The sequence below is a fragment of the Candidatus Accumulibacter contiguus genome (assembly GCF_012940005.1).
Lineage (GTDB): Bacteria > Pseudomonadota > Gammaproteobacteria > Burkholderiales > Rhodocyclaceae > Accumulibacter > Accumulibacter contiguus.
Map to the genome: position 1 here is coordinate 113,768 of NZ_SPMX01000007.1, position 49,852 is coordinate 163,619.

General features: G+C 60.6%; 45 protein-coding genes, 2 tRNA genes and 4 pseudogenes (1 of these 51 only partly in view). 16 read left to right on the plus strand and 35 right to left on the minus strand.

What is annotated here, in order from left to right:
• The 4 genes from E4Q08_RS03750 to E4Q08_RS03765 form a co-directional block, all read right to left on the minus strand.
• On the minus strand, positions 1 to 390 hold the 5' portion of the coding sequence (locus E4Q08_RS03750; protein WP_169069397.1) for a COG1361 family protein. The gene continues 576 nt to the left of window position 1, outside the view; the window shows 390 of its 966 coding nt (coding positions 1–390); the start codon lies at positions 388 to 390; the stop codon falls past the left edge of the window.
• Positions 391 to 1,128: 738 nt separating this feature from the next.
• Positions 1,129 to 2,829 carry an aminodeoxychorismate synthase component I gene (gene pabB, locus E4Q08_RS03755; RefSeq protein ID WP_248594673.1) on the minus strand — a complete coding sequence of 567 codons (1,701 nt, stop codon included), beginning with the start codon at positions 2,827 to 2,829 and terminating at the stop codon, positions 1,129 to 1,131.
• 127 nt (positions 2,830 to 2,956) lie between these two features.
• Positions 2,957 to 3,184, minus strand: a complete 228-nt coding sequence (locus E4Q08_RS03760) for a sulfurtransferase TusA family protein (protein ID WP_034913707.1) — start codon at positions 3,182 to 3,184, stop codon at positions 2,957 to 2,959.
• A gap of 28 nt (positions 3,185 to 3,212) precedes the next feature.
• Entirely contained in the window at positions 3,213 to 4,670 is a 1,458-nt protein-coding gene (locus E4Q08_RS03765) for a beta-barrel assembly-enhancing protease (RefSeq protein WP_169069399.1), read from the minus strand.
• A gap of 144 nt (positions 4,671 to 4,814) precedes the next feature.
• On the opposite strand from E4Q08_RS03765, the gene moaC reads away from it, so the two are divergent.
• The gene (gene moaC / locus E4Q08_RS03770; RefSeq protein ID WP_034913691.1) at positions 4,815 to 5,297 is read left to right on the plus strand and encodes a cyclic pyranopterin monophosphate synthase MoaC; all 483 of its coding nucleotides are present in this window, start codon (positions 4,815 to 4,817) and stop codon (positions 5,295 to 5,297) included.
• A 122-nt stretch (positions 5,298 to 5,419) separates the two neighbouring features.
• Here moaC and E4Q08_RS03775 read toward each other — a convergent pair whose 3' ends face one another.
• Positions 5,420 to 5,623, minus strand: a complete 204-nt coding sequence (locus tag E4Q08_RS03775) for a cold-shock protein (RefSeq protein ID WP_015768464.1) — start codon at positions 5,621 to 5,623, stop codon at positions 5,420 to 5,422.
• A gap of 258 nt (positions 5,624 to 5,881) precedes the next feature.
• Here E4Q08_RS03775 and clpS point away from each other — a divergent pair, with 258 nt between their 5' ends.
• The 4 genes and pseudogenes from clpS to E4Q08_RS03795 all read left to right on the plus strand — a co-directional run bounded on the left by clpS (position 5,882) and on the right by E4Q08_RS03795 (position 9,546).
• Complete coding sequence (gene clpS / locus E4Q08_RS03780) at positions 5,882 to 6,190, plus strand: ATP-dependent Clp protease adapter ClpS (protein ID WP_034913686.1); 309 nt, start codon at positions 5,882 to 5,884, stop codon at positions 6,188 to 6,190.
• 1 nt (position 6,191) lies between these two features.
• Positions 6,192 to 8,449: pseudogene (clpA, locus tag E4Q08_RS03785) on the plus strand (ATP-dependent Clp protease ATP-binding subunit ClpA).
• A gap of 67 nt (positions 8,450 to 8,516) precedes the next feature.
• Positions 8,517 to 9,011 carry a ribonuclease E activity regulator RraA gene (rraA, locus tag E4Q08_RS03790; protein ID WP_034913682.1) on the plus strand — a complete coding sequence of 165 codons (495 nt, stop codon included), beginning with the start codon at positions 8,517 to 8,519 and terminating at the stop codon, positions 9,009 to 9,011.
• Positions 9,012 to 9,039: 28 nt separating this feature from the next.
• Positions 9,040 to 9,546, plus strand: a complete 507-nt coding sequence (locus E4Q08_RS03795; RefSeq protein ID WP_169069400.1) for an ankyrin repeat domain-containing protein — start codon at positions 9,040 to 9,042, stop codon at positions 9,544 to 9,546.
• Between the two features lie 42 nt (positions 9,547 to 9,588).
• Here E4Q08_RS03795 and E4Q08_RS03800 read toward each other — a convergent pair whose 3' ends face one another.
• The 3 genes from E4Q08_RS03800 to E4Q08_RS03810 all read right to left on the minus strand — a co-directional run bounded on the left by E4Q08_RS03800 (position 9,589) and on the right by E4Q08_RS03810 (position 12,106).
• Positions 9,589 to 10,113, minus strand: coding sequence for a glycine cleavage system transcriptional repressor (locus E4Q08_RS03800; protein ID WP_034913679.1), 525 nt, complete (start codon positions 10,111 to 10,113; stop codon positions 9,589 to 9,591).
• A 109-nt stretch (positions 10,114 to 10,222) separates the two neighbouring features.
• Positions 10,223 to 11,425: an NnrS family protein gene (locus tag E4Q08_RS03805; protein ID WP_034913699.1), complete on the minus strand. Its 1,203-nt coding sequence runs from the start codon at positions 11,423 to 11,425 to the stop codon at positions 10,223 to 10,225.
• Positions 11,426 to 11,458: 33 nt separating this feature from the next.
• Positions 11,459 to 12,106, minus strand: a complete 648-nt coding sequence (locus E4Q08_RS03810; protein ID WP_169069401.1) for a TetR/AcrR family transcriptional regulator — start codon at positions 12,104 to 12,106, stop codon at positions 11,459 to 11,461.
• 171 nt (positions 12,107 to 12,277) lie between these two features.
• On the opposite strand from E4Q08_RS03810, the gene E4Q08_RS03815 reads away from it, so the two are divergent.
• On the plus strand, positions 12,278 to 12,763 hold the full coding sequence (locus E4Q08_RS03815) for a hypothetical protein (RefSeq protein WP_034913674.1): 486 nt from the start codon (positions 12,278 to 12,280) through the stop codon (positions 12,761 to 12,763).
• Positions 12,764 to 12,783: 20 nt separating this feature from the next.
• Here the strand turns inward: E4Q08_RS03815 and trhA are convergent, their stop codons facing one another.
• Positions 12,784 to 13,401, minus strand: a complete 618-nt coding sequence (gene trhA / locus E4Q08_RS03820; protein WP_034913670.1) for a PAQR family membrane homeostasis protein TrhA — start codon at positions 13,399 to 13,401, stop codon at positions 12,784 to 12,786.
• Between the two features lie 179 nt (positions 13,402 to 13,580).
• On the minus strand, positions 13,581 to 14,216 hold the full coding sequence (locus E4Q08_RS03825) for a CCXG family PEP-CTERM protein (RefSeq protein ID WP_169069402.1): 636 nt from the start codon (positions 14,214 to 14,216) through the stop codon (positions 13,581 to 13,583).
• On the opposite strand from E4Q08_RS03825, the gene E4Q08_RS03830 reads away from it, so the two are divergent.
• Positions 14,200 to 14,400, plus strand: coding sequence for a hypothetical protein (locus tag E4Q08_RS03830; protein ID WP_169069403.1), 201 nt, complete (start codon positions 14,200 to 14,202; stop codon positions 14,398 to 14,400). The genes E4Q08_RS03825 and E4Q08_RS03830 overlap by 17 nt on opposite strands.
• A gap of 223 nt (positions 14,401 to 14,623) precedes the next feature.
• Here the strand turns inward: E4Q08_RS03830 and E4Q08_RS03835 are convergent, their stop codons facing one another.
• Entirely contained in the window at positions 14,624 to 15,094 is a 471-nt protein-coding gene (locus E4Q08_RS03835; protein ID WP_034913667.1) for an Lrp/AsnC family transcriptional regulator, read from the minus strand.
• 176 nt (positions 15,095 to 15,270) lie between these two features.
• Here E4Q08_RS03835 and leuA point away from each other — a divergent pair.
• Positions 15,271 to 16,963: pseudogene (gene leuA / locus E4Q08_RS03840) on the plus strand (2-isopropylmalate synthase).
• A gap of 20 nt (positions 16,964 to 16,983) precedes the next feature.
• Here leuA and E4Q08_RS03845 read toward each other — a convergent pair.
• From E4Q08_RS03845 to E4Q08_RS03870, 6 genes are all read right to left on the minus strand, one after another.
• Positions 16,984 to 18,903 (minus strand): sensor histidine kinase, encoded by a 1,920-nt coding sequence (locus E4Q08_RS03845; RefSeq protein WP_034919275.1) that lies wholly within the window; start codon positions 18,901 to 18,903, stop codon positions 16,984 to 16,986.
• Positions 18,900 to 19,994 carry an ABC transporter substrate-binding protein gene (locus E4Q08_RS03850; protein WP_169069404.1) on the minus strand — a complete coding sequence of 365 codons (1,095 nt, stop codon included), beginning with the start codon at positions 19,992 to 19,994 and terminating at the stop codon, positions 18,900 to 18,902. The genes E4Q08_RS03845 and E4Q08_RS03850 overlap by 4 nt, the downstream gene beginning before the upstream one ends.
• Complete coding sequence (locus E4Q08_RS03855) at positions 19,991 to 22,231, minus strand: GGDEF/EAL domain-containing response regulator (protein ID WP_169069405.1); 2,241 nt, start codon at positions 22,229 to 22,231, stop codon at positions 19,991 to 19,993. Before E4Q08_RS03855 ends, E4Q08_RS03850 begins: the two co-directional genes overlap by 4 nt.
• Before the next feature lie 99 nt (positions 22,232 to 22,330).
• Entirely contained in the window at positions 22,331 to 23,209 is an 879-nt protein-coding gene (locus E4Q08_RS03860) for an SHOCT domain-containing protein (protein ID WP_034917977.1), read from the minus strand.
• A 70-nt stretch (positions 23,210 to 23,279) separates the two neighbouring features.
• The gene (locus tag E4Q08_RS03865; protein ID WP_034917973.1) at positions 23,280 to 24,041 is read right to left on the minus strand and encodes an ABC transporter permease; all 762 of its coding nucleotides are present in this window, start codon (positions 24,039 to 24,041) and stop codon (positions 23,280 to 23,282) included.
• Complete coding sequence (locus E4Q08_RS03870) at positions 24,038 to 24,964, minus strand: ABC transporter ATP-binding protein (RefSeq protein WP_034917998.1); 927 nt, start codon at positions 24,962 to 24,964, stop codon at positions 24,038 to 24,040. The genes E4Q08_RS03865 and E4Q08_RS03870 overlap by 4 nt, the downstream gene beginning before the upstream one ends.
• Before the next feature lie 264 nt (positions 24,965 to 25,228).
• On the opposite strand from E4Q08_RS03870, the gene E4Q08_RS03875 reads away from it, so the two are divergent.
• On the plus strand, positions 25,229 to 27,004 hold the full coding sequence (locus tag E4Q08_RS03875) for a two-component system response regulator (protein ID WP_169069406.1): 1,776 nt from the start codon (positions 25,229 to 25,231) through the stop codon (positions 27,002 to 27,004).
• A gap of 107 nt (positions 27,005 to 27,111) precedes the next feature.
• On the opposite strand, the gene E4Q08_RS03880 is transcribed toward E4Q08_RS03875, so the two are convergent.
• The 9 genes and pseudogenes from E4Q08_RS03880 to E4Q08_RS03920 all read right to left on the minus strand — a co-directional run bounded on the left by E4Q08_RS03880 (position 27,112) and on the right by E4Q08_RS03920 (position 34,878).
• Positions 27,112 to 27,828 (minus strand): carbonic anhydrase, encoded by a 717-nt coding sequence (locus E4Q08_RS03880; RefSeq protein ID WP_308240052.1) that lies wholly within the window; start codon positions 27,826 to 27,828, stop codon positions 27,112 to 27,114.
• Between the two features lie 186 nt (positions 27,829 to 28,014).
• Positions 28,015 to 28,810, minus strand: a pseudogene (locus E4Q08_RS03885) (peptidylprolyl isomerase).
• A gap of 47 nt (positions 28,811 to 28,857) precedes the next feature.
• Positions 28,858 to 29,172, minus strand: a complete 315-nt coding sequence (locus E4Q08_RS03890; RefSeq protein WP_288131986.1) for a BolA family protein — start codon at positions 29,170 to 29,172, stop codon at positions 28,858 to 28,860.
• Positions 29,169 to 29,471, minus strand: a complete 303-nt coding sequence (locus E4Q08_RS03895) for a YciI family protein (protein ID WP_034917983.1) — start codon at positions 29,469 to 29,471, stop codon at positions 29,169 to 29,171. Before E4Q08_RS03895 ends, E4Q08_RS03890 begins: the two co-directional genes overlap by 4 nt.
• Entirely contained in the window at positions 29,471 to 30,004 is a 534-nt protein-coding gene (locus E4Q08_RS03900; protein WP_034917966.1) for a septation protein A, read from the minus strand. The genes E4Q08_RS03895 and E4Q08_RS03900 overlap by 1 nt, the downstream gene beginning before the upstream one ends.
• 227 nt (positions 30,005 to 30,231) lie before the next feature.
• Positions 30,232 to 32,078, minus strand: a pseudogene (locus E4Q08_RS03905) (glutamine--tRNA ligase/YqeY domain fusion protein).
• Between the two features lie 75 nt (positions 32,079 to 32,153).
• On the minus strand, positions 32,154 to 32,666 hold the full coding sequence (locus tag E4Q08_RS03910) for a type II toxin-antitoxin system RatA family toxin (protein ID WP_034911165.1): 513 nt from the start codon (positions 32,664 to 32,666) through the stop codon (positions 32,154 to 32,156).
• Positions 32,667 to 32,756: 90 nt separating this feature from the next.
• Positions 32,757 to 34,643: a DUF3413 domain-containing protein gene (locus tag E4Q08_RS03915; protein WP_169069424.1), complete on the minus strand. Its 1,887-nt coding sequence runs from the start codon at positions 34,641 to 34,643 to the stop codon at positions 32,757 to 32,759.
• 31 nt (positions 34,644 to 34,674) lie between these two features.
• Positions 34,675 to 34,878, minus strand: a complete 204-nt coding sequence (locus E4Q08_RS03920; protein ID WP_169069331.1) for a hypothetical protein — start codon at positions 34,876 to 34,878, stop codon at positions 34,675 to 34,677.
• Between E4Q08_RS03920 and E4Q08_RS03925 the strand changes: the two genes are divergently transcribed.
• The gene (locus E4Q08_RS03925; protein WP_308240053.1) at positions 34,879 to 35,772 is read left to right on the plus strand and encodes a cation diffusion facilitator family transporter; all 894 of its coding nucleotides are present in this window, start codon (positions 34,879 to 34,881) and stop codon (positions 35,770 to 35,772) included. It begins immediately after the preceding gene.
• Positions 35,769 to 36,221: a D-aminoacyl-tRNA deacylase gene (gene dtd / locus E4Q08_RS03930; protein WP_169069408.1), complete on the plus strand. Its 453-nt coding sequence runs from the start codon at positions 35,769 to 35,771 to the stop codon at positions 36,219 to 36,221. Before E4Q08_RS03925 ends, dtd begins: the two co-directional genes overlap by 4 nt.
• 70 nt (positions 36,222 to 36,291) lie before the next feature.
• Here the strand turns inward: dtd and E4Q08_RS03935 are convergent.
• Together E4Q08_RS03935 and E4Q08_RS03940 are read right to left on the minus strand one after the other, a co-directional pair.
• Positions 36,292 to 36,367 (minus strand) — tRNA-Glu (locus E4Q08_RS03935).
• Positions 36,368 to 36,386: 19 nt separating this feature from the next.
• Positions 36,387 to 36,462: transfer RNA gene (locus tag E4Q08_RS03940), tRNA-Ala, on the minus strand.
• A gap of 732 nt (positions 36,463 to 37,194) precedes the next feature.
• Between E4Q08_RS03940 and E4Q08_RS03945 the strand changes: the two genes are divergently transcribed.
• Positions 37,195 to 38,286, plus strand: a complete 1,092-nt coding sequence (locus E4Q08_RS03945; RefSeq protein ID WP_443984444.1) for an SMP-30/gluconolactonase/LRE family protein — start codon at positions 37,195 to 37,197, stop codon at positions 38,284 to 38,286.
• Positions 38,287 to 38,297: 11 nt separating this feature from the next.
• Positions 38,298 to 39,599, plus strand: coding sequence for a patatin-like phospholipase family protein (locus E4Q08_RS03950; RefSeq protein WP_169069410.1), 1,302 nt, complete (start codon positions 38,298 to 38,300; stop codon positions 39,597 to 39,599).
• A gap of 93 nt (positions 39,600 to 39,692) precedes the next feature.
• Here E4Q08_RS03950 and E4Q08_RS03955 read toward each other — a convergent pair whose 3' ends face one another.
• Together E4Q08_RS03955 and E4Q08_RS03960 are read right to left on the minus strand one after the other, a co-directional pair.
• A complete protein-coding gene (locus tag E4Q08_RS03955) occupies positions 39,693 to 40,418 on the minus strand; it encodes an FkbM family methyltransferase (RefSeq protein ID WP_169069411.1) in 726 nt (241 codons plus the stop codon).
• Positions 40,419 to 40,457: 39 nt separating this feature from the next.
• Positions 40,458 to 40,982 (minus strand): lysophospholipid acyltransferase family protein, encoded by a 525-nt coding sequence (locus E4Q08_RS03960; protein ID WP_308240054.1) that lies wholly within the window; start codon positions 40,980 to 40,982, stop codon positions 40,458 to 40,460.
• Between the two features lie 367 nt (positions 40,983 to 41,349).
• Between E4Q08_RS03960 and E4Q08_RS03965 the strand changes: the two genes are divergently transcribed.
• Together E4Q08_RS03965 and E4Q08_RS03970 are read left to right on the plus strand one after the other, a co-directional pair.
• Complete coding sequence (locus E4Q08_RS03965) at positions 41,350 to 42,339, plus strand: tetratricopeptide repeat protein (protein ID WP_169069413.1); 990 nt, start codon at positions 41,350 to 41,352, stop codon at positions 42,337 to 42,339.
• Between the two features lie 291 nt (positions 42,340 to 42,630).
• Positions 42,631 to 43,581, plus strand: coding sequence for an adenylate/guanylate cyclase domain-containing protein (locus E4Q08_RS03970; protein WP_169069414.1), 951 nt, complete (start codon positions 42,631 to 42,633; stop codon positions 43,579 to 43,581).
• Positions 43,582 to 43,673: 92 nt separating this feature from the next.
• Here the strand turns inward: E4Q08_RS03970 and E4Q08_RS03975 are convergent, their stop codons facing one another.
• From E4Q08_RS03975 to E4Q08_RS03995, 5 genes are read right to left on the minus strand one after another with little or no spacing between them, the layout of a single operon-like run.
• Positions 43,674 to 44,384, minus strand: a complete 711-nt coding sequence (locus E4Q08_RS03975; RefSeq protein WP_034913364.1) for a hypothetical protein — start codon at positions 44,382 to 44,384, stop codon at positions 43,674 to 43,676.
• Complete coding sequence (locus E4Q08_RS03980; protein WP_034913361.1) at positions 44,377 to 45,273, minus strand: esterase/lipase family protein; 897 nt, start codon at positions 45,271 to 45,273, stop codon at positions 44,377 to 44,379. The genes E4Q08_RS03975 and E4Q08_RS03980 overlap by 8 nt, the downstream gene beginning before the upstream one ends.
• Positions 45,274 to 45,288: 15 nt before the next feature.
• Positions 45,289 to 46,896, minus strand: a complete 1,608-nt coding sequence (locus E4Q08_RS03985) for a GMC family oxidoreductase (protein ID WP_169069415.1) — start codon at positions 46,894 to 46,896, stop codon at positions 45,289 to 45,291.
• The gene (locus tag E4Q08_RS03990; RefSeq protein WP_034913359.1) at positions 46,896 to 47,399 is read right to left on the minus strand and encodes a hypothetical protein; all 504 of its coding nucleotides are present in this window, start codon (positions 47,397 to 47,399) and stop codon (positions 46,896 to 46,898) included. Before E4Q08_RS03990 ends, E4Q08_RS03985 begins: the two co-directional genes overlap by 1 nt.
• Positions 47,396 to 48,811, minus strand: a complete 1,416-nt coding sequence (locus E4Q08_RS03995; protein ID WP_169069416.1) for a coniferyl aldehyde dehydrogenase — start codon at positions 48,809 to 48,811, stop codon at positions 47,396 to 47,398. Before E4Q08_RS03995 ends, E4Q08_RS03990 begins: the two co-directional genes overlap by 4 nt.
• Before the next feature lie 111 nt (positions 48,812 to 48,922).
• On the opposite strand from E4Q08_RS03995, the gene E4Q08_RS04000 reads away from it, so the two are divergent.
• Positions 48,923 to 49,651 (plus strand): DUF8198 family protein, encoded by a 729-nt coding sequence (locus E4Q08_RS04000; protein ID WP_034911501.1) that lies wholly within the window; start codon positions 48,923 to 48,925, stop codon positions 49,649 to 49,651.
• The last annotated feature ends 201 nt before the right edge of the window (positions 49,652 to 49,852 follow it).

Here is a 49,852-nt window from a genome sequence, read left to right on the forward strand (position 1 = left end):
GAACGAGCCGCCGGCAGCGAGGCCGTCGGCCCCATCGAGGGCGTCGATCCCGGACAGATAGTCGTTACTGATGCCGAACACATTGCTCGCGACGACGTTGCCGGCAAGGTCGGTAATGACCAGGTTCAGTGCGATCTGACTCAAATCCTCGTCGTCCGATTCCAGCGTGAGCGACCCGATGAAGGCTTGCCGGCTCATCACCAGGTCCTGTTCGATCCGCAAGCGAATCGTCGCGCAAACTCCTTCGACCTGCTTCAACTGCTCGATCTGCAGTTCGACCTGGGCCTCGCGTACGTTGTTCAGCAGCGCCTGGTCGTAGGCATCGATCTGGTACGCGCGGAAATCCGCATGCGTGAGTGCCCGCTCGGCCAAATCGTCGACCTGCGTCACCCCGTCGAAGCGCGGCCCCGATGATCAACCCGCCGACGATCTTCAGGCCGAGTGGCAAGAGGCAATCCGGAACCTCGCCGGGCTCGTCGCAATGCACGTTGGTCGGCGTTTCTTCCTGCGGATTGCCGATGTAGCGGACCCCTGGGCCACTGGGAGACGACTCGCCACCACCACCGCCACCGCCGCTACCAAGACCGCTGCCACCGCCGTCAGGACCACTCACGAACACCCCTGGGGAGCCCGGCGGACAGGGCGGACGGGCAGAGTCCGGACCGTCGTAACCGACCGGCACTTGGCGCTCCACGCGGTTGGGCCCGCACGGGTAGTCGTAGTTCATTCCCCCGGAACTAGCACCGGTGCCCACGCATGCCGTCGGATCGTAGCCATCTGGCCAGGACGGTGCACCGGTGGGACGAGAGGAGGGCGCGCCTTCGGGATGATCGTCACCCGAAGGAGTCCCCCCTGAACCGATCATATAGCAGGGATGAAAATCCCACTCCACCATGGCAAGTATAAGGTGATTTTTGCCAAAGAACATACTCACCGGAACAGATGAAAGAGATCGCCGGCACGACTGGAGATCGCTCTCGTTCTCGCCCGCACTGGCAATCAGTACGCTTACCAGATGCCGCTGCAGCATGACCTGATTCTTGCGGACGAGACACCGGGCTGCTGTTGCGCAGCGAACTCAGAGACCAAGGCACCTGGACGTGGTGGTGCCAGGCACTGCCGCTGCAGTCAGCATTCGAGCGACACCGGCAGCAGACCGCGCAGGGCGTTGCCCAGATACAGCCGGGAAGCCCCGCACAGGTCGTCGAGCCGTAGCACCTGTTCGAGCGCGCGCCCCGATTCGAGCAGTTGGCGGCGCAGCACGCCGGGCAGCAGGCCGCAGTGCAGAGGCGGCGTCAACAGCACCCCGCCGCGCTCGACGAAGACGTTGCTGCGTGCGCCTTCGCAAACCTCGCCGCGCGTGTTGAGAAAGATCGTGTCGAAGACCGCGGGACATGCCGTCAGCGCCGCCAGTGCGCGCTCATGACGGGCGCGCGCCGTGGTCTTGTAGCGCAGCAGGTAGTCGTCGTCAGGCAGCGTTTCAGCCGCCAGGCGTGCGCTCCACTGGCGGCCGGGTTGGTCCATGAAAGGCGACGCAGTGACGCGGCAACTGCCGTCATGCGCGAGCGTCAGACGAACGCGAAAGACCCCACGCGGCCGCCCAGCAGCTTCTGCCGCCAGCACCGCGGACACCGTCGGCAGCGCACAGGCGAAACCGAGGCTGCGAGCGGATGCCTGCAAACGATCCAGGTGCAAAGGCAGCCAGGGATACCCCCCGTCTTCGAGGCGCAAGGTTTCGAACAACTCGAATCCCGGATCGAAAGCGGTCAGAAAATTCGCTTTCAGTAGACATTCCGCATGCTCGGACGCCGCATCCGCGTCGGCGACGATGCCGCTGCCCACCCCCATGCGCGCCCGCTGGCCGGTTCCCATTTCGATGGTGCGAATGGCGACATTGAAACGGCAGTCGCCAGTCGGCGCCAACCAGCCCAGAGCGCCTGTATACAGGCCGCGCGGCGATTCTTCCAGCTCGGCAATGCGCTGCATGGCGCGTATCTTCGGTGCGCCGGTGACCGAGCCACAGGGAAACAGCGCGCCGAACAGCTCGAGCAGGGGCGTTGCCGGCAATTCTGCGGCCACCGTAGACACCATCTGCCAGAGCGTGGGATAGGCTTCGGCCTCGCACAAGGCTTCGACGCGCACCTTGCCCGGCTGCGCCAGTCGTCCCAGGTCATTGCGCAGCAGGTCGACGATCATGATGTTCTCGGCGCGCTCCTTCGCCGAGGCGAGCAGTGCCGCCCGCCGCTCCTGATCGACCAGCGGCGTACCGCCACGCGGCGCCGTGCCTTTCATCGGACGCGTCACGACGCGGCTGCCCGAGCGCTCGAAAAACAGCTCCGGCGAGAAGGAAAGAATCGCTTCCTCGCCACTGCCGACGTAGCCCCCATAGCGAACAGGCTGCCGCTCGCGCAAGCGCGCATACAGCGCCAGCGGATGACCGTAGATCCGGAAGGTCAGCGGAAAAGTGAGATTGATCTGGTAGCAGTCGCCGTCGGCGATCCAGTGACCAATCTGCCTGACCTGCTCGGCATGCTTTGCCGCATCGACGCCAGGCGACAATTCGGCGATTCCGGCCAGCCGTTGATGTTCGGGAAGCGCTGCCACTTGCTCGGCAAGGAAAGCCTCGACTGCCGGCATGTCAAGCCACTCCGCCTGCGCAAACACCCAGGCCCGCAGCAATGGCCGCCCTGGCGACGGTCTGGCGAGCGCAGGCTCGAGGCTTGCGCCGAGAGCGTAGTCGGCCGCCAGCGCCACCCAGTTTCCCGCGGCCAGTGCCATCTCGATCGTACCGAAAACCTGCGCTGGATCGGCAGCGCCGTCGAGTGCCATGGATCGACGGCAGTTGCTCAGCAGCAGGGTATTTCCACCGTCCCCATCGAACAGGGCGAAGGGGCAGACAGCAGCCGGCGATCTGGAGGGAAGCACAGTGGCAGGAGCCCGTCTGCCAGGCGGCGCCTTACTTGCGCTTGAGGAAATACTCGAAAACCTGGTTTGCCTCGGTGCTCGACAGCAGCTCATTACCGGTCTGCCGGGCGAAGGCCTCGAAATCCTTGAGCGAACCCGGATCGGTCGCCAGTACGTGCAGCACTTCCCCTTGAGACATCTCGGACAGAGCCTTCTTGGTACGCAGAATTGGTAGCGGGCAGTTCAGCCCTTTGACGTCTAGTTCTCGATCGAAATGCATGGCCTGGATCCCCAACGAAAGACGTATTTTACCCGCCATTTCGCTTCTCCTTCGCCTCTTCCGCCTGCAGCTTGCGCAATTCGCGCAGGCGGGCGTCCACCGCAGACTGTTCGAAGAAAGTGCCGTCGGAAGCCTTTTGTGCAAACTGCAGTTGTTCAACGGCCGGCCCCAACTGTCCCTGCAGAAGATAGAACTCGGCCTGCGCTCGATGCTGCTGGAGGCGCCTGCCCGCCGCCGCGAAGGTCCTGGCCTGTAGGGCATATAGCTTGTAGTCGGAACTGTAGACCTGCAATTGGGAGTCCAGAAAGAGCTGGCCCTGCTCATGGTTTCCCCCGGCAAGCAGTGCTTCGGCGTAACCATAAACCAGTGACCTGGACTGCGGATAGCGCTGCAAGGCATCACGATAGATCGCCAGTGCGCCGGCCAAGTCATTGGCCGCCATCCTGATCTCGGCCGCGAGACCGGCGGTCATTGGAGAAGACACCTTGAGCGCATTCAGCGCCTCGACTTCTCGCTGTGCGGCAGCCACTTCCTTGGCCCTCAACAGCGAGTACGCCAATCCGTAGCGGGTCGCCACCTCCGAAACATATTTCTTTTCCCGTAACTGCTTGCCAAACTCGTTGACTGCCTCGCGCGGCGTGCTCATCTGAGCGCGCAGCTTGGCGCGCACAAGATGAAAGTCCAGGCTGTCGGCTACCTGCCGATAGGGGGCACCCTGCGCCCGGTTCTGCATGTCGGAAATCCTCTCCAGGGTCAGCGGATGCGAGCGCATATAGACCGGTGCGTTGTTCTCATATACCCGACCGGCCTGCTGCAGGCGACCAAAGAAGTCCCCCATGCCGCGCACGTCGTAGCCCGCCTGGGTCATCGTCTGAAACCCCAATCGATCGGCCTCTCGTTCAAAATCACGACTGTAGGCCAGTTGCGCCTGGATCGATCCTGCCTGTGCCGACGCGATCGCAGCACTGGCCACCTGCGAGTTGGAACGGGCAGCCAATACGCCGACAGCCATGGCGATCATGCTGGCGATCGAGTTCTGCTTCTCGCGGGCAATCTGCCGTGCCAGGTGATTCTGCATGACATGCGAAATTTCATGCGCGAGTACGCCGGCCAGTTCAGACTCCGATTGCGCCGTCAGCAGCGTCCCGGTATTCACGCCGATGAAACCGCCGAACATCGCAAACGCGTTGACGGTGTTATCGCGAATGAAAAAGAACTGACAATCGCGGGACGGATTCGCACTGGCTGCTACCAGGCGGCTGCCCAGACGATTGAGGTAGTCGGTGACCTCTGCGTCGTCCACGTAGCTCGGCTCACGCAAGCGGATTTCATTCATGATGCGCTCGCCGATCTTTCGTTCGAGTTGCGGCGAGAGTTCCGCACGCGCTGCCTCGCCAAGGTCGGGAAGCTCGTCTGCCGGCAGCGAGGAACTTCCCAACAAGGCGGCCACGGTCAGGAATACGGCGGCACAGGTGATTCGCTTCAACGCGGCTCCCGGACATGGACGAATGGAGATGGTGCTATGATAACCAATGCACAGCCAGCGAATTGTTACCAAGCGTTACCGAATATCACTGGCTCCATTTCGGGTACGTCCATAGGTGAGTACCCGCCTACCTCACTGACGATCATGCCCGCCAACCCCCTCACCCACTTCAATCCGCAAGGTCAGGCGCAAATGGTCGACGTCGGCGAAAAGACCGAGACTCATCGGCAGGCGATGGCCAGCGGCTGCATCCTGATGCAGCCGGAAACCCTGGCCCGGATTGTGGAGGGTTCGGCCAGCAAGGGTGACGTTCTCGGCGTTGCGCGGATTGCCGCGATTCAAGGCGCCAAACGCACTTCCGAGTTGATCCCCTTGTGCCACCCGATTGCCTTGACCAAGGTTTCTGTCGACTTTGCCATCGATAACGAAGCCAACAGCGTGCATTGCACGGCGCGTGCCGAGTGTTTCGGCCGCACTGGTGTCGAGATGGAAGCGCTTTGCGCCGCCAGTATCGGCTTGCTGACGATCTACGACATGTGCAAGGCAGTCGATCGCGGGATGCGCATTGAAAGCCTGCGCCTGCTCGAGAAAATTGGCGGCAAGTCAGGACACTGGACAGCAGGTTGAGAGCAGCAGATCGCTAGATCGAACGCACTGGCGCGGAAGCCTGGCGGAAAGCAGTCGAGATCCGAGCCTGATGGCGAAAAAAAAACCCGCCGAAGGCGGGTCCCTATTGCACACCCAAAAAATCAGGCGCGCGAAATATTCGATGCTTGCTTGCCCTTCGGGCCCTGCGTCACGTCGAAGGAGACCTTTTCGCCCTCTTTGAGGGTCTTGAAACCGCCCATGGTAATCGCGGAGAAATGGGCGAAGAGATCTTCACTGCCATCGTCCGGAGTAATGAAGCCGAAACCTTTGGCGTCATTGAACCACTTCACTGTACCTGTTGCCATATTGCCACTTCCTTGAAAAAAGACTAAACCCGGGTATCGCCCGACTTGCATGCTTCTAATTCAACACCAGCTGATCAGGGATTCCAGTCATGGACAAACACCAACCAGCTGCCTAAACTAAGAGCATGTAAGCGTTTTACGCTAGATCAGGCAGCGACGTCAAGCGTTTTCCATGTTTGCTGCCCGCAGCACCGTCTAACACCCCGAAAATGGCATTTCTGGTATTGCGCATCCGTAAAGACTGGTTAGAATTCACGCATGGCCACAAAGCATCAAGACAGTTCCCTGCTCGAAGCGAAACGTACACAACTCGCGCCGCCGCCCCTGTACAAGGTTCTGTTGTTGAACGATGATTTCACCCCGATGGATTTCGTAATCGTCGTTCTGCAAAGATTCTTTGGGCTGGATAGAGAACACGCGACGCGTATCATGCTCAAAGTACACACCGAGGGCCGCGGAGTCTGTGGAGTTTTTCCGCGCGACGTCGCGGCCACGAAGGTTCAACAGGTCACAACCTTCGCACGCAGTAACCAGCATCCCCTGGCGTGCGTAATGGAGGAAAACTGAAATGATTGCGCAGGAACTTGAAGTCAGCTTGCACATGGCATTTGTCGAGGCAAGGCAGAAGCGCCATGAGTTCATCACCGTCGAACACCTGCTGCTGGCACTGCTCGACAACCCATCGGCTGCCGAAGCCCTGCGCGCCTGCGGAGCAGGCATTGAGCAACTGCGCCGGGACCTGACCCGCTTCATCGGCGAGCACACGCCAACCGTCGCTGGCGATGACGAGATCGATACGCAACCCACCCTGGGTTTCCAGCGCGTGATTCAGCGCGCCATCCTGCATGTTCAGTCTTCCGGCAGGAAGGAGGTCAACGGCGCCAACGTCCTGGTCGCGATCTTTGGCGAAAAGGATTCGCACGCGGTCTATTACCTGCAAAAACAGGGCGTCAGTCGCCTCGATGTGGTCAACTTCATCTCGCACGGGATCAGCAAGGTGCCGCAGAGCACACCGCGCAGCGAGCCTGAAGTCGAGGCGGAAAGCGAACAGCCCAGCGCCGCTGGCCCACTCGAAAGCTATACCATCAATCTCAACGCCTTGGCTCTCCAGGGCAAGATCGACCCCCTGATTGGCCGTGACCGGGAGCTTGAGCGGGTCATTCAGACACTCTGCCGCCGGCGCAAGAACAATCCACTGCTGGTCGGCGAAGCGGGCGTCGGAAAAACTGCCATTGCCGAAGGCTGGCACGCCGGATCGTTGAATGCGAGATTCCCGAAATTCTCTCCAAAGCGAATGTGTACTGCCTCGACATGGGCTCGCTGCTGGCCGGCACAAAGTATCGCGGTGATTTTGAACAGCGCCTGAAGGGCGTTCTGAAGCAGCTCAGCGATAATCCGCAGGCAATTCTGTTCATTGACGAAATTCACACCCTGATTGGCGCAGGATCGGCTTCAGGCGGCACCCTCGATGCGTCGAACCTGCTCAAGCCCGCCCTGTCCACCGGCCAGTTGAAGTGCATCGGCGCGACGACCTACACCGAATACCGTGGCATCTTCGAAAAGGACCACGCACTGTCACGGCGTTTCCAGAAAATCGACGTCAACGAGCCATCGAGCGCCGAAGCGGTCGAGATCCTCAAGGGGCTCAAGTCACGCTTCGAATCCCATCATGGCATCAAATACTCGACTGCGGCATTGACCTCGGCCGTCGAACTCTCGGTACGCTTCATTACCGACCGCCATCTGCCGGACAAGGCGATTGATGTCATCGACGAAGCGGGCGCCGCGCAGCGGATCCTTCCCAAGTCCAGGCAGAAGAAACTGATCGGCAAGATCGACATCGAAGAGATCGTCGCCAAGATTGCACGCATCCCCTCGACCCACGTTTCGTCCGATGACCGTAACAACCTGAGGAATCTCGACCGTGACCTGAAAGCCGTGGTTTTTGGCCAGGATGCAGCCATCGACGCGCTTGCCAGATCGATCAAGATGGCCCGTTCCGGTCTCGGCAACCCCACCAAGCCCATCGGCAGCTTTCTGTTTTCGGGTCCGACGGGAGTCGGCAAAACCGAGGTAGCCAAGCAACTGGCGTACTGTCTCGGTAACGAACTGGTGCGCTTCGATATGTCGGAATACATGGAGCGGCACGCCGTATCACGCCTGATCGGTGCGCCACCCGGCTACGTTGGCTTCGACCAGGGCGGACTGCTGACCGAGGCGATCACCAAGAAGCCGTACAGTGTCCTGTTGCTCGATGAAATCGAAAAGGCGCATCCCGACATCTACAACATCCTGTTGCAGGTCATGGACCACGGCACGCTGACCGACAACAACGGACGCAAGGCAGACTTCCGCAACGTGGTGATCATCATGACCACCAACGCCGGACAGGAGGCCATCCAGAAAGCAACGATGGGTTTCAATCCAAGCAGACAGGCCGGCGACGAAATGGCCGAGATCAAGCGGATCTTTACCCCCGAATTCCGCAACCGGATCGATGCCACCATCTCCTTCGGAGCGCTTGACCACGACGTCATCCTGCGCGTGGTAGACAAATTCCTGATGCAGCTCGAAGCACAACTGCATGAAAAGAAGGTGGAAGCGGTATTCACCACAGCACTCAAGGAGGATCTCGCTGCGAAAGGCTTCGACCCGCTGATGGGGGCCCGCCCGATGGCACGCCTGATTCAGGACACCATCCGCGCTTCACTGGCCGACGAACTGTTGTTCGGGCGACTGGCTTCCGGCGGCCACGTCACCGTCGACATCGACGAAAACAAGAAAGTGAAGCTGACTTTCGAAGAAGAGCACGCGGTGCTTGCCTGAACCCCCCGGATAACCAGGGTCATGCACCGAACAATGGTCACTTCTTTACCTCAACAAGGCTAGCCGCATGCGTTTCAAGACCCCCGACCTGCTCGACAACAACGAGGCCAGGATTCAGGATGGCAGCGTCCGTATCGTCACACCGATGTTCCAGCATTACGGTGGCAGATCCTCCTTCTGTGGCCAGCTTGTCACGCTGAAACTGTTTGAGGACAACACGCTGGTGCGTGAAGTTCTCGCTGAAGATGGGCGGGGCAAGGTCCTGCTGATTGACGGCGGTGGCTCGATGCGTTGCGCACTGCTTGGTGACCAGTTGGCGATCCTGGCTCACAAGAATGCCTGGGAAGGGATCGTGGTCTACGGCTGCATCCGCGATTCGGAAGACATTGCCCGCATCGACCTCGGCGTGCGCGCGCTCAATACGCATCCACTGAAAAGCATCAAGAAAGGCGTCGGCGACCGCGATCTGGCCGTCAGTTTCGGCGGCGTCACTTTCAGGCCGGGTGAGTGGATCTATGTTGACAGCGATGGGGTAGTCGTCAGTGAGCAGCCTTTACGCTGAAACCAGGCCACAGGATCGGAGATAAGGTGTGAACACTGGTATTGACTTGCTCAAAGCAATCCGCTCAGGGCGTCTTCAAGAGGTCCGGGCGGTACTGGATGCCGGCGCACCGGTGGAGTTGATTGACGGTCGGGGTGACCCCGGCTTGCCGCTCGGTGTCGCGTGCTTCATGGGATACGCCGACATCGTCCGCGAGCTGGTTGGCCGTGGCGCGAAAGTCAATACCCCGGATAACGCACAACCGACCTCGCCCTTGTCGATGGCCGTTCGCGGCAACCGCAGCGAAGTCATCAAGACCCTGATCGAGTTGGGTGCGGAGGTTCCGCAGGGCATGAAGACCGGACTGACCGAGCAGGAGATGCTGATCGCGCGCTGGCGAGGCCAGCACTTCGGTGCGAAAACTGCCGCCGGAGGGCACAATCAGGAGCCGCCGGTCTTCGAGGAAATCGAAATGATCAGCTGCTACGGAACCGATACGGCCGTCCTCGATGCCGACATGATTCGGGCGGCACGAGAAATGGAAAAGAAGCAGTGATCCACCACGCCTGCTTGGCGTCGCCGTAGGATTCGCGAAATCTCAAGTCCGAGCGGTTTCGTCGAGGGTGATATCGACCATCAGGTCATTCGACAGGCTCTCCAGCTCTCGGGTCAGGTCGCTCACATCGAGAGTTGACGAAGCGGTCAGCTCGACGCTGGCGTGGAAGAGCATCCCGGCCGACATCGGCGCACTCGCCGTATAGGTGCTGAGATCCTCGACATTGAGCGCATGCCGGGCAAGCACCTGCGAGACCTCACGCACGATGCCTATGCGGTCATGGCCGACCAGCGAAAGCTTCAACCGTCGATCACCGGCCTGAGCTGCGGGCAGGCGGGAGACCTCGAAAGTGATACGCAGACCGGGCAAAGCAGCAAGCGCTTTGGAAAGGTCTGCGAGCTGCGCTTCGGCAACGCTGACGCAGACAATGCCCGCGAACTTGCCGGAGAGGTTCGACATCGACGATTCCAGCCAGTTGCCCTGGTGCTGACTGATGACGGTAGCAAGCTGTTCGACAAGACCTGGACGGTCATCTCCGATCACGGTCAGAACAAGGGAAACATTCATGGTGGACTCCTGGCAAAATGAGCCGCCATTTTACCCTCTGCCGTCAGGCTGCTTGGCACTGGATTTGTCGTTCCGGCCACGCGCAGTGCCAAGGTTCAAGATAGTGGGCCTAGCCAGGTTTGCCGTCGATCCGCGCCCGCGACAACACCGGCCAATAGCGAATTGCATACAAGGCGAAGGCAAGCGACCAGCAAATCCCCGAGCCGAGGACTGTGCTCAGGTAGGCATCGGGAACGATCATGCCGCCAAAGACCCGAATGATTGCAGCGCACTGGACGAGGACGAAAAACGCAAGCTCGAAGCGATCGGCAAGGAGCGGACGGCCGGTGTGGCCGCGCGCGGTGCGTACCATCATGCCGATCGTCATGCCACCAATGGCTCCAATCGTCAGCGCGTGCATCGCGAGCGGCTCGGCAAGCAGACCGAGCGCTGCCAGTGCACGCAGCACGAGGTACACGACAATCCAGCCGTAAGCCGCATGCAGCACCCACACCAGCGGCGTTGCATAGGTTCGCCAAGGCTGCCAGAGATAGAGCCGGGCCGCGTGCGCCAAGGCGGCGACCAGCGCAATGCTTGCGATCACCGTCGCCGGCGCCAGCAGAATATCGGCACCCAACAGGGCCAGAACGCTGCCAAGTGCGAACTTTTCAACGAGCGGATGGCGAGTGGCTTGCGTACCCGGGATACCGTTGTTGGTGAACATGGGAATGACTCGCCCGCCCATCACCGCGATGATGAACAGGATGACATCGAGACCAGCCTGTAAACTCGCCCGTTCGGGCCAGGCGGCCAGCATTCCTAGCCAGGAAAGATGCATGGCCAGAACGGCCGCCCCGAGAAATATCAGCAGCGCGACGAAGAAGTAGTTGCGCTGGTTACGGCTCTTCACCAGCGGAATGGCGAGCCCGATTGCGACTGCTACCGGGAACGCGGCGTTCACCAGGGCTGCCGCAGTAGCGTAGGGCGTCAGCACCAGGATCCGCCCGGCGATCCAGAGCAAGGCAAAGGCAAACAGCACGCCACCCGTCGGCGTTGCTTGTCCGGTCCAGTTACGGCCGGCCGTGAAGAGGAAACCAGCGACCACCGCCAGGGTGTACCCGAACAGCATCTCATGGCCATGCCAGCTTGAGCTGCGCATGAAGGTGACCGGTAAATATCCCGCGTATTGGGCGACCCAGAGCGGAATCGACAGTGCGGCGAAAATGCTGGCGAGCAGATAGAACGGCCGAAAACCCAGAGCCCAGAGCGCAAATTTAGCGGCCGGCGCTTCTCTTTGCGGGCTGGGCTCCGCGACTGAAAGAAGTTTTGACATGCTGATGTCCATCCAGGATAAATTAGCGCAGGTTCACGCGCCGGTTAACGATTTCGCCGGCCCACGATAGCCGTCGAGCAGTAGCGGAAACAGCCGTCGCGCACGTTCCACCATCCCTGCCTCGTCGGCGGCAAGCGCTGTCTGAATGACGAGGCCTTGTACCGCGCCGATGAACAGTACCGGTGCCAGCGTGCTGTCCAGGTCAGCCGGCAGTTCGCCGGCTGTCTTCGCTTGCCGGAATAGCTGGCTGAGCCGCTGGCGATACGCCTCAATCATTGCACGTACTTCGATGCGCACCGGTGAATCGCCAGGGTACTGCAGCTCGTGGAACAGGACGCGCGGCACACCGGGATTGTTGGCGATAAAAGCCACATGTGCGAGAAATGCCTGCTCGATTCTTGCGAGCGGCGAAGCCGTCTCGTCAATCGCCGCCGCCAACGCTGCGCCGAGGGATTCGCGCACCCAGACAAATACCGCCAGCCAGATCGCCTGCTTGTCGGGAAAGTGCCTGAAGATCGCCCCCTGGGTGACGCCCATCCGGTCGGCGATCGCCTGGGTCGTAATCGCATCCGGGCCACGTTCGCGAGCCAGCGCGAGAACGCTGGCGACGATTTCCCGCTGCCGTTGGTCGGTACTCAGGCGATGGCGTGGCATCGTTTCGAGATTGGCTGGTGTGTACATGATATCGAGGGGCTTGCATTCAAGTAAATAATTACTTACTATCTTAACACCAAGGCGGGCATTTGGCAAGCCGGACAATTCAAAGGAGAATTAAGCCATGCATTTAAGCGCTCGTAATCGAGCACGCAGACGATTCGGACATCATTGTGCTTCAACACTGAGGAGATCCCCATGAAAACTCGTCACGCCCTGATCGCCACCGCTCTGTTCGCTACCCTCACGCTTGGCACCGGCATCGGCGCCAATGCACTCGCTGCCGATCCGCACCAGCACGCCGCCGCAGAGCCCAGCCAGCTCACCCTCAACCACGGCAAGAAATGGGCAAGCGACGAGCCACTGCGCAAAGGCATGAGCGAAATCCGCAAGGCTCTGGCCGCGAAACTGGAAGGCATCCATAAAGGTACGCTGACATCCGTCGACTACCAGGCGCTTGGCGCGGCGGTCGATGCACAGGTCGCCACCATCGTCGCCGAGTGCAAGCTCGAACCCGCAGCGGACGCCAACCTTCATCTGATCGTGGCCGAACTCGTCGCGGGCGCCGAGGCGATGCAGGGTAAGTCGGCAAGTAAACCAGCGACCGGCGCCGTGCAGGCGGTGCAGGCAGTCAACCGTTATGGGCAATATTTCAACCATCCAGGGTGGAAGATGCTGCACTGAGGACGACTGAGCCACGCCAATCAAAGCACGTAATACAGGATCGCAAAGTAATGGGCGGTGCTGCCGGCCATCACGAACAGATGCCAGACACCATGCGCATGCCTGAGGCGGGTGTCGAGCGCATAGAAAACGATCCCGCTGGTGTAGAACACGCCACCTGCTGCAACCCAGGCGAAGCCGGCCATCCCCAGCGCCTGCAGTAGCGGCACCAGCGCCACCACCACCGCCCAGCCCATCACAATGTAGATCACCAGTGACAGGATGCGTGCTTCGCTGCGCGGGCGAAGTTCCTGTACGCCACCGACCAGCGCCAGCCCCCAGACGACAGCCAGCAGGGACCAGCCCCAGGGACCGCGCAGGGTTACCAGGCAGAACGGGGTGTAACTGCCGGCAATCAGCAAATAGATACTTTGGTGGTCCAGCTTGCGCAGGATGTCCTTGGCACGCCCGCGGACACTGTGGTAGAGCGCCGAAAAGCTGTAGAGCAGCACCAGTGTCGCGCTGTAAATCGAGACGCTGACAATTTTCCACGCATCGCCGCTCTGCGCCGCCAGGATCAGCAGCACGGCCGTACCAGCGACCGCAAGGATGGCCCCGACCAGATGCGTCCAGGCGTTGAATTTTTCTCCGTAGTACATGTGAGCAGCCTTGCCCCAGTGGACTGCCTGCCCACCCGCAGCGCCGTGGACAGTCAATTGAAAAGCAGCACCTCCCATTGTCCCGGAGCCGGCCGTCCGCAGTCAATCAACGGTTCATCCTGCAGGTCCTGAAACGACAAGCCCCGCCATAGAGCGGGGCTGTCTGTCACGCCGGGTAACTACTGCTTGCGCCTGCGTGCTGCGCCCAAGCCGAGAAGCCCGATGCCGAACAGGGCAAAAGTTGCAGGTTCGGGGATTGCCGCCAGGCCATCTCTCGAACCGAAGGTCCTGAAGGTTGCAGGTTCGGGGATTGCCGCCAGGCCATCAGTCGAACTGAAGGTCGTGAAGAATGTTGCCCCCGGTGCTCGGAACTGCGCCTGTTGGCCACCGTCGCAGCAATGTTCCAGCCCGTAAATCTGCAGAACATGGTTGCCGGCTGCAAGCAAGGAACTGTAATCGAAGTACTGGCTGGGGTTTCCATAAGATCCGGCCCACCACATATCGTTGGTCTTGAAGCCGAGAGCAACGCCGTCGATGAAGACCGCTCCTCCAAGGCCAAAATCGGTTCCCGCACGAAACTCCCATGCACCAGCCTGCGCTGGCGTCACGCCAAAGCGGATCGTGAAATCGAAGGCAATATCGTAGATTGAATTGGCGCCGAACAGACCATGGTTCGAAATATCGTTGAACACCGCCGGAGAAGCAGTGCCATAGCCTGCTGTCGCACCAGCCACCGCAGCCTCAACCACATTCTTGTAAGCTTCCGCGCTGGCTTGCACCCCTGCCGTCGAATGGCCGGTGGCAACGCTGATCATGCTGGCATCGGCATTGCCGACAAATGCTGCCAGCGTCGATACGACGATGCTGGTCAAGAGTTTTCCGTTGTTTCGTTCAATCACGTTTTTCAATTATCGATCCTTGCGAGTGGGCATGTTTGCAATAGGTTTCCTCGGTGCAGCGTGTGCTGCATTCATTCAAGAAACAGTCAGATATTTCTGAGCACGGAGAGATTGGAACACTGAAGCGAACTGGTCCCCGTGCGATTCTTCACATCCACCGCAAGATCGTTCCGACCCGCTCACTCTACGGAAAACCGGGGCCACCGAGATCCCCGCGCCCGGCAGCTTGCTGTTGCCCGCTCTGTTCGTGCTCTGCCAAACATTGCGACTCAACACGAACAGCTGACTCCGTTCAGGACAAGACGTCCTCATGCCTGGCGCGGTTATTTGCCAGCAACCGGCAAGGCGGTCTTGTCCACCACCCTGCGCAACACAAAGCTCGAATGCACACCGGTCACTCCCGGTATGCCGGTAATGCGATTGAGCAACAGATCCTGGTAGGCATCCATGTCCTTGACCACCACCTTGAGTTGGTAATCGGCGGCCTGACCGGTAATCAGCAGACATTCCATGACCTCGGGAATGTCGCGGATTGCTGCTTCGAGGTGACTGAAACGCTCGGGTGTGTGTTGGTCCATCGAAATGTGGACCAGCGCCATCAGTGACAACCCAAGTGCCCTGGCATCGAGCAGCGCGCGGTAGCCAGTGATGAGGCCAGCTTCTTCGAGGGCGCGGACGCGGCGCAAGCAGGGCGATGGCGACAGGCCGATACGGTCGGCGAGTTCCTGATTGCTGATGCGTCCCTCCTGCTGCAGCACCTGCAGAATCTGTCGGTCAAAGCGATCAAGGTCCATGATATTTCCTGCTGGTTTTGATTATCGGCTGAATCTGCGTATATTTTTATATATTACGCAATAATCTGCCATTTGTACGGTCATCCGCGAACAACAACGCAAGCACCTGCCGGGCAATCGTGGGTAGCATCTGTCTTGTCAGAAACCCGGCAATCACCACTCAGGAGACCGCGATCATGTTGAACAACCCTTCCCTCAAGTACAACCCTTTCCCGGCAGTCCAGCTCACCGATCGGCAATGGCCCAGTCGGAGCATCAGCGCTGCACCGATCTGGATGAGTACCGATCTGCGTGACGGCAACCAGGCACTTTTCGAACCGATGAATGCGGAACGTAAGATGCGCCTGTTCCGCACTCTCTGCAAGATCGGCTTCAAGGAAATCGAGGTGGCCTTCCCTTCCGCCTCACAGACCGATTTCGACTTCGTCCGTGAGTTGATCGAAGGCGGCCATATCCCTGACGACGTGAGCATCGAGGTGCTCACACAGGCTCGCGAGCATCTGATCCGCCGCAGCATCGAATCGCTGAAGGGGGCGAGACGGGCAATCGTGCATGTCTATAACGCCACTTCGAAGCCGTTCCGCGAGAATGTCTTTGCGATGAGCAAGGCCGACGTCGTGGATATGGCGGTCGCCGCCGTACGCCTGGTCAGGGAACTCACCAATGCACAGCCGGAGACCGAATGGGTACTCGAATACAGCCCAGAAACCTTCACCGCCACCGAGCTCGAATTTGCCCTCGAGGTCTGCGACGCGGTGACCGCCACCTGGGGAGCGACTCCGGAGGACAAGGTGATCCTCAATCTGCCGACGACAGTCGAGGTGACGACGCCGAACGTCTACGCCGATCAGATCGAGTGGATGCACCGCCACCTCGCGCGTCGTGACAGCGTCATCGTCAGCGTACATCCGCACAACGACCGCGGCACGGCGGTGGCTGCGGCCGAATTGGCGATGATGGCCGGCGCCGAGCGCGTCGAGGGCTGCCTCTTCGGCAACGGCGAACGTACCGGCAACGTCGACCTCGTCACCCTGGCGCTCAACCTGTACACGCAAGGCGTGTCGCCGGCTCTCGATTTCTCGGACATCAACGCCGTCGCACGTACCGTCGAGCACTGCAACCGCCTGCCAATCCATCCACGCCACCCCTACGTCGGCGACCTGGTGTTCACGGCTTTTTCCGGATCGCACCAGGATGCGATCCGGAAAGGGTTTGCCTTGCAACAGCCCGATGCCGCGTGGAGCATTCCCTATCTGCCGATCGACCCGGCGGACGTCGGCCGCAGCTACGATTCAGTGATCCGGGTCAATAGCCAGTCCGGAAAGGGAGGCATCGCCTACCTGCTCGAAGCAGAATACGGCATCGTGCTGCCGCGTCGCTTGCAGGTCGAGTTTTCGCGGGTGGTGCAGGCGCATACCGATAGCCATGGGGGGGGAAATGAGCGCAGCCGACATCTGGCAATTGTTCTCCGGAAGCTATCTCGGCAGCGAGCATCCCGTGCGCTATGTCGAACACCACCTTTTCGAGCATGGTGGCACCCAGGGCATCCGCCTCAGCGTCGAGATCGACGGCCGGGCGCACTTGCTGGCCGGCGAAGGCAATGGTCCCATCGACGCAGCGGTACAGGCACTGCGCGGCGCAGGTCTGGTGGTGCAGGTGCGCAGCTATGAAGAACGCTCGATGAGCAGCAGCGGCAGCGATGCCAGCGCCTGTGCGTTCTTGGAACTGACGCGCGTTGGCAACGCTGGCGAATGTTACGGCGTGGGCATCGATGTGAACATCGTTACCGCTTCGATCCGGGCCCTGGTGAATGGCGTCAATCGACTGACAGCCAGCGCTTGCGTCGGCAGCGAAACACGGGTGGCATGAATGGTTCGGGGCGGGAGGACTCAAGCGGCAGCCCCCGGTGCGACGAGTGGCAGGCTGATGGTAAAGGTGGTACCGACATCGGCTACGCTGTCGACCTGGATGCTGCCCCCGAGTGCTTGCACGACCAGGTTGTGGGTGATGTGCAGGCCAAGACCCGTGCCGCCGCTGCCCATGCGAGTGCTGACGAAAGGGTCGAATATACGCTGCAGCAGGCCAGGGGGAATACCGCAGCCATTGTCGCTGACCCGGATGCTCACGCGCTCCCCAGTCTCGGCCACGGCGACGATGCGAAGGCAGGCGTCGCTTTGACCGCCAAAGGCATGGATCACGGCATTGCTGATCAGGTTGGTGAGTACCTGGCCGAGGGAGCCTGGGTAGCTGTCGAGGAGCAGGCCGAGGGGCACATCAACGCTGACAGCGACGCCGTTGCGCTTGAGGAGCGGCTGCAGAGTGACGATGATTTCCTTGCATACCTCGTCCAGGGCGAATTCCCGCCGCTGGGAACTGGTCTGGTCGGCTGCAACCTGCTTGAAACTGGTGACCAGTTCAGCCGCCCGAATCAGATTGCGCGAAGCGATGTCGGTTCCCGTATCCATGGCCTCGAGCAATCGGTCGAGACTGGATCGTTTCAAGCCCTGCACACCCTCCTGTCGGAAAGCAGCGAGCGCGTTGCGCAGGGTGGACACGGCCATGACGCCATTGCCCAGAGGCGTGTTCAGTTCGTGGGCAATGCCGGCGACCAGGGCGCCAAGGGCCGCCAGTTTCTCGGAACGAACCAGTTCATTCTGGGTGAGCTGCAGGTGCTCAAGCGTGGTGGACAGTTCGGCGTTGGCCGCATGCAACTGCTCGGTACGTTGCTGAACACGCGCCTCCAGTTCCTGCTGGCGCTCCTGGAGGATACCGGCCATCCGCTCGAGGTCGGCCGACAGTTCATTCAGCTCGATGGTGCGGCCGCGGGGCCAGCTACCGGCGGGTTGGCCATCGGCCACACGCCGGGTTCGCTCGGTAATGGCGCTGATCGGACGGGCCATGCCGATGGCCCAGAGGGGCGCAAGCAGGAGGCCGACGAGCATCGAGCCAGCGAGGGCCGTAATGGCCAGTTCGAGAGTTGAAGCAACGCGCGGGTTGGCGAGCCCGCCAGGGGTTCTGGTCACAACATACCAATTGAGAAGATCGGAACGGGCGATGGCGGCTTCGAAATCGCGGCCCTCGAAGCGCATCCGGCCACTGCTCACGGCTTCTGCGCCGGCCTGCCGGAGGAGCGGCTCGCTCCCCAGATTGACAACCCCGACGCGCGTCGGGTCTTCGCTGTCGGCGAGAATTTCCCCATGGCGGTCGACCACCCAGACCATCAGGTTCCGCCGCCCGGACGCGGTACGCAGGGTCTTCAGAATATAGTCGAGAGACATTTCGCCGATGATGATGCCGTTGCCCGCAGCAACGCCGACCGCAATGGCAAGAGCGCTGGACACTGGCGACAGGTACTTGTCGCTCCAGATCGCTTCCTGACGTTCCTTGACCCGGCGAAAAATTGGGTCCCGGGACAGGTCGCTGCCGATCAGCTCCTGGCGGCGGCCCGCGCCGAGGGCGATGTTCACGGCAGCACGCAAGACCGCCCCACTGTGATCAATCTCGTAAATCGCAGTGAACGCGCCGTGTTCGCTGACCGCACGCTCAAGGACGGATTGCACGTCGCCGCCTGCGGATGCCGGGATGACGGCAGCGATCAGTTCCAGCTGCGCCTGCAGAGCGCCGAGAATCACCTCGCTGCGCTGCGCCAGATCGGCCGCTTCGAGGCGCAGGTCGGTGCGTGTTTCATCGCTGATCTGGGGAATGCGAACGAGAACGAAGACGGCGCCGACGACCACGAAGGTGACAGACGATATGATCGTCAACAGCCCGATCAGAGAGGTACGCAAGCGCCACTGACGTCCACTCATGGCTCGCGCAGGAACCGGCCGTCACCAATGACCATGAAGTAGGCGGCTCGATCGGCATCACCATTGGCATCGAAGCGAATCGACTGCTGCAGCCCTTCGTAGGGTCCGAACTTGAACAGGGCGGCCTTGGCGCTCATGCCCTTCGTACGCCTGGCCAGTGCAGTCAGGGTCACGGTCGCCGCATCGTGGGCGAGCACACTGCCGAAGACCGGTTCCTTGCCGAAGCGTTGGCGGTACGCCTCGCGAAAACGCTGATAGCGCGGGGAGGGATCATCCTGGTTGTAGTTCTGGACGATCATCATGCCTTCCACCGCCTTGCCGCCAAGTTCGATCAGTTGTTCTGTGGCCGCCCATTCGACGCTGATGAGAACAATCTTCGCATCGACTTTGCGGGCTTGCTGCGCCAGGCGCGCAGCGTCGACCGCGTTCCCGATGAACAACAAGCCGTCGGGCCTGGGCTGGAGCATGCTCGCAATCACTCCGGAGTGATTGGCCGACCCCGAGTCGAAGTAGGACGCGACCAGGACCACTCCCCCGAGGGCTTCGTAAGCGGTCTGGAACTCCATCAGCCAGCTCTCGGAAAACGAGCGATTATTCTCGTTGACAGCAATGCTGATACGCCGGATGCCTTTCTGGAAATAGTGCGTGGCGTAATGGCGGCCATTGTCGCGCGTCGTCCAGTTGATGCGAAAAAGCATGTCGTCTCGGCCGTGAAACTTGACCGCCGAGGCACTGGGCGAAACCAGCAGCACCCGGGCCTTCTCGAAAATAGGCAGGATGACGTCGGTCATACCGCTGGTGGTCGGGCCGATGACGGCGTCGACGCCCAGATGGAGCAGACCCTCGGCCGCCTGGCGGGCGGATTCCGGATCAGGCCCGGTGTCGCGAACCAGGAGTTCGATACGCTGGCCCGAGGCGGCGCGGAATTCATCGACGGCCAGGGTCACCCCGTTACGTGCCGCCTCTCCGAGGTCGGCGGTGCGACCCGTCAGTTCGACCAGGACGCCAATGCGCAATGGCTCTTCTTCTGCGCACGCGGACAGCAGCAGGACAGCAAGGCTCAGGACGATCAGCCGCAGCCATGCCTTCAATTCTGGTCTCCTTTGTAGCGGGCATGCCAGGCAATGAATTCGCTTTCCTGCATGGGGTGGCCATAGTGGTAGCCCTGCGTCTCGTTGCAACCCAGAGCCTGGAGCAGTTCCTCCAGATTCTGGTTTTCGACGCCCTCGGCGATGACCCGCAAACCCAGTTCCCGGCCAAGAACGATGATCGTGCGGGCGATACGCGTGCCATTGTCGTCCCGTTCCAGGGCACGGACGAAGCTGCGGTCGATCTTGAGGCGATCGGCCGGCAGCTTGTCGAGGTAGGCCAGGGACGAGTAGCCGGTACCGAAGTCGTCGATGGCCACCGTGACACCCATGGCACGCAGGCGTTTGAGCAGGGCAATGACCGGATCCAGGCTGCCGACTGCGACCGATTCGGTGATTTCCAGTTCCAGATCGGCGGGTCTGCTCCGGGTCAGACGCAGGGCATCGCTGACCGAATCGACGAAACCCGGTTGGCGGAGCTGTACCGGCGAGATGTTCACCGCCATCCTCAGGTCCGCGCAGCCAGTAGCGCGAAAGCGCTGCAGGGCCTGGAGGGCAGCCTGCAGCAACCAGCGGCCCATATCGACGATCAGACCGGATTGCTCGGCGATGGGAATGAAACATTCTGGCGATACCAGAACGCCATCCTCGCGGCGCCAGCGCATCAGTGCTTCGACGCCGATGATGCGGCCAGAGCTCAGTTCGATCTGAGGCTGATAGGAGAGAAACAATTGCTTCTGCTCGAAAGCCAGGCGAAGGTCGCGCAGCAGGTGCGCACGTTCCCGGACTGCGCTGCCGAGGTCTTGGGAAAAGAGCAGCGTCTGCCCCAGGCCGGCGGCTTTCGCCTGTTTCAGGGCCAGATAGCTGTCTCGGATATACTCGATCCCGGAACGGCGACCGCTCTCCAACAGCGTGATGCCGACACAGGCGGAAACTGGCTGATGCACCCCCTCGATCACGAAGGGAGTCTGAAAACAGGCCTGGATGGTTTCCCCGTTTACTGCGATTTTTGGACCCATGACCGCGAAGGCATCGCCGGCGAGGCGGGCGATGAAGACGTTCGCCGGCAGGTGCTCACCCAGGCGCTGGGCGGTCGCCTTGAGCAGGGCATCACCATAGTCGTGGCCGAGCAAATCGTTGGCCGAAGCGAACTGGTCGATGTCGACGATGGCCAGAGCGCAGCCGCTTTCCTGTTCCTTCATCATGCGCTGGTCGAGTTCGCACACCAGCGCAGTGCGGTTTGGCAAGCCCAACTGCCGGTCGAAGAAGGCATCACGGCGCAGTTTCGTCACCAGTTCGATGTTCTTCGCGCAGAGCGCGATATTCGTGCAGAATACCTTGAGCAGTTCCTGATCGACGTCGCTGATGGGCTTGGCCGAATCGATGAAGGCAGCGAAACCCTCTGCAGGGGTCTTGGCGAAATAGAGCGTGAGGTTGCGGGCTTCGATGAGGCTGCGGCGCTCCTTCAGCGCCGTGGTCAGTTGGCCGACGATGCGCGGGTCGTCGATCTCGCTCAGGCGCCGCTGGATGAGACTGCGAAACTGGCCGGCGGCAGCGATGATGCGGAACTCGGGGTGACCATTGAGCAGTGGACTATCCTGGGCCGCAGCGCAGCAGACCAGACCTTCCGGATCGACGCCGAGCAAGCCGGCAATCTGGGTAATGACGCCGTCGGCAAAGCTTTGCAATCCCTGCTCAGCGATGAACTGGTTACTGGCGGCGACGATCTTTTCCAGACCCAGGCGGGTGGCATCCAGGCGCAGCAATTGGTCGTAGGAACGAATCGCCGTGGTGAGGGTGATGAACAGCCGGTTCTGGGTCAGTTCGCTCTTGGTCTTGTAGTCGTTGATGTCGTAGCGGGTGATCGTCTCGGCTTCCGGCGCCTGGCCCGGCTGGCCGGTGCGCAGAATGATGCGACAGTTGGCCAGTTTTAACTCGTTGCGAATGGTATGGACCATGCGCAGGCCGGCATCGTCGCTTTCCATGACCACGTCGAGGAGAACCACCGCAATTTTTTCCGTCACCCGCAGCAGGGCCACGGCCTCGGCTCCCGAACTGGCATGAAACAGGGCGAGTGGGCGATCGAGGATGATGACGTTGGCGAGAGCGAAGCGCGTCGCTTCATGCACGCCAGGATCGTCGTCCACCACCAGGATTCGCCACGGACATGCTGCCTCCTCGCTATCACGCCCAGGCCCATCTTCCTCGATGAAGACCAGCTCGTCATTCAAATCGTCCATTGCTCTCTTCTCTCTGTCGCAAAGGGTATGGTGACCGACGGCCAGGTACGCTCAACAGGTCCGAGGAACGCGGCGTAACCTGATTATTGTCACCAAATCTCAGATCCGGCTCAAGAGCTCCGTCTTCTTGGCAGCGAACTCCTCGGCGCTGAGGATTCCCTTGGCGTGCAGGCCGGCGAGCCGCTCGATCAGGGCGAAGACGTCGCTCTCGCCAACAGGTACGGGCACAGCGCAGGGTTCGGACGGCACCGTTGGCAACCCGGCGCAGAGGGGCGCTTGCTGGGGAGGCACACCGTCCACGGTCAGGAGCGGCAGACGAGCCACTTCCACCAGTCCATACTGGCTGGAAAAAGTCAGCGAGCCGCCAACACCCTGCTGTTGCGAGAAACCACCGATCTGATGATCGAGCGTGTCGTAGAGGCTTACCCGGCCACCGACTTCAATCGCCAGGCGCCGGGCCTGCGCGAAGTAGGCGTAGCGTACACCGTTCTGCGCGCCGGTACTGGTCGGCCAGCGCAGGTCCGCACCCCACCAGTCGCTGCCCTGGCCGGGAGCAGGCGGCACGAACAGGCTGACCGGGCTTGCGGATCCGGAGCCGTATGGCTGGCCATCACTGAAACTGCCCGGTGACTGGCCAGTGCATTGATTTTGCTGTTGACCATAGCCGCCATCCTGGCTTTGCGACTGGAAACTTCCCCCCTGGAGCAGGTCGGGCTGGCTGGCGACGAGGCTGGCGAGGTCATGGCAGAGGCCTTCGACCCGGCCCTTCAGCGCATAGTTGAACATCTCGGAGAGCATGGTCATGCCGCCCCGCATCCACTGGCCAGAACCACCGAATTCAGCGTGGTTGAATTGCGCCATGCTGCCGCGACCGTTGATCACGGCCTCCAGCATGTTCAGGACGGCGGCCTGACTGAAACCGTGCCGCTGGGCCAGTTCGTTGATCGCCTGCTGGCCGGAGGGGGAGAGTGTTCGCATCGTGTCAGTTCCTGGAAATATAACTTTTGTCAATACATCGAAAGCAGTCGTGGTACAGGCAGGTTTCCCGCTAGGTCTTGAGCCGGTAGCCGGTCTTGAAGATCCAGGCCACGATCGCCAGAAATATCGCCAGGAACAGCAGCGTCATGACGAGACTGATGCCGACGCTCACGTCGGCAAGGTCGTAGAAACTCCAGCGAAAGCCACTCACCAGATAAACCACAGGGTTGAACAAGGTGATCGTCTGCCAGATGGGCGGAAGAATATGGATCGAATAGAAGCTACCGCCCAGGAAGGTCAAGGGGGTGATGATCAGCAGCGGCACCAGCTGCAGCTTCTCGAAATTATCGGCCCAGATGCCGATGATGAAACCGAAAAGACTGAAGGTCACTGCCGTGAGCACCAGGAAAAGGAGCATCCAGAAGGGATGTGCGACCTGGATCGGCACGAAGAGACCGGCTGTCGCGAGGATGACCAGGCCGAGAACGATCGACTTGCTGGCGGCTGCACCGACATAACTGGCTGCGATCTCGAGATAGGAAACCGGCGCCGACAGCAACTCGTAGATCGTTCCCGTGAATTTTGGAAAATAGATGCCGAATGAAGCGTTGGAAACGCTCTGCGTCAATAGCGACAACATGATCAGCCCCGGCACGATGAAGGCACCATAGCTGATGCCGTCGATCTCGGGAATGCGCGAACCAATCGCCGCGCCGAAGACGACGAAATACAGGGAGGTCGAAATCACCGGCGAAACGATGCTCTGCAGCAGCGTACGTCGGGTACGCGCCATCTCGAAGAGGTAAATCGCACGCATGGCCTGCAGGTTCATTTTGCCTCCTTCACCAGACTGACGAAGATGTCTTCGAGTGAACTCTGGGTAGTGTGCAGATCCTTGAAGACGATGGCTGCGTCATTGAGATCCCTGAGCAGCGCAATGATGCCGGTTCGCTCGCCTTGTGTGTCGTAGGTATAGGTCAGTTCGCTGCCATCGCTCGACAGTTCCAACGGGTAGGCATCAAGTCCGGGCGGGATGCAAGCGAGTGGATTCTGCAGTTGCAGAGTCATCTGCTTCCTGCCCAGCTTGCGCATCAGTTCAACCTTGTCTTCCACCAGAATGATCTCGCCCTTGCTGATCACCCCGATCCGTTCAGCCATCTCTTCGGCCTCGTCGATGTAATGGGTGGTCAGGATGATGGTCACCCCGGTGGCTTTGAGCGAGCGCACCAGTTGCCACATGTCACGCCGCAGGTTGACATCGACCCCGGCGGTCGGCTCGTCGAGAAACAGAATCTGTGGCTCGTGCGACAGCGCCTTGGCGATCAACAGGCGACGCTTCATGCCTCCCGAGAGGGTGATGATCTTGTTGTCCTTCTTGTCCCACAGGGAAAGATCGCGGAGTATCTTTTCGATGTAGGCTGGATTCGCACGCTTGCCGAAGAGGCCACGGCTGAACGACACCGTCGCCCATACCGATTCGAAGGCATCGGTGGTCAGTTCCTGTGGCACCAGACCGATCTTTGCGCGCGCTGCCCGGTAGTCGGTGACAATGTCGTGCCCGTCCACCCGCACCGTCCCTGCGCTGGCAGTGACGATCCCGCAGATGATGCTGATCAGGGTGGTTTTTCCTGCGCCGTTGGGACCCAGCAAGGCGAAGATTTCGCCACGGCGAATATCCAGACTGATCTCTTTGAGCGCCTGGAAGCCGGTGGCGTAGGTCTTGCAGAGTCCGTCGATGGCGATGATGGTCGGCATGAGCGCGACCATAGCAGATCCCGTCAATGGATTGAACAGAGGTAAGATCATATTTGGTGCAAAAGTCCCTGCCCTGGCCGTGTCACCATGCATGGAACGTCGATCACCCTGCGACAACCTTCCCTGGACATTATAATTTAGCAAGTTAAATCTTTGTGTTGACAACTGCGATGTGACTGCCGGCACAGAAACAGGCATTCGGCTTTGCATCCTTGTCGCACTGGCGGCATGTCCCTGTAGCGCACGTGGGGAGGACAAGAAATCATGAGCAACCCGAAGCCACGCGTTTTGGCCATAGATAACCGGCCGGCCAATCTGCTGACGCTGAAGGCCACCCTGGCTCCGGAATTTGTGTTGCAGTTCGCAAGCTCCGGCGCACAGGGGCTGGCGATGGCAATCGAATGCCCCCCCGATCTGATCCTGATCGATGTCATGATGTCTGAGATGGATGGTTACGAGACCTGTCGGCGGATCAAAGCCGACCCCAGACTCCAGGACATTCCGGTGATTTTTGTGACGGCGCTGAACGAGGCCAGGACAGCAGCTAGCGACCAGGCTCCGAGTAGCGCCGACGTGGTAGTCGCCCTGCCGATCACTGCAGAGATTACCCGTCGGCGAATCCGTAATCTGCTGCACCGGGAACAGTTACGCAGGGCAGCCGAAACCTACCGCAAGCAACTTGCCATGCGGGAACAGGCATTGCTGGAAAGTGAGGCATTCACCCGCACCATTCTCGATTCGCTGACGGAGAATCTCGCCGTTCTCGATACTCAGGGCGTCATCGTTTCGGTCAATAGGGCGTGGCAGTGCTTTGCCGAAAATAACGGTGCGCCTGCTCTGGCGGCAAACTCCGTGGGCCTCAGCTATCGAAGCGTCTGCATGGCTGCCGCCGGACAGACGGGTCAAGAGGAAGCCTTGCAGGCCTGGGCCGGTATAGCGGCGGTACTGAGCAAGACACAAGCGCAATTCAGTCTCGAATATTCCTGTGACTCTCCTGATCAAGCACGCTGGTTTCGCATGCGCGTCTATCCGATGCTTGCGCCCTGCGCAGGCGCCGTAGTGGCCCACGAAGACATTACCCCGCGCAAGCGTGCGGAAAACGCCTTGCGCGAGCAGGAAGCATTCTTCCGCTTGATCGCCGAAAACCTCCAAGGCTTCGTCGCGGTTCTCGACATCGAAGGGCGGCGGGTATACAACAGTCCGTCCTACGCACGTCTGCTCGGTGACCGGAATCTTTGCGGCACATCTTCATTCGAAGACATCCATCCGGCCGACCGCGAACGAGTCGTCCGCGCGTTTCGCGAGACCGTCGCCACGGGTATCGGGCACCATCTCGAATACCGCTTTGTGACGGCCGGCGGCGGCATCCGCCTGATCGAATCTCGCGGTGGGGTCATCAGGGACAATGAAGGCCGCATCAAACGCGTGGTCGTCGTTTCCCATGACATCACCGAGCGCAAGGCCGCCGAAGAAAAAATCCACCATCTGGCTTTCTATGACGCACTCACCCAACTGCCCAACCGCCTGCTGCTCAACGACCGCCTGCAGCAGACCATGGCAGCCAGCAAGCGCAGTGCTTGTTATGGCGCGCTGATGTTCATCGATCTCGACAACTTCAAGCCGGTGAATGACCGGCACGGCCATGAAGTGGGCGATTTACTGCTGATCGAAGCGGCGAATCGCCTGAAAACCTGTGTTCGCGAGGCAGACACCGTGGCGCGTTTCGGCGGCGATGAGTTTGTCGTGATGCTGGGCGATCTGCATACGGATAGAATTGAATCGAGTGCGCAGGCCGCGGTCGTCGCAGACAAAATTCGTATCCGCTTATCGGAACCCTACCTGCTGACCATCAGGCTCGAAGGCAGGACAGACACGACAATCGAACATCATTGCACGGCGAGCATCGGCGTGACGCTGTTTCTCGATCATGAAGTCAGCCGGGACGACATCCTCAAGAGGGCTGATACGGGGATGTATCAAGCCAAAGCAGCGGGGCGCAATGTGATTCGGTTTCATGATGAGAACGCCGGCACAGCCTGACGCCATTCATCGTTGCCCTGCTCCCAGGAGCACTGCCTGGTCAGCTTCCCGGTCATCCAGACCTGACTCCAGGAGCTTTCTGGCGAGTGCTCTCCATCAATACCAGGTCACTTTTCCGTTGGCAGTATCGTACAACGCCCCGACGATCCTGATTTTGCCGTTGTCCTCCAAGTCCTTGAGCACAGGACTTTTTTTCGCGGATGGTCTGGATGACCAGTTGCACATTCATTTCGCTGACATCGTCGACGAACTGGTGGTTTTTTCGAACTGCGCTCGCCTTCTGTCCGGACCGCCGCGACCGCCGGCGAGATTTTGTCCAGTAATGACGTCAAGTTGCCCATCCTGACCCCATCGCAGGCCCCCTTGATGGCTCCGCAATTGGAATGACCCAGCACCACGATCAAGCGTGAGCCGGCTACTTTGGCGGTGTATTCGAGGCTACCAAGAATGTCCTCGTTAACGATATTCCCGGCGACTCGAGCGGTGAAGATGTCGCCGACGCTTTGATCAAACACTACCTCGGGTGCGGCTCGCGAATCGATACAGGCAAGAACGCTGGCAAAGGGAAACTGACCAAGCGCAGTCTGCGTCACGCGCCGCCTGAGGTTGTGGAGCAAGGGCTTGTTTGCCAGGAAGCGCTGGTTACCCGCCTTGAGGATAGTGATCGCGCCATCCGGCGTAATGCCCGCCTGGACCGCCCTGGTCATCGTGATGCCGGGCTTGAAAGGCCTGGCTTCTACCGGGCCACCATGATCGTCAGAGGCAATGGCTGCGCCAGACAGGGCAATGGCGAAAAGCGCCGAAACATATGGTTTCAAAATCATGGCGAGGCGTCCTCCTCAAATCGACCTGTGATCAAGTGCTCCGGCCAACAAGCATAGCGAACCGGCCATGCCATCGTGGCAAACCGCAAAGGATCGCGTGCAATAGCGGGCTGGCCTGGTTCTTCGGTCCTTCTCGGGAAAGCTGGCGAAGCGCCGGATTTCCGGCGCCCTTCTGCGAGAGAAGCGCTACTGGATCTTCGCCTTGGAACGCAGGTCGTTAACGTATTTCTGGATCTGTTCCTGTTGCAGGCGCTGCGTCAGTTGCGGCTTGATCTGGTCGAACGGGGGGGGCGGTCAGCGGACGACTGTCTTCGAGCAGGATCACGTGATAACCGAAATCGGTCTTGACCGGGGTTTCGGTGTACTTGCCCTTGCCCAGGCTGCCGACCGCATCGCCAAACGGTTTTACATAACTGGCCGTGCTGTTCCAGCCGAGGTCGCCGCCTTTGTCCTTGGAGCCGGGATCCTTGGACTGCTTGGCCAACTCGTCAAACTTGGCACCCTTCTTCAGGTTGGCGATGATCGTTTTGGCCTCGTCTTCCTGCTCAACCAGGATGTGACGAACCTTGTACTCGGTGTTGCCCATCTGGGTCTTCATCTTGTCGTACGCGGCCTTGAGATCCTGGTCGCTGATCGGGTGCTTCTTGACGAAATCCTGAACGAAGGCACGGATGTAGATCGCCTGCCGTGCCAGATCGGCTTGCGCCGACACATCGGATTGCTTGTCGAGGTTCAGCTTCTTCGCTTCCTGGACCAGCAACTCGCGACGGATCAACTCTTCACGGACCGCGTTCTTCAGCTCTGGGGTATCTGGGGCGCCCTGGGCTCTCTGTTCGGCGACGAAGGCATTGGCGACGGTCTGCGGAATGGCGACACCATTGACGGTGACAACGGCGCCGCTCGCGGCCTTCTGGGCTGCCGCCGGGAGCGAAATGAGCGCACCGAGCAGCAATGCGCCGGCGAGTTGGGAGAGCTTGTGCATGTCTGATGTTCCTTCGGTTGGGTTTGGTTGAAGTAAAGCGAGTTGACTCAGGAAGCGATCGACGCCGTCGCCGAATACTCCGCAGGGGTCAGAGCCTGTATGCTCAGGGCGTGAATCCGGGTGTGCATCAGATCGCCAAGCGCCGCATGCACCAAGCGATGACGCGCCAGTCGGCCGAGGCCTGCGAAAGCGTCCGAGACGATCAGCAGGCGGTAGTGCCCCCCCCCGCCCTTGGCACCGGCATGCCCGGCGTGCCGCGCCGAATCATCGATCACCTGCAGGCGATTCGGCAGCAGCGCTGCGAGTCGTTGGCGAATGATCGTGACCACGCCAGGAACATCGACGACTTGCACGTCAGTCACGCCGGCAACACTTTCTTGAATGGCTTGACGGTCACGGCGCTGTACACCCCGCTGACGACATAAGGGTCGGCGTCAGCCCAGTTTCTGGCTGCTTCGAGCGAGGCGAACTCGGCGACGATCAGGCTACCCGAGAAGCCAGACGGTCCCGGGTCGGGGGAATCGATGGCAGGGAAGGGACCGGCCAGCAGCAAGCGACCTTCGTCCTGCAGCGCCTTGAGACGCTCGACATGCGCTGGCCGGGCGGCGAGACGTTCGGCCAGTGAGTCCGGACGATCTTCGCCAACGATGGCGTAGAACATCATTTAGTCTCCTCGATGTACTTCGACAGCAGTAGCCCCTGAGCGACCACAAAAACCAGCATCAGCCCGGTGGCACCGAACAGTTTGAAGTTGACCCAGTCGTCGGTCGAAAAGTTGAAAGCCACGAAAAGGTTGGCGATCCCCATGAAAATGAAGAAACCGACCCATGACCAGTTGAGCCTGGTCCAGGCGGCTTCCGGCAAATCCATCTGCTCGGCAAGCAGCGTCCGCATCAGGTTCTTCCTGAAGAAAAGCGTGCCTCCGAGCAGCGCCGCTGCGAAAGCCCAGTAGAGCACCGTCGGCTTCCATTTGATGAAGGTTTCGTCCTGCAGGAGCAAGGTCATGCCACCAAAAACTGTGATCACCACCAGGCTCACCCAGAGCATGGTGTCAATCTTGCGTCCCTTGAACCATAGCCAGCCGATCTGCGCAAAGCTCGCAGCCATGGCCACACCGGTTGCGACATAGATGTCGAAAACCTTGTAGGCGACAAAGAAAAGGATGACAGGAAGTAAGTCGAAAAGGAACTTCATGGCGGACGAGGTAGACAGATCAGGCCATTATTGCCGATTTGACAGACTGCTGTCCATCACTAATATCTCCCCTTCCTGCTTGCGCAGGAGGGGTCGGGGGGGCGGGATGGGGAATTCACGGAGCATCCTCCGTGCCCATCGAGCGATGCCGGCATGCCAGCCGGAATGTGCCCTGCAAGAACGGTCATGGCTTTCATGATCGGGGGTGGCGGCAACGGCAATGACCGTTAGCTTCGCTGAGCGGGTTTGCTGGACCATGAGTCCTTGAGCGTCAGCGTTCGGTTGAAGACCAGCGCGCCTTCCCTGGAGTCGACTCGATCGACTACGAAATAACCATGGCGTTCGAACTGAAAACTCTCTTCCGGCCTGGCGTACTGCAGCGCGGGTTCGAGCCAGGCGCGAATGACCCGAATGCTGTTCGGATTGAGATCATCGCGGAAGTCGCGCTCGAAGTCTTCGGGATCTCCTTCGCGTCTGGCACCTGGAGAGGGAACGGTGAATAGCCGATCGTAGAGCCGCACCTCGGCAGGACAGGCCTCGGCGACCGCAACCCAGTGCAGATTGCCCTTGACCTTGTAGTGGTCGGCGCCGGGTGTGCCGCTCTTCGAATCCGGCAGGTATTCGCAGTGCACGGCGCTGACTGCGCCGTTTTCATCGCGGTCGCAGCCGATGCACCGGAGCACGTAGCCGTAGCGCAGACGCGCGAGGTTGCCTGGGTAAAGGCGATGATAGCCCTTGCTCGGCTGTTCCATGAAGTCTTCGCGCTCGATCCACAGTTCCCGGCCAAAGGGCATCGCGCGCCTGCCCAATTCGGGTTTGAGCGGATGCTTGGGGGCAAAACAGTCCTCGCTCTGGCCGGCCGGATAGTTGTCGATGATCAGCTTGAGCGGATCGAGCACGGCGATGCGGCGCTCGGCCGACTCGTTGAGCACCTCGCGCATGGTGTCTTCGAGTTGTGAGTACTCGATCAGCGAATCGGAGCGTGATGCGCCGAGGCGCTCGGCAAACAGGCGAAAACCTGCCGCCGGGTAGCCGCGGCGGCGCGCGCGACGAGGGTCGGCAGACGTGGATCGTCCCAGCCGGCGACATGCTGCTCCTCGACGAGCTGAATCAGTTTTCGCTTCGAGAGTACGATGTACGTCAGGTTGAGGCGCGAGAATTCGATCTGCTGCGGCAGCGGGCACTGCAGCAGCCCGCCTTCCGCCAGGCGCTCGAGCAGCCAGTCGTAGAACGGGCGCTGATCGGCAAATTCGAGCGTACAAATCGAATGGGTGATGTTCTCCAACGCGTCTTCGATGGGGTGGGCGTAGGTGTACATGGGATAGACGCACCAGCGGTTGCCGGTGTTGTGATGGCTGGCGTGGCGAATGCGATAGATCGCCGGATCGCGCAGGTTGATGTTCGCTGCCGCCATGTCGATCTTCGCGCGCAGAATGTGTGCGCCGTCCGGGAACTCGCCATTCTGCATGCGCTTGAAGAGGTCCAGGTTCTCTTCGACGCTGCGTTCACGAAAAGGCGAGTTGGTCCCCGCTACCGTGAGCGTGCCGCGACTGTCGCGCATCTCTTCTGCGCTCTGGCTCTCGACATAGGCATGGCCGCTACTGATCAGGTATTCGGCGAACTCGACCATCCAGTCAAAGTAGTTGGAGGCGAAATACAGGTTGCACTCCGCGTCCGACGGGCCTTCGCGGATCGGGTCTTCCCAGGAATAGCCAAGCCAGCGTACCGAATCGATGATCGAATCGACGTATTCCTGTTCTTCCTTTTCCGGATTGGTATCGTCGAAACGAAGGTGGCAACGACCACCGAAATCCTGTGCCAATCCGAAATTGAGGCAGATCGATTTGGCATGGCCGAAGTGCAGATAGCCGTTGGGTTCTGGCGGAAAGCGCGTGCGGATTTTCGCAGTGTCGAGCGGGCCGGCAAGCTGCTGAACGGCGGGACCGGGACGGCCCGACCATCGGCGCGCCGCGTATTTACCGGCAGCGAGATCGGCTTCGATGAGGTTGCGGATGAAATTGCTGCTGGCGAGTGCTGCTGGGCTCACCGCCTGGTTTTTTGGCTCCTGGCTCACGATGCAATCCTTGATTCGAGAAGGCTCGCATTTTAACCGGCCGGGGGTACAAATCCGCGAGAATTCATGCCTTGCTCAGGGTATCGACCGGCCATCGACACTACCCGACGCCTGCTGACTGGTATTCCCCGCCGTCGCCGCGGGAGCCGAGCCGGCCTTCGCAGCCAGCGCATGTGCCCTGGCCTCGAAAGCGGTGACCATGCTGGCGGCCATCGGCAGGATCAGCATTTCGACGACCGGTCGGAGGAACAAGGAGCGGGTCGCGCAGTCGAGCGCGAAGTCGACGTGGCAATGATCGTCAGCAAGCGGTGCAAATGCCCAGCGAACGTCGAAGCGGCAGAACGAGCGATCGTCGGAAACGATGGCGATGCTGCTCGGGCGGTCGAGTTCGGTGCGCGTGCGGAAGCGATGCAACAACAACCCCAGGGCCAGAGTCTGCTCGGTTTCGTAAGCCTTCGGATAACGCCTGACAATCCTCGCTGCACGCATCAGCGGCAGGAACTCGGGATACCGCTCGACATCGGCAACGATATCGAAAAGCCACTCCGGTGGCAGCGCAATGGCGCGGCTCTCACGATGGGTTGCCATGCCCCTCCCGTTTGCTGTTTCGCTGGCTGGATCCTGGCGTGCTCTCGCCAGTACGATCACCAGAACCGCCGTAAGGCCGGCGCTTTACCCCTACCCTTTCGGACGACTGAAGCGTGTCAGGTTGTTCATCATCTCGACCATCGCCGGTCGGATTTCGCTCTTGGCGTGCTCGCGATCGCTGACCGGACGGTCATCGTCATCGAGCACCTCGTCGCGAACCGCACCCGCTGCATTCACCGGGAACGAGATCTTGAACTTTTCGCCGAGGTAGGCGATGCGGTTCCAGCCTGCCGCAACGGCGTAATCGCGATGGAATCCGGGTGCCAACAGATCCTGCCCGAGCGAGTAATCGGCCGGCGGGTTCCTGACACCGAGCAAGGGCATCAGCGTCGCCGGGATATCGAGGTGGCTGCTGATGCCGCTGATGGTGCGTGCCTGCTGACCCGGAATCCAAAGAACACCCGGTGTGCTGGTCTGAAAACGATTGAAGTCGGCAGCGTGCCCCCAGCGCTTGCGTTCCATGAATTCCTCACCGTGATCGCCAAGAACGATAATGATCGTCTCGTCGAGCAGTTTCCTTGCACGCAGATGCGCGATGACACGCCCGATCAACTGGTCGACATGGTGGGCAGCGTTGATGTAGCGGTTCTTGATCGGCACCATCTGCTGCGCGAAGTCGGCGGACAGATAGTTGAAATCCTCGAGATAGGGGCGCGCGATGACGCTCTCGGGCGGGAAGGTGTAGTTGGCGTGCGTGCCCTCGAAGAACATGTAGGTCATGAATGGCCGCGCCTTGTCGCGAGCATCGATGAACCGGAGGATGTCGTCGATGTTCTGCCGGTCACGCTGCCACGGCGGCGGACCATCGGACAGCGCATGCATGTCGGCCGGGTTCATTTTCGCGAAAACCGTCTCCTGAAACGGCGGATAGGTAAAACTCTGGCTGGTATGCAGGCTGAACTGATAGTTCTGTTGCTGCAGCACATCCATCAGCAGAGGCGATCGGCGCGCCGCCTGCATCGGAAACCAGTAGTTGCCATACAATCCGTAAAACATCGAGAAGATGCCCATCTGGGTGGTATTGCCACCGCTGTAGTGGTTCTCGAGGCGCAGCGAATGCTCGGAAAAATCCCAGAGCTGCGGCATGATCGAACGGTCCAGCATGTCGTAGCGCAGCGATTCGACGGCCAGCCAGACGATGTTGAGCGGGCGTGCAGGCGGCTCGACGCGTAGTGGCAGCAGCGGATAACTCAGGACGCCGTTCTTGATATGCACCCCGCCTTCCCCCTCGGGAGCGCCGCTGAAGCCCAACCGGGATGCCAGCTTGCGAAAGGTGGTCGGCAGGTACAGCGGGTAGCGCTCGCTGGCAAAAAGAATCGGCTGGTAGTTGGCGGCAGCGCTGAAACCATAGGCGACACGCTCGCCGACCGCGAAGCTCAGAATGGCCAGCAGCACCCAGCCCGCACGCGGAGTCCAGCGAGACGGACGCGACAGGGCTGCGCGACGCGTCACCCAGTAATAGGTTGCCGCCTGCAACGCCAGCAGTGCGATGACCACCAGGCTTGCGGTCAGTTCGGTACTGCGACTGGCCCCGAGCGAGGCAATTCCGCCGGGTGTGAACACCAGATCGAGGACAAAGCCGTTGATGTGAAACCCGTACATTCCATAAATCACCCGATCGGCGAACAGGAGCACGTGAATCATTCCAGTCAGGCCGATCAGCAGCAGCGCCAGAGAGGCCACTCCGACGCGCGTCACCGGGCGCCGCAGCAGCAGCCGGTGCAGCAGGTAGCCCGGAATCAGTGCCGGCAGCAGGTACAGGAAGGTGTAACTGACCGTGGTTGCCAGCGTCCACAGTGCTACCGCGAGCGTGCTGTAGCCCTGGTCATTGGTGAAGGCGCTGACGTGCAGCAGCACCCACAGTCCAGTCAGGAGAAAAAAGCGCTTGATGCTGTCGCGAGTGGGCAATTGGGGCATTGGGGTCATCGGCATCCTTCGGCGTAAGAGGCTATTTTAGCGGATAAACATTAAGCCGGGCTGAAGCGATGGCGCCCAGCACGCGCTGCAGGAGGCGTGGCCTGGCCAAGTCATCTCCAATGGAAACAGCGATCTCGGGTACAATGCCCGGATCATGAGCGATCCACACCTCCAGCACGCGCACCAGCACCATCAGCACGATCACCATGAGCATGGCGAGCATGCGCATCATCATGTGGACACCGGCCCACGCCTGCTCTGGGCCTTGCTGCTGACGCTCGGCTTTGCCGGGGTCGAGGCAGCGACCGGCTTCTGGTCGGGATCGCTGGCATTGCTGAGTGATGCCGGGCATATGGTCACCGACAGCGCCTCACTCGGGCTCGCGGCCTTTGCGGCCTGGCTCGCGCAACGCCCGCCGACGCAACGACACACCTACGGATATGGTCGGGTCGAGACGCTGGCGGCGCTGCTCAATGTCGTTTTCATGGTACTGGTGGTGGTCGGGATCTCGGTCGCCGCAGTCGGTCGCATTCTCGATCCTGCCGCGGTCAATGGCGCAGCGGTCACCCTGGTTGCGGCGCTCGGCCTGGTCCTCAACATCGCCGTCGCATGGTTGCTGATGCACGGCGAGCAGACGATGAATACGCGCGGCGCCCTGCTGCACGTCCTCGGCGATCTGCTCGGTTCGGTGGCGGCGCTGGTCTCCGGCGCGGTGGTGATGTGGACCGGCTGGACCACCATCGACCCCCTGCTCTCGATTCTGATCTGCGCGCTGATGCTGGCGTCGAGCCTGCGTCTGTTGCGCGAAGTCCTGCAGGCATTGATGGAAGGCGTACCGCCGAGCCTGTCAACCGAGCAGATCGGATGCGTACTGGCTGGCATCGCGGGAGTTGCCTCGGTGCACGACCTGCATATCTGGACCTTGTCGTCGAAGCGCGTCGCCCTTTCGGCACATCTCATCGTCGAGTCACTAGAACAATGGCCGACAGTCCTCGCCGCCAGTCGGCATGCGCTGGCCGCGCAGGGAATTGCACACGTGACGCTGCAGCCGGAACCCTTGACCAATACCGTGCGCTGGCTGCCGATCCCCGAGAAACTCCGTCAGCAGAATGCCGGGGCCTCCCGATGAGGGTGCTCGTGCAGCGCGTCGCCGCGGCACGGGTCGAAGTCGAAGGAGAAGTCGCTGGCTCGATCGGAGCGGGTCTGCTGATCCTGGCCGCTTTCGAGGAGATCGATGCCAGCTCTGATCTGGCCTGGATGTCCGCCAAGCTGGCCCGACTGCGCATCTTCCCCGATGCGGCCGGGATAATGAACCGCAGCGTCATCGACGCCAAGGGTGAGCTTCTCGCAGTCAGCCAGTTCACACTCTTCGCGTCGACCCGGAAAGGCAATCGTCCATCGTGGAGTCGTGCAGCTCGTCCTGAACTCGCGCAAGCGCTGTTCCAAAGCTTTGTCGAGCAGCTCGAAAGCGCCAGCGGGCGTCGCGTGCAAACCGGTGTCTTCGGTGCCGACATGCGGGTACACCTGATCAACGACGGGCCGGTGACAATCAGCATCGATTCGCGTCAGCCAGAATAGCTCGGCACAACGCGTCGGCTGAAAACACGAATGGCACAACTTTTTTCAGGTGTGCCCTTGCTGCCATCGCTGGCGTCCCCACGGGGATTCGAACCCCGGTACCTACCGTGAAAGGGTAGTGTCCTGGGCCTCTAGACGATGGGGACCCGGAACTCTTTCGGCTTGTGGTGGAGGTACGCGGGATCGAACCGCGGACCTCTTGCATGCCATGCAAGCGCTCTCCCAGCTGAGCTATACCCCCGCCCGAAAGAAGCCGGAATTATAGGGAGTAGGCTCCCCGCTGTAAAGCGCTGTACGCACCCCAAGCCTCCAGCAGGCGGAAATGGGAGGGGTTTCGGGCGGAATCGGAAGGGTTCCGGGGAAAAATTAACAGCAGGGCGGGTGTCGAGAGCGATTTTTTACAGACCGGTTGACATAAAACGGGCATTATATCATATTTTTATCGTATTTTTATCGTATTTTCCGCCCGCTCTATGCACAATCCGGGTTATGTTCTTTAACTACGTTGGCCGCCAGGATCTTCTCGTAGAGCCGCCCCGGACGGCGCAGCCGCGCCTTTTCGCTTGGCCCGAATTGCTACGCTGCGCGGGCTCTTGGCAAGCTGCAGCAGGCCCATCATCGGCGAAGCGCTACTGGCCTTGCAAAATCTCCTTGAACTTTTCAAAGCAAGGTCTATGGTAAGGATAAGCTGATCATTTAATGCTGAACCAGCCGTTGAGAAGAGTTCTGCAGATGGCGTACGGGAGGTTCTGGAGTGTCGCCTGGCACTTCGGGAAGTGCTTGAATCCACCGGGCCTGGTTCGGCTACGCAAGCGTTTGCCACCAAGACAAGCGTTTGATGTATCGACGTTCTGAATGAAGGAGATTCACAATGTTAGCAAGTCCTGTTTCACCAGTAGTGGGGTCGGTGCCTGGCGCGGCAACTGCCCAGGCCATGCTTTCGCTGGCGCAGAAAAGCTGCCGCAGCCTGGTCATGCCATGCCCCGAGGACGTGACGATTGATCATGAGTATGAGCGTGTCTACATCTCGTCGTGTTCGCGTCCGCGTTTGCGCCGCCCGACGTCGACGGTCGCCTTCGGGTTTCAAACCGGCTTACCGGATTTCCCCAACCCCTTCAAACCGGCAAGCGCCAGCCTGGTCAACGGCGCGATCCTGACGCTGACTCTCAGCAATCTCGATGCGCCGGTGGTCAACCAGACCGCCGAGTTGAGTGAACTTGGCGCTTTTCGCCCGGTCGGCATCGACTTCTTGCCGATCGACAGCGCGCAGGCACGCCTTTTCGTAACCGACCGTCCGGCGGATGGGCGCGCCCGCGTAGTCATTTTCGACGTCGAGCGGGCGAGCGGAGCGCTTTCCAGGCCGCAGTTCATCGAGAATGAGTCTTTCATCCGCGCGCCGAACGAGATCGCTGCGGTCAGTACCGATGCCTTCTATTTCACCAATACTCAGGAAAGTCGCTTTCAATGGCAGCAGTTGATCGAGACTGTCGTTCCGATCGGCTTCGGTTCGATCGTTTCCTGCCGACTGATGACTGATGGGCCGGTGTTTCACGTCGACGATGCATTCAAGCACTTTCCCAACGGTGTTGCCTACGAATCCGCCACCAAGCGGCTGTATGTCGCTGCGTCGATGGCGAAGAAAATCATGGTCTATGGGGTCGTCGGCGCAGCGAGCAAGCCGAGACTCGTTCCGCTTGCTGAGATCGCAGTACCCGTTGCTGCCGACAATCTGACCTGGGACGCTGCCGGCAACCTCTGGGTCGCCGGCAGCCCTGATCTGGCTGCACTGATGTTCTATACGGTCGGTCAACGGGAAGACTGCCCGTCCGAGGTGGTCCGGATCGTCGATCCGAGTGGCGCCGCGCGTGTCGAGCCGGTCTTCACCGACGACGGGCAACTGATTTCGGCAGCGAGTGTCGGGGCATATCACGAGACCGGCGGTCGCCGGCAGCTGGTCGTCGGCGCACCATTCCAGAACCGGCTGCTGGTCGTCGATTGGGTAATCTTTTGGCTCNGCCGGTACCGCCCGTCGGGCCACCGCCAGGCAGCGTCACCACTCTCTTGAAGGAGAAAACCATGTTGCAAAGGATTGGACTGGCGTTTCAGGGAGGGTCATTTCTCGCCGGAGCGATCGACGCTGGCGTCGTCAGCGGCCTGGTCGAGGCGCGCGCCTTCGAAAAATACGACATCAGCGCGTATTCCGGCACCTCTGCGGGCGCCCTGGTTGCCGCGGTGTGCTGGCGTCATGCGCTGCAGCATGCGCATGGGACGATGCAGGAGCGCATGGCGACCGCTCCCGAGGCGCTCCGCAAGCAGTGGCTGCACAATGCAAACGGGATGATTTTCAACCAGGCAGTGGGCGACGGGGTGAAGGCGGTCGATCATTTGTGGTCGTCGACCAACCCGGCCTATTTCTGGTGGAAGGACAAGGTCGCGGTGGAATGGCTGCACGGTCGTTTTCAGGACTGGCTGAATGCCTATGTCGAACCGGAGACCTGCATGGACTTGCTCTACCAGCGTTACGTGGCTTCCACGCAGCCGCCGGGTGATCTGGCTGCGGCGCAACTCGCTTTCGACAGGGATACGAAGGACGGGACGCGGCCACGCTTGCTGGTTGGCGCCACGCGCGTGAAGGACAGCGAGGATGTCAACATTACCGACGAAGACTTCTTCGCCGAACTCGTCAAGGCGTTGAAAGGCCACCCGGGCGACCACGCCACAGCGATCCGCGTCGCTGCCGACTACATGCGCCACGGAATCATGGCATCCGGCTCGATCGACTTTATCAACGGCATGACCACCATCAAGGAGGGTCGCCACGCCGGGACTTACCTCGACGGCGCCTGGTCGGAGAACCCGCCGCTGAAGGGGCTGCTCAGTGCCAGGCTTGACCAGATCTGGATGGTCGAGGTGTTTCCCAGGCGCTGCGCCGAGATTCCCGATACTTTTGCAGAGCGCGAGGACCGGCGCGAGGAACTGTGGCAGAACGCGGTGGTCGAGCAGCAGCGCACCTTCATCAACAAGGTCAACCTGTGGATCGAGAGCGGCCGGCTGGTATCCGACGCAACCTTGCTGGCGGGCCTGAAAACCAGTCTGCTGGCGAAACTCAAGGACCGGACAAGCCCAGAATGTCAGCGCTTGCTGGCGGCGTTCAGGAACAGCGAGGATGATTGGGAGGACAAGATCAACGAAGACGAGAAAATCGTCGATGCGATCCTCAAGCCCTACCGATACGTCGAGACGCGCTGCATCCAGCTGCCGCCGGAAATGCAGTCCCTGACTGCCGGCGCGCGCCTGGTCAACACGCCGAGCTTTCTGCTCGACAAGATGGAATTTGGACGTGCCAATACTCTCCAGTTTCTGACTACGCTCCATTGAAGCGAGGCCGCGCCCGACAGGGCGCGGTGTCTGGCAAGGAGGATCCGGGCGGCAGATCCCGATGGACGGTAAGCGACCCGGGTCACGGGTGAGCTACGTAGCCGCTTGTCCACGAACCAGCATGCAGTCGAACTCGATGATCGCCAGAGTGGTCTTGTCGCGAGATACCGGAAAAAAACCGGACGGCAGGAATCCGGCCGCCTGGAAAACCGTCAGTGATTCAATGAAACCGGGGGTTCCTTGGTAGAGCGGGATGACCGAACACTCGATCAGAACTGCCTTGATCCGTGGCAGCAAGGCCGTTGCCCCCGAGAAAACCTGCAGATCGAATCCCTGGGTGTCGAGTTTGAGAAGCAGGCGGCTCTCCTGTTGGGCAATGCCCTCGATGCCATCGAGACGTTTCACCGGTACCTTGATGATTTCTTTCAGACCGGTGCGTTCAGGGAAATATTGCTCGGAATTCTCGTTGGTTTTCAGGAAGGATGAAAAATCGCTGCCGGCAAGGACGTTGAGTTCCATCGCCCCATCCTGTTCGGCCAGCCCGCAATGGTGAGTCGTGAACAAACGATCTGCAGCGAATCGCTCGGCAAGCTCACGGGCCATCGCCGGAATGGGCTCGAATGCCTCGATACGCCCGGCAAATCCGGCAGCGCGCAACCGCGATGAAAATTGCCCGGCATTGGCGCCCACATCGATGACCGTATCAATCGCGTGCTTGTCGAGGATCTGCAACAGATGCCTGTCGAGTTGCAGGTGATTCTTGCGGCGGGAGATTGCATCGTAGCCAAACCAGCCGGCTAACGCAGGAACAAGTTTCATCTCTATCCTTACCGAGGAACAGGCAGCGAGTCGGCTCTGCTAAGGGTTCTTGCCGGTGATGCCTGCGTAGAATGCCTGGATCTCCAGCATGTCGGCTGAAAGGTCGCCTGTCGGTTGAAACAGGCGGCTCACGCCAGCCACTTTTTCCTTGAAATCCAGATAACCCAGGGCGATCGGGACACCAGCACCTGCGGCGATGTAATAGAAACCCGTTTTCCAGCGAGTCACTCGGCTTCGAGTCCCCTCCGGGGAAACAATGATGACCATTCCAGAATTGTTGTCAAAGGCATCGACCGTGCTTTGTACGAGATTTCCTACGCGCTCGCGGTTCACCGGAATCCCGCCCAGCCAACCCATCACGCCACCGATCAGGGGCGGAAAGAGCGTCGATTTTCCCATCCAGTACACCCGCAGCTGCAGGGCAAAACAGACCATCAGGGTGAAGGGAAAGTCCCAATTACTGGTGTGCGGCGCGGCAATCAACACATATTTTGGTGCATCCGGCGCGCCGCCTTTCACTCGCCATCCCAGCAAGTGCAACAGCAGCCGGGACAGCCAGTGCATGAGGGTATTGATCAGCGGGGTAGCGAAAATCGTACGCTGCATGGATGAAATCTTTGCCAGTCAAGGCGGTTGGTGGAGATGGGCGGTGTGCAGGCGCAAGCCGGGCAGTTTTTCGCTCGAGTCCATCCTGCCGGAGCCAAGCGAGCCACCATCTAGTCTACTCTCTTCTGAAACACCGGATCCGATGAAGGATTCCAAGAGCACGCCACGAATCACCGAGACGGCCAAGGGACTCTGAGTGGTCAATAGGATTGCCGGGATGGCGTCGGGTGCAGTTCTTTTGTCGTGCCGATTACCGAAACGGTGGCGAATGCAACTGACTTGTCCTAGACTATTTGGTCTTCATTCGCGCCAGGAAAGTCCAACCATGAAATGCTCATTATGCCAGGAGAGAAAAGGCAAGCGGGTCTGCAAGATCAAAGCGGCCCAGTTGATCTGCCCGACTTGCTGTGCAAGCCTGCGGACAGAGGTCTGCGAGGGCTGTTCCTATTACGGTCCGTGTCTTGCCTATCAGCGCGAAAAGCAGCTCAACCACAAGAAAGACTTTCTCGTCGAGATCCTGCCCGAGATCGACGAACGCTGTGACGTCGCTCTGGAACTGGCCGAGAAGGGCAAGCTTGCACAAGCGATGGCCATTCTCGAAGAACTCCGCCAGCAGCATCCGAATTATCATATGGTGATCTATGGAATAGGCGCCTGCCATGCCCTGCGTGGCGACCTCGATGAGGCCATCCATTGCTTCGAGCGGGCAGTAGAGATTTTCCCGCTGCTGGCGCAAGCGCACTACAATCTGGGCACAGCCTATATGCAAAAGGTCGATTTCCAGAAAGCCGTCAGTGCTTACGAGAATGCCATCGCAGTCGATCGCCGCGATGGTGAGGTGGGAAGACTGGCCCGCAAGCATCTCGACGAGCTGGAAGTCCTGGTGCGCAGCCACTCTGGCATCAGCCTGGCGCAATACCTCAACAATTCACGGACCTTCGACAAGGCGTTTGCCGCCCTGCGCGACGGCCAGTACCCATTGTCCATCGAATTGTTCGAGCAGGTTCTGAAAGTGGACAAGAATCATGTGCAATCGTACGGCAACATGGGTCTTGCCTATGCCAGCCTCGGCAACAGGCAGAAAGCCCTGGAGTGCCTGGACAAGGCGATTGAACTCGATCCGGAGTATGAACCTGCAATCATCAATCGACAGGCCGTTGTGCGCATCCCTGATGGTCAGGCGCTGCGCATCCCCGAACTTCTAGAAATCAGCTATTACAGAGATGTCATTGAACGCCAGGAGTCATCCACCAACAGGCTGTCGGCAAAAGGCGGGATTTCCCTCGATGACAAGCGCAGTACCGAGCCCTCTTGAGCAGCGATGATCGACGGACTGGCCGGAGACTGTCTGCAACAGCGGTCCCGATCCGTTCTGCTGCCAATGGGCCAATGGGCACTGAAATGGCCGAGATGACCGATGAGGAGTATCATCCGGGCAGGTTGCGGTTTCTGTGATTCTTGCAGAATCGGCAGGTTTTGCACGAACGATCTTCAGTAAGGATACGAAGCTGCTGCGTACCCGAAGACGCAGCGGTTGATGGAAAATTCACGAGCTCGGGGAGATGGGTACCTGACGCTCTGGCCTACGGGAACTCGGAAGATCAACATGAAATTGCCCAAGCAGATGTCCGCAGCGGGCGGCCACCGGACGGCAGTGCGCCAACAGGTATCGGCAACCGTGCTGTTCGCCGATATCTGCGGCAGTACCCGCTTGTTCGAAAAATATGGTGATTGGCAGGCGCGACAGATCGAGAGCCGGGTTCTCGAGTTGCTCCAGGCAAAAACCGCAGAGTTCGACGGTACGGTGGTCAAAACCATCGGCGATGAGATCATGAGCCGCTTTCCGGACGCGGCACGGGCCTTGCAGGCTGCCTGTGAAATGCACTCCGTGATCAAGGACGATCCACCCTTGCTGGAATTCAACATCGCCGTCCGGATCGGTCTGCAGCACGGGCCCGTTCTGGTCGAGCAAAGCGACCTGTTCGGAGACGCGGTTAATGTGGCTGCTCGCATGGTCGCCCTGGCCAAGGCCGACCAGATCATCACCACCCGCGAGACGGTTCGCCAGTTGCCGGACAATCTCGAACTGATGTCCCGCAGTCTCGGTTGGTCGCGCGTCCGGGGCAAGCAGGAGGAGATGGAAATCGTCGAGGTGATCTGGCAGGAGTCATCCAGCCTGACGCAACTCGTCAGCATCGAGCAACAGGATGAAATACGCAGCCTGCTGTTCGCCCGCCTGATTCTCAAATATCGTGACAGAACCTTCGAGGTGATGCCCGACTCCCATATTTTCACCATCGGGCGCGGCGACAGGAACAATCTGGTGGTAGATCAGGATCGAGTGTCCCGCACACATGCCGATATCGAGTTCCGTCAGGGCAAATTCATCCTGGTCGATGGCAGTACCAACGGTACCCATCTATTGCTGGAGAACGGCTCGCGTTTCTTCGTGCAGCGCGAGGAGTTTACCCTGCACGACCGGGGGATCATCTGCCTCGGACAGGTGGCCGCCGAAAATGACCCTGATCTGATCCGCTACGAGTGCGTACAGCCATGATGCACGGCCTGGCCTGGCGATCATTGGGACTCGGTGCTGACAAGCCGTAAGGGTGGATGGGTGTGGCGGCACGCCCCTTGGTGGCTTCCACCTTATGGCTCTGGCCGGACGGGAGGCTTGACGCTCGAAGAAGGCTTGCCCGGCTGCTCGAACTTCCAGCTCGGCTGTGCGGGTGGTGGCTTCTGAACGGGCAATGGTCGCAGCAAAGGCCGCTGGTGCGGACGCTGATGCCAGCCGGCGACATGGCGCAGATAGAAGGTCACCGGTTCCGCCAGCTTGAGCAAGCCGCCGTTGCCATCGACGATCGCGGCATCCAGCTGGTAATGCTGGTTTACGGGTGGCAGCGTGTCTCCCCAGAACTCGGGTGGAATCATGAATTCATGGGCGGTGAAGCGCTGGCCGACGGGGCGACCGTTGATGCTGACGGTGATGGCATGCCCTTCGCCAAGTTGCAGTGCCGGTTCCACCGCCACCCGCACCTCGAACAATGCGCTGTTGGCGGCGACACTGCCGTCGTTTGCGGGGACGACGATGCTGAATTTGCGGTAGGCAGGTGGTGGCGCCGCGGCTGGGCCGCTTTCCTCCGCTGTTCGGCGGGTGGCCGGGACAGGCGCTTTGGGGACGACCGGAACCGGTTTGCTGATATTGAGTTCCGGCAGGCTTACCGGCTGGGCACCTGCTTGCGGTTTGTCGGAATACATCGGGCTGCCAGCGCCGCGAGTGACAAAGACCTCCTGCGCCGCTGCCTGAACGGACAGCAGCAGTGAGAGCAGCACGAGGAACTGGATCGCCGGCTCAGGCACTGCGTGCGCAAGTCTGGTCAAGCGCGGCCAACAACACCTGCGCTACGCGTGGCGAATAGAGCATCGTCAGATGACCGAGCCCTTCGATCGAGTGGCTGGCGGTACCCGGCAATTGCAAGTTGCTTTGTGGCATCACATAATTGTCGTGCGGACTGTAGATGACCAGAGTATCAAGCATCGGCGCCGGACTGGCAAGCGCCTGCAGCCAGGCGCTACCGATCCGCATCTGACGCGCGTTGGCGCCGAAACCGAGCGGCGCGATCCGACTGCCCTGATGCGGAGTTCCGAGAGTCACCAGACCGACGACTCGCGATTTGCCATAATGCTGCAGATAGGCGCGCGCGACCAGCCCGCCCATGCTGTGGCCGACCAGCAACAGATGTTCGGCACCGGTCTCGGCGAGAACCGCAGCGATTCGTTGCTCCAGGGGATCGACGTAATCGTCGATGCTGCCGAAGACCGGTTCGAGGTTGATCGTCGCCACCGTCCAGCCGGCTGCCTGCAAACGACGGCGCAGCCACCACCAGGCCGCGCGCGAGCAGCCGTAGCCGTGCACCAGCAGCACCGGCGGGCGGCTGCCTGCGGGCAGAAGGTCGGGGCGCATCCACCAGCGTTCGAAAGGGAAGAGGAGCACGAAGCAGAGCAGATGCGCTGCATACTCGCCGAGAACCATGCGCAGCGCCTGCCACAGCGATAGGGTCGGCGCCGGTGAATGCCAGGCCCAGGCATAGGCGTAGGTGATGAGGGTCAGCACGGCGCGCAGCGAAAGAATGCCGGCTAGTGTCAGCAGTGCCGCCTGAAACGGCGAAGCATCGAAGCCGTACCTGGCAATCGCCACGTAGAGCGCCACTTCGAGGAGCAGGGAAAGGCGAAGAGCACGTGCGAGCATGACGGTAAATCTCCGTCAGGGGATGAGCGGACTTGGCCTGCCGGACAATTCGGCGGCCAGCAGGCTGGCGTTGCGTGCCACCAGTCCGTAGATCGAGAGCTGCGGATTGACCCCCAGGCTGGTCGGAAAGAGCGATCCGTCGTGTATCGACAGATTGGCGAGCCAGAAGTGCCGGCCGCGATGATCGACGACGCCACGCTGTGGCCCGTCGGCCATCCCGCAACCGCCCATCACGTGCGCGCTGACGACCCGGCAGACGAATGGCTTGAGCGGCAGTTCATTGATCCCTTTCCTGGCTTCGGCCCAGCTTGCATAGCCCGGAGCCGTTTCGTGCGCTGGCGAAACCCAGCGCGCGCCGGCGGCAAACTGGATTTCGGCCATTGCCAACAGGGCGCGACGCGTGGCTTCCCAGATCACGTCGCCGAGCGGATAATCGAGCACCGGCAGACCGTCACTGCCGAGACGAACCTGGCCGCCGCGGCTTTCGGGATGAAAACCATCGCGCAGCAGCGCCAGCAGCGCGTTGACCTGCGTGAACTCGCGCATCAGTCTGGCGTGTGCCTCGCCAAAGCCCTGCAGGGTGGTCGAAAAGAGCACCGGATGCAAGGGCGGCGTCTCGATCTTGAAGCCGAGCGGACCGTCGATCGGCGCCTGGTGCAGAAAATGATCGGAGTAGATCGATTGCGGCGCGCCGGCGTAAGCATCGACGCGCTCTGGCATCAGTGCCGACGAAATCACCACCGGGTGCAGGAAAGTGCGCTTGCCCAGCAAGCGGAAGGGGTCGGGAACGCCGCTGCGCAGCAACAGCGCCGGGCTGCCGATGGCGCCGCCGGCGATCACGAAATGGCGGGCGCGCAACTGCACCCGCTTGCCGGACGGATGAATGCCGTCGGGCTGCAGCGCCATGCAGTCGAGGGCGCTGACCCGGCTGCCATTGAAACGTAGACGTTCGGCGCGCAGGCGGGTGTACAAGGTCGCACCACGGTTGAGCGCTGCCGGGATGGTGGTCAGCAGCATCGACTGCTTGGCGTTGGTCGGGCAGCCCATGCCGCAGTAACCGAGGTTCCAGCAACCCTTGACGTTGCGCTTGATGACCCCGACCGGGATGGCGAGCTTCTCGCCACCGACCACCAGCACCTGGTTGTTCGGGTTCGGCGGCGTATCCCAGGGGCGCACCCACAGCTTGTGCTCCATCACGGCGAACCAGGAACTCATCGAGTGGGCGCTGAGTTGCCGCAAGCCGAACTGGCGTTGCCAGAAGTCGAAGACCTCGGGCGGCGTGCGGAAGCTGCTGGTCCAGTTTACCGTCGTCGAACCACCGACGCAGCGCCCCTGCAGAATGTTGATCGCCTTGTCGGCAGTCTTGCGCGAAGCCGATTCCTGATACAGCTCGGGATAGGCATCGGCTTCGCGCATCTTGAAGTCGGTCGACGAGCGTAGCGGCCCTTCCTCGACGAGAACGACGCGCAGACCGGCGTCGCTGAGGATGTCGGCAGTCACTCCGCCACCGGCGCCGGTACCGACGATGACCACATCGAACTCGTGCGTCTGGCCCCTGGGGAGCGTCGATGCGTCAATGTGCTTCCAGCCGGAAGCCAGACCGGTCTTGATCGGATCGAGCATCAGAAATACCCTTTTGGTGGACCGGGATAGCCGATGGCATCCCAGGTTTCGGGACGTGCGTACCAGGCTCCGAAAGTCAGGTCGTGCAGCGCTCCATAGGCGGTCTGCAGCAGGTTGAGGCGGCTCGCTCGCCAGGATTGCAGGAATTCGCCAACCTCGGCGACGCTGGCTTCTCGCCATGGCTTGCCGACACCGGCAAGCATGAAGCGCGCCGGCGCCAGCACCAGCAGGCCGAACAACTCGCCGATCTCCTTCTGGGCGGCCAGCGGCAGGCCGGCGACCTCAACGGCGATGCCATCGACGGTCAGGGCCACCTGCTGGCGGCGTTGCTCATGGTCTCTTGGCAGCGCACCTTCGAGCATCGCGTTGCATAGCGCGCCGAGCATCTCGCGCTCGCTGTTGCTCAGGCGGCGTGCTCCGGCGGCATTGAGCCAGCCACAGAACGAGAGCAGGAGACTTCCGGCAATACCAGTCTTGATGAATTGGCGACGGGACGGAATCATCGCAGAAGGATCCTCGTCAAGCGCTCGAACAGGCCCCGGTAAGGCGGCTTGAACAGGCCGATGCCGGACAGCCGGGACTGCCGAAAAACCCCTTTCCTGACCGAGAAGGTCTCGAAACCGGCGAAACCGTGATAGCAACCCATGCCGCTCGGACCCACACCACCGAAGGGCAGGTCGTCCTGTGCGATGTGCAGAATGGTGTCGTTGATCGTCACTCCGCCGCAAACCGTTTCATCGAGGATGCGCTCGATCGCGGCACGATCGTTGTCGAAGTAATACAGCGCCAGCGGGCGCGGCCGGCCGTTGACGAAGGCTATTGCCTCGTCGAGATCGCGGTACGGCCGCAGCGGCAGCAGCGGGCCGAAGATTTCCTCTTGCATCACGCGCAACTCGTCACCGGCGTCAAGCAGCACTACCGGCGGCAGGCGCCGCCTGAGTGGGTCGGCAACGGCAGCTGCTGCCAGGTCGACAATCTTCGCTCCGGCCATTCTGGCCTCTTCAAGGCAGGCCGAGAGGCGCGCATACTGGCGCTGATCGACGATCGTCGAATAGTCTGCGGTTTTCTCGATGTCGGGATAGCAGGCGGCGACGACGCTGCGTGCCTGATCGATGAATGCCTGCTCCTGTCCGGCCGGCAGCAGCACGTAGTCGGGAGCGATGCAGGTCTGTCCGGCGTTGAGGCACTTGCCGACGATGATGCGCTCGACGGCACGAGCGAAGTGGGCTGGGGACAGCGCGGGACCGATGATCGCCGGTGACTTGCCGCCGAGTTCGAGCGTCACCGGTGTCAGGTTTTCTGCCGCGGCACGCATCACCTGGCGGCCGACCGAAGTCGAACCAGTGAACAACAGATGGTCGAAGGGAAGCTGCGAAAATTCCCTGGCCACCTTGACGTCGCCCTCGACCACCGACAACTCGTCTTCAGCGAAGTATCTGCCAACCAGCTCGGCGAACAGCGACGCGGTCGCCGGGGTGATCTCCGACATCTTGACCAGCGCCCGATTGCCGGCGGCCAGTGCTGCTGCGAGCGGTGCCGCGGCGAGGAAAATCGGGTAGTTCCAGGGCACCATGATGCCGACGGCGCCAAGCGGCTGATGACGCACTTCCGCCCGGCCCGGCTGAAACCACAGCGAAACCGAACGCGCCTGTGGCTGCATCCAGCGCCGCAGGTTGCGGCGCGCATGGCGGATCGCTTCGTGACTCGGAAAAAGCTCGAGCAGGCGTGTTTCGGCAGCCGAACGATGGCCAAAATCGCGGCCTATCGCGTCGGCGATCGCCTGCTCGTTGTCGAGCAACAGCCGATCGAGTGCCAGCAGGCGGCGATCGCGCAAGGCCCGATCCGGATGTGGATCGCTGCGTGCCGCCGCCTGCAAAAGGGAAAAGCGCCTTGCCAGGGTATCGGGATGAGGCATTTGCCGCTCCTTTCCAGGGTTCTGTCGGATCACAGTCTAAGCTCTGCAAGCGATACCCGTTAGGGGAAGCCCTCTAAACAGATTCTGCCTGACGATGCATAATCCTTGGCCATGGACAATTCGACCGTCTCGATCGAAAAACAGCAGAGCGCCGCGGCCCTACGGCAACATCTGCAAACGGCGAAGCACCTGCGCCAGCAAGCCAACCGCGAGTCTGCGGCAGCGCAGGATCGTTTGCGCCTGCGCGAATGGCAGGCCGGGCGACTGGCCCGTACGCATGCCGACCTGCTGGCCAGCGCGCGTTTCGGACAGGCAGCGCAGTTCTTTCTCTCCGATCTCTACGGCCCAAAGGACTTCAGCAGCCGCGACGAAGAGGTCGAGCGCATTTTGCCGCTATTGATCAAGATGTTGCCGGGCTCGGCGCTGCGCACCATCGCTCTGGCCGTCGAACTCGACGCGCTCTCCGAACAGCTTGATTCGGCGATGGTCGCCATTCTTTGCCGGATCGGGCAGATCAACTGCATCGACGAAGACGCCTATGCTGCTGCCTACCGGGCGGTTGCCTGCCAGCCGCAGCGCCAGCGTCAGATCGAGCTGATTCGCGAGATCGGTGAAGCGCTCGACAGGCTGGCCAGGAAGCCGCTGTTGCACGGCATGCTCAAGCTGATGCGCGGCCCCTCGTACCTGGCCGGACTCGGCGACCTGCACGAGTTCCTCGAACGCGGCTTCAATGCCTTTCGCAGCATGGGTTCGGCCACCGAGTTTCTCGACTCGATCGAATGCAAGGAGCAGAAACTGCTGAGCAAGCTCTTTGCCGGTGTTGCCAGTCCATTTTCCTGATCCAGGACAAGCTGCTCCCCCGACGCTGGCGCGCGCGAGGATCCACCCTGCGCACTCCGGTTCGTCATGGTCGATTCGTACACTTTGTGACACAAAACGACAAATACCACACAGATCCGCGGCATTTTTATCTATAGCATTGAATCTGTCGCCGGGGCCGANTCCNNCCAGGTACGAGGGGCCGCGCATCAGCTTGAGCAT

Coding starts and splice junctions, on each gene's coding strand:
- pabB (WP_248594673.1), bottom strand. CDS start 2,829: ATGGCACTCGACGGCGCTGCCGATCCAGCGCAGGTTTTCGGTACGATC.
- E4Q08_RS03760 (WP_034913707.1), bottom strand. CDS start 3,184: ATGCATTTCGATCGAGAACTAGACGTCAAAGGGCTGAACTGCCCGCTA.
- moaC (WP_034913691.1), top strand. CDS start 4,815: ATGCCCGCCAACCCCCTCACCCACTTCAATCCGCAAGGTCAGGCGCAA.
- E4Q08_RS03775 (WP_015768464.1), bottom strand. CDS start 5,623: ATGGCAACAGGTACAGTGAAGTGGTTCAATGACGCCAAAGGTTTCGGC.
- clpS (WP_034913686.1), top strand. CDS start 5,882: ATGGCCACAAAGCATCAAGACAGTTCCCTGCTCGAAGCGAAACGTACA.
- rraA (WP_034913682.1), top strand. CDS start 8,517: ATGCGTTTCAAGACCCCCGACCTGCTCGACAACAACGAGGCCAGGATT.
- E4Q08_RS03800 (WP_034913679.1), bottom strand. CDS start 10,113: ATGAATGTTTCCCTTGTTCTGACCGTGATCGGAGATGACCGTCCAGGT.
- E4Q08_RS03805 (WP_034913699.1), bottom strand. CDS start 11,425: ATGTCAAAACTTCTTTCAGTCGCGGAGCCCAGCCCGCAAAGAGAAGCG.
- E4Q08_RS03810 (WP_169069401.1), bottom strand. CDS start 12,106: ATGTACACACCAGCCAATCTCGAAACGATGCCACGCCATCGCCTGAGT.
- E4Q08_RS03815 (WP_034913674.1), top strand. CDS start 12,278: ATGAAAACTCGTCACGCCCTGATCGCCACCGCTCTGTTCGCTACCCTC.
- trhA (WP_034913670.1), bottom strand. CDS start 13,401: ATGTACTACGGAGAAAAATTCAACGCCTGGACGCATCTGGTCGGGGCC.
- E4Q08_RS03825 (WP_169069402.1), bottom strand. CDS start 14,216: ATGATCAGCGTTGCCACCGGCCATTCGACGGCAGGGGTGCAAGCCAGC.
- E4Q08_RS03835 (WP_034913667.1), bottom strand. CDS start 15,094: ATGGACCTTGATCGCTTTGACCGACAGATTCTGCAGGTGCTGCAGCAG.
- E4Q08_RS03845 (WP_034919275.1), bottom strand. CDS start 18,903: ATGAGTGGACGTCAGTGGCGCTTGCGTACCTCTCTGATCGGGCTGTTG.
- E4Q08_RS03855 (WP_169069405.1), bottom strand. CDS start 22,231: ATGGACGATTTGAATGACGAGCTGGTCTTCATCGAGGAAGATGGGCCT.
- E4Q08_RS03860 (WP_034917977.1), bottom strand. CDS start 23,209: ATGCGAACACTCTCCCCCTCCGGCCAGCAGGCGATCAACGAACTGGCC.
- E4Q08_RS03865 (WP_034917973.1), bottom strand. CDS start 24,041: ATGAACCTGCAGGCCATGCGTGCGATTTACCTCTTCGAGATGGCGCGT.
- E4Q08_RS03870 (WP_034917998.1), bottom strand. CDS start 24,964: ATGCCGACCATCATCGCCATCGACGGACTCTGCAAGACCTACGCCACC.
- E4Q08_RS03875 (WP_169069406.1), top strand. CDS start 25,229: ATGAGCAACCCGAAGCCACGCGTTTTGGCCATAGATAACCGGCCGGCC.
- E4Q08_RS03880 (WP_308240052.1), bottom strand. CDS start 27,828: ATGATTTTGAAACCATATGTTTCGGCGCTTTTCGCCATTGCCCTGTCT.
- E4Q08_RS03895 (WP_034917983.1), bottom strand. CDS start 29,471: ATGTTCTACGCCATCGTTGGCGAAGATCGTCCGGACTCACTGGCCGAA.
- E4Q08_RS03900 (WP_034917966.1), bottom strand. CDS start 30,004: ATGAAGTTCCTTTTCGACTTACTTCCTGTCATCCTTTTCTTTGTCGCC.
- E4Q08_RS03910 (WP_034911165.1), bottom strand. CDS start 32,666: ATGGCAACCCATCGTGAGAGCCGCGCCATTGCGCTGCCACCGGAGTGG.
- E4Q08_RS03915 (WP_169069424.1), bottom strand. CDS start 34,643: ATGCCCCAATTGCCCACTCGCGACAGCATCAAGCGCTTTTTTCTCCTG.
- E4Q08_RS03920 (WP_169069331.1), bottom strand. CDS start 34,878: ATGATGATGCGCATGCTCGCCATGCTCATGGTGATCGTGCTGATGGTG.
- dtd (WP_169069408.1), top strand. CDS start 35,769: ATGAGGGTGCTCGTGCAGCGCGTCGCCGCGGCACGGGTCGAAGTCGAA.
- E4Q08_RS03950 (WP_169069410.1), top strand. CDS start 38,298: ATGTTGCAAAGGATTGGACTGGCGTTTCAGGGAGGGTCATTTCTCGCC.
- E4Q08_RS03955 (WP_169069411.1), bottom strand. CDS start 40,418: ATGAAACTTGTTCCTGCGTTAGCCGGCTGGTTTGGCTACGATGCAATC.
- E4Q08_RS03960 (WP_308240054.1), bottom strand. CDS start 40,982: ATGCACTGGCTGTCCCGGCTGCTGTTGCACTTGCTGGGATGGCGAGTG.
- E4Q08_RS03965 (WP_169069413.1), top strand. CDS start 41,350: ATGAAATGCTCATTATGCCAGGAGAGAAAAGGCAAGCGGGTCTGCAAG.
- E4Q08_RS03970 (WP_169069414.1), top strand. CDS start 42,631: ATGAAATTGCCCAAGCAGATGTCCGCAGCGGGCGGCCACCGGACGGCA.
- E4Q08_RS03980 (WP_034913361.1), bottom strand. CDS start 45,273: ATGCTCGCACGTGCTCTTCGCCTTTCCCTGCTCCTCGAAGTGGCGCTC.
- E4Q08_RS03985 (WP_169069415.1), bottom strand. CDS start 46,896: ATGCTCGATCCGATCAAGACCGGTCTGGCTTCCGGCTGGAAGCACATT.
- E4Q08_RS03990 (WP_034913359.1), bottom strand. CDS start 47,399: ATGATTCCGTCCCGTCGCCAATTCATCAAGACTGGTATTGCCGGAAGT.
- E4Q08_RS03995 (WP_169069416.1), bottom strand. CDS start 48,811: ATGCCTCATCCCGATACCCTGGCAAGGCGCTTTTCCCTTTTGCAGGCG.
- E4Q08_RS04000 (WP_034911501.1), top strand. CDS start 48,923: ATGGACAATTCGACCGTCTCGATCGAAAAACAGCAGAGCGCCGCGGCC.